The sequence below is a fragment of the Ruegeria sp. HKCCD7296 genome, from assembly GCF_013110775.1.
GTDB lineage: Bacteria > Pseudomonadota > Alphaproteobacteria > Rhodobacterales > Rhodobacteraceae > Ruegeria.
In genome coordinates, this window is sequence record NZ_WVRF01000015.1 from 1 (window position 1) to 56592 (window position 56592).

Annotated in this window: 55 protein-coding genes (1 of these 55 only partly in view); 25 read left to right on the top strand and 30 right to left on the bottom strand. The window is 55.5% G+C overall.

Annotated features, from left to right (window positions below):
• Positions 1-528: 528 nt before the first annotated feature.
• The 6 genes from GS632_RS17350 to GS632_RS22320 all read right to left on the bottom strand — a co-directional run bounded on the left by GS632_RS17350 (position 529) and on the right by GS632_RS22320 (position 7899).
• On the bottom strand, positions 529-1614 hold the full coding sequence (locus GS632_RS17350) for a BamA/TamA family outer membrane protein (protein ID WP_171722490.1): 1086 nt from the start codon (positions 1612-1614) through the stop codon (positions 529-531).
• A gap of 339 nt (positions 1615-1953) precedes the next feature.
• Positions 1954-2691: a hypothetical protein gene (locus GS632_RS17355; RefSeq protein WP_171178901.1), complete on the bottom strand. Its 738-nt coding sequence runs from the start codon at positions 2689-2691 to the stop codon at positions 1954-1956.
• 306 nt (positions 2692-2997) lie between these two features.
• Positions 2998-4332 carry a serine hydrolase gene (locus GS632_RS17360; RefSeq protein WP_171178904.1) on the bottom strand — a complete coding sequence of 445 codons (1335 nt, stop codon included), beginning with the start codon at positions 4330-4332 and terminating at the stop codon, positions 2998-3000.
• A gap of 451 nt (positions 4333-4783) precedes the next feature.
• Positions 4784-5617 (bottom strand): hypothetical protein, encoded by an 834-nt coding sequence (locus tag GS632_RS17365; protein ID WP_171722491.1) that lies wholly within the window; start codon positions 5615-5617, stop codon positions 4784-4786.
• A gap of 270 nt (positions 5618-5887) precedes the next feature.
• On the bottom strand, positions 5888-6829 hold the full coding sequence (locus tag GS632_RS17370; protein WP_171178908.1) for a helix-turn-helix domain-containing protein: 942 nt from the start codon (positions 6827-6829) through the stop codon (positions 5888-5890).
• Positions 6830-6993: 164 nt separating this feature from the next.
• On the bottom strand, positions 6994-7899 hold the full coding sequence (locus tag GS632_RS22320; protein ID WP_171178910.1) for an AraC family transcriptional regulator: 906 nt from the start codon (positions 7897-7899) through the stop codon (positions 6994-6996).
• Between the two features lie 135 nt (positions 7900-8034).
• On the opposite strand from GS632_RS22320, the gene GS632_RS17380 reads away from it, so the two are divergent.
• Together GS632_RS17380 and GS632_RS17385 are read left to right on the top strand one after the other, a co-directional pair.
• Positions 8035-9879, top strand: a complete 1845-nt coding sequence (locus GS632_RS17380) for an amidohydrolase (protein WP_171178912.1) — start codon at positions 8035-8037, stop codon at positions 9877-9879.
• Positions 9879-10670: a DUF3299 domain-containing protein gene (locus GS632_RS17385; protein ID WP_171728252.1), complete on the top strand. Its 792-nt coding sequence runs from the start codon at positions 9879-9881 to the stop codon at positions 10668-10670. Before GS632_RS17380 ends, GS632_RS17385 begins: the two co-directional genes overlap by 1 nt.
• 554 nt (positions 10671-11224) lie before the next feature.
• Here GS632_RS17385 and GS632_RS17390 read toward each other — a convergent pair.
• The 6 genes from GS632_RS17390 to GS632_RS17415 all read right to left on the bottom strand — a co-directional run bounded on the left by GS632_RS17390 (position 11225) and on the right by GS632_RS17415 (position 17412).
• Positions 11225-12745, bottom strand: coding sequence for a sulfatase-like hydrolase/transferase (locus GS632_RS17390; RefSeq protein ID WP_171721875.1), 1521 nt, complete (start codon positions 12743-12745; stop codon positions 11225-11227).
• A 183-nt stretch (positions 12746-12928) separates the two neighbouring features.
• The gene (locus GS632_RS17395) at positions 12929-13768 is read right to left on the bottom strand and encodes an alpha/beta fold hydrolase (RefSeq protein WP_171721876.1); all 840 of its coding nucleotides are present in this window, start codon (positions 13766-13768) and stop codon (positions 12929-12931) included.
• A 35-nt stretch (positions 13769-13803) separates the two neighbouring features.
• Positions 13804-14955, bottom strand: coding sequence for a CaiB/BaiF CoA-transferase family protein (locus GS632_RS17400; RefSeq protein ID WP_171721877.1), 1152 nt, complete (start codon positions 14953-14955; stop codon positions 13804-13806).
• The gene (locus GS632_RS17405) at positions 14952-15599 is read right to left on the bottom strand and encodes an enoyl-CoA hydratase/isomerase family protein (protein ID WP_171238781.1); all 648 of its coding nucleotides are present in this window, start codon (positions 15597-15599) and stop codon (positions 14952-14954) included. Before GS632_RS17405 ends, GS632_RS17400 begins: the two co-directional genes overlap by 4 nt.
• Complete coding sequence (locus GS632_RS17410; protein ID WP_171238782.1) at positions 15596-16324, bottom strand: class II aldolase/adducin family protein; 729 nt, start codon at positions 16322-16324, stop codon at positions 15596-15598. Before GS632_RS17410 ends, GS632_RS17405 begins: the two co-directional genes overlap by 4 nt.
• Positions 16324-17412 (bottom strand): aromatic ring-hydroxylating dioxygenase subunit alpha, encoded by a 1089-nt coding sequence (locus GS632_RS17415; protein WP_171180970.1) that lies wholly within the window; start codon positions 17410-17412, stop codon positions 16324-16326. Before GS632_RS17415 ends, GS632_RS17410 begins: the two co-directional genes overlap by 1 nt.
• A 134-nt stretch (positions 17413-17546) precedes the next feature.
• On the opposite strand from GS632_RS17415, the gene GS632_RS17420 reads away from it, so the two are divergent.
• Positions 17547-18449: a LysR substrate-binding domain-containing protein gene (locus tag GS632_RS17420; RefSeq protein ID WP_171236222.1), complete on the top strand. Its 903-nt coding sequence runs from the start codon at positions 17547-17549 to the stop codon at positions 18447-18449.
• A gap of 26 nt (positions 18450-18475) precedes the next feature.
• On the opposite strand, the gene GS632_RS17425 is transcribed toward GS632_RS17420, so the two are convergent.
• Complete coding sequence (locus GS632_RS17425; RefSeq protein WP_171721878.1) at positions 18476-19348, bottom strand: LysR family transcriptional regulator; 873 nt, start codon at positions 19346-19348, stop codon at positions 18476-18478.
• Positions 19349-19414: 66 nt separating this feature from the next.
• Here GS632_RS17425 and GS632_RS17430 point away from each other — a divergent pair, with 66 nt between their 5' ends.
• The 5 genes from GS632_RS17430 to GS632_RS17450 are packed head-to-tail and all read left to right on the top strand — an operon-like array spanning position 19415 to position 25206.
• A complete protein-coding gene (locus GS632_RS17430; RefSeq protein ID WP_171238783.1) occupies positions 19415-20893 on the top strand; it encodes an aldehyde dehydrogenase family protein in 1479 nt (492 codons plus the stop codon).
• Positions 20893-21867, top strand: a complete 975-nt coding sequence (locus GS632_RS17435; protein ID WP_245223298.1) for a membrane dipeptidase — start codon at positions 20893-20895, stop codon at positions 21865-21867. The genes GS632_RS17430 and GS632_RS17435 overlap by 1 nt, the downstream gene beginning before the upstream one ends.
• Positions 21868-21871: 4 nt before the next feature.
• Entirely contained in the window at positions 21872-23560 is a 1689-nt protein-coding gene (locus GS632_RS17440) for a hypothetical protein (RefSeq protein WP_171180962.1), read from the top strand.
• A complete protein-coding gene (locus GS632_RS17445; RefSeq protein WP_171180960.1) occupies positions 23557-24186 on the top strand; it encodes a DUF3726 domain-containing protein in 630 nt (209 codons plus the stop codon). The genes GS632_RS17440 and GS632_RS17445 overlap by 4 nt, the downstream gene beginning before the upstream one ends.
• A gap of 12 nt (positions 24187-24198) precedes the next feature.
• On the top strand, positions 24199-25206 hold the full coding sequence (locus GS632_RS17450; protein WP_171180958.1) for an Ldh family oxidoreductase: 1008 nt from the start codon (positions 24199-24201) through the stop codon (positions 25204-25206).
• Positions 25207-25383: 177 nt separating this feature from the next.
• Here the strand turns inward: GS632_RS17450 and GS632_RS17455 are convergent, their stop codons facing one another.
• Positions 25384-26535 (bottom strand): zinc ABC transporter substrate-binding protein, encoded by a 1152-nt coding sequence (locus GS632_RS17455; protein WP_171721879.1) that lies wholly within the window; start codon positions 26533-26535, stop codon positions 25384-25386.
• A 57-nt stretch (positions 26536-26592) separates the two neighbouring features.
• Here GS632_RS17455 and GS632_RS17460 point away from each other — a divergent pair, with 57 nt between their 5' ends.
• The 3 genes from GS632_RS17460 to GS632_RS17470 are packed head-to-tail and all read left to right on the top strand — an operon-like array spanning position 26593 to position 28657.
• Positions 26593-27105 (top strand): Fur family transcriptional regulator, encoded by a 513-nt coding sequence (locus GS632_RS17460; RefSeq protein ID WP_171180948.1) that lies wholly within the window; start codon positions 26593-26595, stop codon positions 27103-27105.
• A gap of 2 nt (positions 27106-27107) precedes the next feature.
• Positions 27108-27860 (top strand): metal ABC transporter ATP-binding protein, encoded by a 753-nt coding sequence (locus GS632_RS17465; protein WP_171180946.1) that lies wholly within the window; start codon positions 27108-27110, stop codon positions 27858-27860.
• A complete protein-coding gene (locus GS632_RS17470; RefSeq protein ID WP_171180944.1) occupies positions 27860-28657 on the top strand; it encodes an iron chelate uptake ABC transporter family permease subunit in 798 nt (265 codons plus the stop codon). The genes GS632_RS17465 and GS632_RS17470 overlap by 1 nt, the downstream gene beginning before the upstream one ends.
• Positions 28658-28669: 12 nt before the next feature.
• Here the strand turns inward: GS632_RS17470 and GS632_RS17475 are convergent, their stop codons facing one another.
• Both GS632_RS17475 and GS632_RS17480 read right to left on the bottom strand, forming a co-directional pair.
• A complete protein-coding gene (locus GS632_RS17475) occupies positions 28670-30184 on the bottom strand; it encodes a malonyl-CoA synthase (RefSeq protein ID WP_171180942.1) in 1515 nt (504 codons plus the stop codon).
• 81 nt (positions 30185-30265) lie between these two features.
• Positions 30266-30862 carry a LysE family translocator gene (locus tag GS632_RS17480; RefSeq protein ID WP_171180940.1) on the bottom strand — a complete coding sequence of 199 codons (597 nt, stop codon included), beginning with the start codon at positions 30860-30862 and terminating at the stop codon, positions 30266-30268.
• Between the two features lie 73 nt (positions 30863-30935).
• Between GS632_RS17480 and GS632_RS17485 the strand changes: the two genes are divergently transcribed.
• The gene (locus GS632_RS17485) at positions 30936-31388 is read left to right on the top strand and encodes an Lrp/AsnC family transcriptional regulator (RefSeq protein WP_171180938.1); all 453 of its coding nucleotides are present in this window, start codon (positions 30936-30938) and stop codon (positions 31386-31388) included.
• Positions 31389-31507: 119 nt separating this feature from the next.
• Complete coding sequence (locus GS632_RS17490; RefSeq protein WP_171180936.1) at positions 31508-32086, top strand: PA14 domain-containing protein; 579 nt, start codon at positions 31508-31510, stop codon at positions 32084-32086.
• Positions 32087-32128: 42 nt separating this feature from the next.
• Here the strand turns inward: GS632_RS17490 and GS632_RS17495 are convergent, their stop codons facing one another.
• Entirely contained in the window at positions 32129-33091 is a 963-nt protein-coding gene (locus tag GS632_RS17495; RefSeq protein WP_171180934.1) for an L-malyl-CoA/beta-methylmalyl-CoA lyase, read from the bottom strand.
• A 295-nt stretch (positions 33092-33386) separates the two neighbouring features.
• On the opposite strand from GS632_RS17495, the gene dgcN reads away from it, so the two are divergent.
• The 3 genes from dgcN (at position 33387) to GS632_RS17510 (ending at position 36299) form a co-directional block, all read left to right on the top strand.
• Positions 33387-34388 carry an N-acetyltransferase DgcN gene (dgcN, locus tag GS632_RS17500; protein ID WP_171180932.1) on the top strand — a complete coding sequence of 334 codons (1002 nt, stop codon included), beginning with the start codon at positions 33387-33389 and terminating at the stop codon, positions 34386-34388.
• A gap of 74 nt (positions 34389-34462) precedes the next feature.
• On the top strand, positions 34463-35428 hold the full coding sequence (gene dgcA / locus GS632_RS17505; RefSeq protein WP_171180931.1) for an N-acetyl-D-Glu racemase DgcA: 966 nt from the start codon (positions 34463-34465) through the stop codon (positions 35426-35428).
• A gap of 10 nt (positions 35429-35438) precedes the next feature.
• Positions 35439-36299, top strand: coding sequence for a D-amino-acid transaminase (locus GS632_RS17510; protein WP_171180929.1), 861 nt, complete (start codon positions 35439-35441; stop codon positions 36297-36299).
• 42 nt (positions 36300-36341) lie between these two features.
• Here the strand turns inward: GS632_RS17510 and GS632_RS17515 are convergent, their stop codons facing one another.
• From GS632_RS17515 to GS632_RS17525, 3 genes are all read right to left on the bottom strand, one after another.
• Complete coding sequence (locus tag GS632_RS17515; RefSeq protein ID WP_170469595.1) at positions 36342-36656, bottom strand: DUF1244 domain-containing protein; 315 nt, start codon at positions 36654-36656, stop codon at positions 36342-36344.
• Positions 36657-36736: 80 nt separating this feature from the next.
• The gene (locus tag GS632_RS17520) at positions 36737-36976 is read right to left on the bottom strand and encodes a DUF6868 family protein (RefSeq protein ID WP_171180927.1); all 240 of its coding nucleotides are present in this window, start codon (positions 36974-36976) and stop codon (positions 36737-36739) included.
• A gap of 88 nt (positions 36977-37064) precedes the next feature.
• A complete protein-coding gene (locus GS632_RS17525; RefSeq protein ID WP_171721880.1) occupies positions 37065-37802 on the bottom strand; it encodes an N-formylglutamate amidohydrolase in 738 nt (245 codons plus the stop codon).
• A 141-nt stretch (positions 37803-37943) separates the two neighbouring features.
• Here GS632_RS17525 and pyk point away from each other — a divergent pair, with 141 nt between their 5' ends.
• From pyk to GS632_RS17555, 6 genes are all read left to right on the top strand, one after another.
• Positions 37944-39389 (top strand): pyruvate kinase, encoded by a 1446-nt coding sequence (gene pyk / locus GS632_RS17530; protein ID WP_171180923.1) that lies wholly within the window; start codon positions 37944-37946, stop codon positions 39387-39389.
• Between the two features lie 255 nt (positions 39390-39644).
• Positions 39645-40082 (top strand): universal stress protein, encoded by a 438-nt coding sequence (locus GS632_RS17535; protein WP_171180921.1) that lies wholly within the window; start codon positions 39645-39647, stop codon positions 40080-40082.
• A 13-nt stretch (positions 40083-40095) separates the two neighbouring features.
• Positions 40096-41646 carry a sodium:alanine symporter family protein gene (locus tag GS632_RS17540; protein WP_171180919.1) on the top strand — a complete coding sequence of 517 codons (1551 nt, stop codon included), beginning with the start codon at positions 40096-40098 and terminating at the stop codon, positions 41644-41646.
• A gap of 184 nt (positions 41647-41830) precedes the next feature.
• Positions 41831-42031, top strand: a complete 201-nt coding sequence (gene rpmI, locus GS632_RS17545; protein ID WP_005981143.1) for a 50S ribosomal protein L35 — start codon at positions 41831-41833, stop codon at positions 42029-42031.
• Positions 42032-42045: 14 nt separating this feature from the next.
• Positions 42046-42411: a 50S ribosomal protein L20 gene (gene rplT / locus GS632_RS17550; RefSeq protein ID WP_152457001.1), complete on the top strand. Its 366-nt coding sequence runs from the start codon at positions 42046-42048 to the stop codon at positions 42409-42411.
• Positions 42412-42611: 200 nt separating this feature from the next.
• Positions 42612-43418 carry a phytanoyl-CoA dioxygenase family protein gene (locus GS632_RS17555; protein ID WP_171238786.1) on the top strand — a complete coding sequence of 269 codons (807 nt, stop codon included), beginning with the start codon at positions 42612-42614 and terminating at the stop codon, positions 43416-43418.
• A 256-nt stretch (positions 43419-43674) separates the two neighbouring features.
• Here GS632_RS17555 and GS632_RS17560 read toward each other — a convergent pair whose 3' ends face one another.
• Together GS632_RS17560 and GS632_RS17565 are read right to left on the bottom strand one after the other, a co-directional pair.
• Positions 43675-44160, bottom strand: coding sequence for a DUF3124 domain-containing protein (locus tag GS632_RS17560; RefSeq protein WP_171721881.1), 486 nt, complete (start codon positions 44158-44160; stop codon positions 43675-43677).
• A 153-nt stretch (positions 44161-44313) separates the two neighbouring features.
• Complete coding sequence (locus GS632_RS17565) at positions 44314-45705, bottom strand: aspartate aminotransferase family protein (RefSeq protein WP_171180983.1); 1392 nt, start codon at positions 45703-45705, stop codon at positions 44314-44316.
• 222 nt (positions 45706-45927) lie between these two features.
• Here GS632_RS17565 and GS632_RS17570 point away from each other — a divergent pair, with 222 nt between their 5' ends.
• Positions 45928-47556: an acyl-CoA synthetase gene (locus tag GS632_RS17570; protein WP_171180912.1), complete on the top strand. Its 1629-nt coding sequence runs from the start codon at positions 45928-45930 to the stop codon at positions 47554-47556.
• On the opposite strand, the gene GS632_RS17575 is transcribed toward GS632_RS17570, so the two are convergent.
• The 8 genes from GS632_RS17575 to hmgA all read right to left on the bottom strand — a co-directional run bounded on the left by GS632_RS17575 (position 47553) and on the right by hmgA (position 54783).
• A complete protein-coding gene (locus GS632_RS17575; protein ID WP_171180910.1) occupies positions 47553-47888 on the bottom strand; it encodes a DOPA 4,5-dioxygenase family protein in 336 nt (111 codons plus the stop codon). The genes GS632_RS17570 and GS632_RS17575 overlap by 4 nt on opposite strands.
• An 85-nt stretch (positions 47889-47973) precedes the next feature.
• Positions 47974-48612 carry a maleylacetoacetate isomerase gene (maiA, locus tag GS632_RS17580; RefSeq protein WP_171238787.1) on the bottom strand — a complete coding sequence of 213 codons (639 nt, stop codon included), beginning with the start codon at positions 48610-48612 and terminating at the stop codon, positions 47974-47976.
• An 11-nt stretch (positions 48613-48623) separates the two neighbouring features.
• Positions 48624-48821 carry a DUF2783 domain-containing protein gene (locus tag GS632_RS17585; RefSeq protein ID WP_171180906.1) on the bottom strand — a complete coding sequence of 66 codons (198 nt, stop codon included), beginning with the start codon at positions 48819-48821 and terminating at the stop codon, positions 48624-48626.
• Positions 48822-48826: 5 nt separating this feature from the next.
• On the bottom strand, positions 48827-50437 hold the full coding sequence (locus GS632_RS17590; protein ID WP_171180904.1) for an FAD-dependent oxidoreductase: 1611 nt from the start codon (positions 50435-50437) through the stop codon (positions 48827-48829).
• Between the two features lie 131 nt (positions 50438-50568).
• On the bottom strand, positions 50569-51519 hold the full coding sequence (locus tag GS632_RS17595; protein WP_171180902.1) for an MBL fold metallo-hydrolase: 951 nt from the start codon (positions 51517-51519) through the stop codon (positions 50569-50571).
• Between the two features lie 10 nt (positions 51520-51529).
• On the bottom strand, positions 51530-52786 hold the full coding sequence (gene fahA, locus GS632_RS17600) for a fumarylacetoacetase (protein ID WP_171180900.1): 1257 nt from the start codon (positions 52784-52786) through the stop codon (positions 51530-51532).
• 21 nt (positions 52787-52807) lie between these two features.
• Positions 52808-53431: a LysE family translocator gene (locus GS632_RS17605; RefSeq protein ID WP_171721882.1), complete on the bottom strand. Its 624-nt coding sequence runs from the start codon at positions 53429-53431 to the stop codon at positions 52808-52810.
• Complete coding sequence (gene hmgA / locus GS632_RS17610; RefSeq protein WP_171180895.1) at positions 53428-54783, bottom strand: homogentisate 1,2-dioxygenase; 1356 nt, start codon at positions 54781-54783, stop codon at positions 53428-53430. Before hmgA ends, GS632_RS17605 begins: the two co-directional genes overlap by 4 nt.
• A gap of 56 nt (positions 54784-54839) precedes the next feature.
• On the opposite strand from hmgA, the gene GS632_RS17615 reads away from it, so the two are divergent.
• Both GS632_RS17615 and GS632_RS17620 read left to right on the top strand, forming a co-directional pair.
• Positions 54840-55292, top strand: coding sequence for a MarR family winged helix-turn-helix transcriptional regulator (locus GS632_RS17615; protein ID WP_171180893.1), 453 nt, complete (start codon positions 54840-54842; stop codon positions 55290-55292).
• 60 nt (positions 55293-55352) lie between these two features.
• Positions 55353-56592 carry the 5' portion of an adenylate/guanylate cyclase domain-containing protein gene (locus GS632_RS17620; RefSeq protein WP_171180891.1) on the top strand. 11 nt of this gene lie beyond the right edge of the window, so the window shows 1240 of its 1251 coding nt (coding positions 1-1240); the start codon lies at positions 55353-55355; its stop codon lies off the right edge, out of view.

The following is a 56592-nucleotide window of genomic DNA, read 5'->3' on the forward strand; positions in this document are numbered from 1 at the left end:
GCCTTTGGCACAGAGCTCTTAAAGACTTCTCGTGAAATGACCCGCGATTTTCCCAGCCTCGCCACAAGAGGAACACTTCGAATTTAGATCCTTCTGGCGATGTTTGCGGCGGACTTGTTGCGAAGAAAAACAATTTGGGCTCGGATTGGACATCTAACAAAACTCGTCTGGTGCCAGTTGCCCGAAACACAGGATCTGTGGGTCTGGAACCTATCGTGTCAATGTTTCAACGTTTATGGCGCGCGCTGGACCGTTGCACTTGAATGCTCCAATTAGACTTGGACCACTACTACGTATGAGAAACTGAGTTCTGTACACGGCACACAACAGACGTAAACCAGAAAAATAGTGTAGAAACATCAGCAAGTTTATGTGCTTGTCGGCTGGAGAATGAAATGTTCAACCCAGTAGGTCTACTGGAATGGGAGTCCCTAAAACGTCTTGGTCAATACCTAAACAGAACGCGCAGTCGGTATTGAAACGTCTGTAATTTGTAGAAGAATAGTTGCCGGTTTCAAAAAAGGTGTCTTAAAATCTTTGGCCAACATAGAAATATAGAAACTGGTCTCCGTCGTCGTTGACCGCCGCATCTATCGAAAAATCCAGTTTGTGTTTTTTTGTTACTCGGTAGCGCAAACCAACACCGCCAGCGTAGCGGAAGCCACTATCGACAGAAATACTGTTCTTTTGCACTTCGCCACCACCAGCAAATGCGACGTATCCAAATCGCTTAGAAAGTCTTCCTCGATATTCAGCTTGCGCGGTCAGCATCGAGTTTCCATAAACATCAAACAATGGAAAACCCCTTATTTCAGAACCTAGAAGGCAACTGTCGAAGAAAGGAGTGCGGTCGCTTTTTTCGCAAGCCGTTGCTCTGAAGGCGATAGCTGATTCATTGCTAACGGGCCAAAACTTGTCGTAGCTTAGCTTCAGTCCGTAATAGGACAGATCCCCGTTTTGAACATCGTTTGAGTAGGTCAGTGCCAGATCCACTTTGTTCCCGCTAACCGGGTAAAACGTATCGTCACGAGTATCCCATTTCGCGACAAGGCCTACTGTTGGTAGCGCAGTGTCTGAGAGTTCGGCAACTTCAGGGGGCAACACGAAGCCGTCTACACCTGAAACAACGGTGTTCAGATACTGCAACGATGCACCTGCTGAAAAAGTATCCGTAAAGCTGTAGCGATACGCGCCTTGGAACGCGAGGCCCTGCTGCGAGACGTTTATCGAGTCATTAATCAGGAACAAATCGTATTTTAGATCTCCATATGCGAGTATGAACTCAACGTTGTGGCGATTGTTGTCGAGAGACAAACCACCACCTAGCCCGATTGCGTAGCTTTCCTTGTTCGTCCCTGCGAGGGCTGCACCTAAAGACGAGGTTTTTGATCCTTCGTCGCTTTGAAAAAGGTATCCAACACCCAAAACTAGCCCAGCACCGAAAGTCGGGTCGTTAATCGGGATGGGAACACCAACAAAAGAACCATTTTTGAATCCCAGTTCACTGTTGTCCTGGTTCGCATTGTCATCAGTGCCTTCCGCGCTCGCTCCAAACGCAGTGCAGAACATCGCAACTGCGCAAAAACCGGCCAAAGAAGTGCGAGGTTTACTCATTGAATAGGTTTCGTGAAAAGTTTGGCACTTAGTAGATACTCAGTCTTGAAAGCTAATCTGGACGTTTTACTTTCACCACAATAAGAGTAGCAAGCAGCTGACAGCCTTGTCCAGCTTATCGGTTGGGAACGCTCAATGCAGGTCCTGTGACTCGCTAATAATCATCTAAGCCGGATTTTCTCGCATACAAATCAGGCTGATCATGACAGCGTACTGAGCTGAATTGAGAGCAAGGTAGACATTCTGCCGAACGGCGGGAGCAGCTTTTCAGAAGTTCAGTCAACGAAAAAATGGAACATCTGAATAGTGAAAGCCCATTGGTGAACGGAAGGATTGGCATCAAACCAAACCGGAACCAGTGAGAAAATACTTGATTGCGTCAGCGATGAAAGCCAAGCCCAAGACGCCGAACAGCAGTGGGATGAACCATGATGCGGTGCTGCCTATGAACGTGATGAACGCTTCCAGTTTGGCTACAATGGACTGCCCCACGACAGCATATGCAAATGGAATCAGCATATATGGTAGCGCATACAAAAGGTTGTAGATCAGCAAACCTAGAGCCTTAGATTCAACATTGAAGCTGAACAACTCATTGATTAAGCCGAAATACGGTACAGAAAACGGCATACTCAAAACGCAAATTGTTACTCCCATCATGAAAGATGGAAACAAACCTTCTTTCTGCTCGCTGACTTCAGATCTTGTAGATTGCTTTTCAATTTGGGCACTTGTGCTCATCCTCACAGCGAAGCCGAGCAAAACCAGCCCCAGAACAAAGCCGATGACGAAGTTGATGCGCGTTGGGTCCACGAAACCTTTGACGACGAAGTCCACCACCGGAGCGAAAAGTTCCGCAAGTCCGGTGGCGATTAAACTGCCCATCACAAAGTAGACAAATCCGTAAACGATTAAAATGCCCATCAGAAAGTAGGCAAGTGTATGGCCTAAGATGAGTGCGTAGCTTTTTGCAATCGGACGGCTCCTTGTAAGAGCATATGCAATTGCGACGAGTAGGACGGGGTTTGCTACATCAACCAATAAAATAGGTATTCCTACCGCCCAAATACTACTCATTCCCGGCACCACTCACTCACATCAATAGGTTTCTTAGACATCCATTCATGTCCTTAACTTAGACTTCAGAGGAGCCGAGTGTAAAAGATGCCCCACTGCCCTGTGGCCATTTACCGGTTTCTACACGCGTATATACGTTTGACAAACCTGAGATTGTGCGACGGAACCGCGAACCAAAGAGGCGTCCGCGACTAGCAAGAACCTTTAACCTCTTTTTGCTGCGGGTCATGCCACTCAGTGATTGATCGTCCTCTAATGATTATGGCGCACGCTTTCACGTGCGCCGCAACAACGAGGTAGTCGCCGCTATTGTGCAAGATAACCAATTATCGCGTCATAGGCATTGATATTGTATTCGTCATAGTAGTTTGTAGAAGCCTCCGGCTGCGAGCTTTGTTTGACAATTGCCACGCCACGCTCAACGTCGATGTAAATCCACTGCCCATTTACCCCGATGGCATTGAACGACTCTTTGCCTGGCGTATGACGCACCCACCATTGTGCGCGGTAACTCCAATCCCCTCCGCCCATGACGCCCTTAGCATCTGGACCATTTGAGAACTTGTCTCTGTCGGCACCGTCCGAGAGCTTTTGGATAACTTCCTTCGGAACAACCTGTTCGGCTCCAACCATTCCGTCATTTAGCATCATTATTGCAAATCGTGCGAGGTTTCGTGGCGTCGCGTTTAAGCCGCCACCTGCAAAAAGCGTCCCATTCTTGTCCAGAAGTACATATGTTTCGCCTTCTGCACCAATTTTCGACCAAAGATCCGTAAGTTCATCCTGAAATGAGCGACCGGTCGCACGATTTGTCACCCAATTCACGACATCTGTTTTTGGCGTCTGATAGTGAAACACATCACCCTGTTCGTGAGCTTCGTCCTTTGGCAGCGTTGCAAGGTAAGAGTAAATACTGTCAGCGGGTATTTCGTCGGCAGGAGCTTCCCTTAACCCAAGGACCTTAGAATATTGTGTAATTCCTGAGTTCGGGTCAGCATAGTCTTCTGAAAAATCCAAAGACGCTGTCATGTCTTCGACCTGCTCAAACGTCGCATCTCCAAATGCACCGGAACTTTGCAACTCGGGGACGTATTTGGTTACTGGGTCTTCTTCGCTTAGAGAACCATTTGCAACAGCCATGAGACCAAACATTCCAGCGAACGACTTCGTGACGGACATCATTTGATGAGGCCGGTTCGGGCTCATACCGTTCAAGTACCGCTCATATACGATGCGGTCGCCATGGATAACGACAAAAGCATCGGTATAGGTTTCTTTTAGGTATGTATCGAAATCTACTTCGGACCCATCTTCCCGTTTGTAGGTCAGGCGTTCAATTCCACTGTCAATGTTCACCTTTACAGGTAGGGGCGATAGTGACGCGGGAATATTGGCGGTTGGAAACAACTCGCGCATATGCTGGTAGGACCAACGGTTGTAAGGAACGCCAAACAGCCCGTTTGTTCGGTTCACGCGCTTGTCTTCTGGCGGTGGAAAGCCTTTCATCAGACCAAGTTCGTCGGCAGTAGCGTAGGGATTATCTTCCGCATCAGCCGTAACTGCCGAAGCCAAAACGGCAACACAGAACACTGCTGCGACCTTACCAATTCTGGCGATTGGTAGCTTCGTGTTGGTGGCCATGTAGTTCTCCCTTGTTTCCTGCGTGACTAATCATTTGATTGTATTCATCAAGTTCTGCACCGAATATGAACCCGTGACCAAACAAGTCGTAGCTTTTTGAGTACGCAAATTGCGCAAAACGACAGCACGTCAACCAACGAAATTGTAAACCCTACTGTCCAAACACTACTCAACCCCAGTACTGCACAGTTAAATCACTTGAGTTCTCAGACATCCATTTCCGCCCACTGCTTAAATTCCGGAGGGGCCAAGAGCGAACTTCACTTTTCACTCTTGGGACATTCCATCAGTTTGAACGATGCTCGATGCTGATTAAGAGTGTGTTTCCGACCATCGCATCGAAAGTGAGGTCGTGTAGCTAACCCAAATGCGGGGGTTCAGTATCGTGGTAACGTCATAGTTCGAAATCGTATCGGCCAAGACTTTTTGCTCCTCAACGTGCTTGTTTCGTTCAGAAGAAAAAAGAGATGCCAAACTTGAACTGTCTGTTTGGCCCACCTGTGGGAGACTGGGTAACGTCGTAGTAACCAGCGCTCAGGTCCAATGCGGTACCCTTTTCGTCGTTGGTTATGATAGTTTTGCCGACAGTTAGGCCCAGTGGCACTAACCAGGCCTCGTCATTGTTAGAAGCATTCCAATTATATGATATCACATTATTATATCCGAAATACCAACCTCCACCAAGGCCGTAGATCAGGATCGGCTGTAGTATAGTCGTGTTGAAGTCGCTCTCCCCCCACATATGAGCAAGAACACCACCCCAGGACAAATCTCCTGCCTGACCAAACATCACGAAGGCCGGACCCGCCCCCCAACCCGCGCCCTGAAGCGCGTCGTCGGTGTGGGTTGGTAGAGATACTTGTAGCCCATAGCCGAGAGAAATATTGCCCGAAGGTGTCGGTGCGTAAAACGCTTGAACCGTTGAATCACCTATACCCCATTCGAGATCGGAGTTTTGGGTAGGTTCACCTATGCCGGGCGGTAGAACTGCACCCGGTGCAACACCTTGAATTGGGATAATGCCCCTTAGCACCAGGTTGGCGCCGTCAAGTGGAACCGCGTAGACTGGTTGAATCTGGAAGTTATAACTGTCTTCCTCATCTGTGCCCGTTCTGAATGCCACCGTGTTGTCGGTCATGATCGCGCGAATGTCAGCGAGGGGGTTGGCGGCTTTTCGGGCCGCTTCGCATGCTGCATCGCAGCCGGCGTCTTGAGCTTGAACCATCACAGGCAGAAAGCTGTATGTCAGCGCACCAATAACGAGATGTGACAATTTCTTTTTCATCTTCAATTTTCCGTCCCTAGAATACTGATTTACCAAAAGTCTTCTGTCTCAAGGCTGCAATGCGATCCGCCAGCGCACAAGTCCTCTATCAAAATTAACATTCATTTTTGTTTAACTATGCCGTGTCGCCTTCAAGATATCGAACGGATTGGATACGCAAATTGTGCAAATCTCGCTCAATTTGCTCTTCCAGTTGTGACCGTGGTTTTGGGGCACGTGAGGAGGTGGAGAACCAGTTGAAAACCCAGAACAGAATAGCCGTCCAATATCTTACCGTTTTCTCAGTGTGTCGCTCGGCAACTCGCCATATTGTCGTTTATAATACTCAGAGAAGCGCCCAAAGTCGCGAAACCCATGTTTGCTTGCCACTTGCTTGATCAAAGTGCTCTGACTGCTGCTCATCGCCAATTCGAACCGTGCGTTCTGAAGCCTTCGAAAGCGCATAAATTTTGTTGGAGAAACTCCAAGCTCTTGTTGGAAAGACAGGTATAACAGTCTAGGGCTAACGCAAATCGCATCCGCAAGCTGTCGAGAACTCAAGAACTGCTGTGAACTACTTATCGCTTCCAAGGCTCGTGCAACAGTCTTCCAAGTGGCGGCACTTTTCAGGTTCGCGAAATCCTTTGACTTCTCGCTGTTTTTGCAAAGCATGTCACCTAGCGAAAACATGATGTGATCTTGGAGATCATCGGGTGAAAATTGATCCCAAAGACGCGGTTGGTCAAAAAGGCTGAACAGCAACTTCCTTAAACGCCGTCCAGTCGTCCCAAGCTTTGCAATTCCGTTTGTCGTATTCTGCGCCGAGTCAATTCGACAAAGTTCTTGGACCCCGTAGCGGTCTAGCAGGTTGGTCTCGAAGGTCACAAAAATCGAACTAAGGCAAGCTGGTGTCAGGCTTGAATGGTCGCGACCGGAGGACGTAATCAAAGCATCATCCGCTTCTACAGGTAGGCCACACCAAATCTCATTTTCGCTATTCGGGCGATAGAACGCAAAGCTTGTTGTTTCGCCGTCATGGGTCCAGTTTACGTGGCAAGGATGAGATTCTTCATTTAGCATGATTTGAAGGTCCGCTGCGCGAACGATCTGCAACTTGGAGTTTGTTATACCGGGTTTGAGTTGGACGGCTTCAATGTTCCAACCACCCATTGCTGCGTCAGTTTCCTGAAGAAAAGAAAACTCCTGATCTACCATCCATTTAGTTGCTCTCATGCGCCAGGCACCTCAATAATCGAACATGGACACGACCCCGCCTCTTCCATAGCCGACGTTGCAGGTCAGAGTGTCTACATTTGCAAGACCGGTTCCGTCACGGGGTAATCTGCCCTCTGCATTCGTACTGTTGCGAAGAAAAAAGTCGACGCGTATCCTCCTAACTAACTTCGCCGCAGCGTTTCAGCCGGGTTCTCACAAAAGAAGTCCCGGTACTCAGCTGCGAACCTGCCTGTATGGCGAAAGCCATTGTCGAGAGCGATCTGCAACACACTACTCTCGACTTGAGAACGCGCAAGCAAGTCTCGACGCGCGGCGGCCAATCGCAACACGCGCGAATAGCGCGCAGGTCCAATACCCGGCCAAATTCGAAATGCGCGATACAAGCTGCGGCGGTTCACACCGATGACCCGCGCCACCTCGTCCACGTTATCGAACTCCTCCGGCCCAAGTCCGGAGATATGACGACGGGCATGGGCCACGATCTTAAAAACATCCGAAGCGTCATCGTCTGGTGAGCGTTTGCTATCCTTGAAAAGCTGCGCGCCAAAAGCTTGCTCTAACGCGTTCAGGAACGCGAAGGCGATGTGCGGCTGTCTCAACATTGTGCTTTGGGCGAGTTTGTCGCTCAGGGCTTTCAATGCGTTGAAGCCGTCAGCAGAGGCTTTCATGAAACGGGCAGGCGACATAGACCAGCCGCGCTGTTCGGCGGTTTCTTTTGAGACCATAACCACGAACCCGGAAAAATTCTCAGGCATTACATATTCGTAGTCAAAGCGATCTCCAGGACGCCAGACAATTGTATCCCCGCGCTCCAATGGGTGGCCCAAAAACCGGGGACTGCCTTCGCCTTCTGTGACAATTCCGAACGATAAAAAGGGTACATTGTGTATGTCGCGCACCTGAACCGAGGCTGCGCATTGGATGTATTCCACTATGACTTGTCCGAGATCGACTGTGCTGTAGCGGTGCAACAACGGCCCTGCGGAAAGCTGAAGCATGTCAACGCTCCAGTCTTCGCCGAACTGCAACTCCTCAATCTGATAGGAGATATGTGTCTTCAGTTTCATTCCTCCTGATCTGATGCCTGCACCAAAAAGGTCAATCATTCGCAGTTTAAATTGCTCGTGGCACAAAGTGGATCGACAGGGTGCAAACAGTGGACTTAGACTTTTGAGAGAACTGCAGCACAAGGCTATACGCAAATGACTTTTTTTTCCAAGACGTTGATCCTTTCCAGCACAATGTTCTTGGCTGTGTCGAACATGGTCCAAGCGCAGAGCGCTGATACGATTTTTCTGAGCGAGAACATTGTCACGTCCAACGTCGAAATGCCGCTTGCGAAATCGGTCGCGGTAGAAGGTGATACCATCATTTGCGTGCGCACAGACGATAGTTGCCGAGAGCTTGCAGGCCCAGATGCCCAAATCGTGGACGCGGGCACAAACACCATCATGGCTGGTATCATCGACACGCATTTGCACACGCGCATCTTCGGACAAACGCATTTCGTCATGCTCAACCTGTTCAAATACAACGATGCAACACGCGAAGAGGTGGTCGAAGTCATCCGGGAATATGCATCGACACTTGCGCCGGATGAATGGGTTATCGGGGGCGGTTGGTCAGATGCGCATTTCCAGAACCCAACTAAGGAGGAACTGGACGAAATCGTGGGGGGGCGTCCTGCATTGATCTCGGACAATACTCAACATAACGGCTGGTATTCGACGAAAGCCCTGGAATACCTTGGGATCACTGCCGATTGGGAGCCACCGAAAGGCGGCTACATGCCGCTTAACGAAGCAGGTGATGAACCCTCTGGTCTTTTGCAGGAGAAAGCGCATCTTTCGACTGGTTTCGTCGAGCAGCATAAACTCTATTCCTTCGAGAAACAGGAAGCAGCGATCCGTGGCGCCGCCCGCGTTCTCAACGCGGTTGGGGTTACAGGAGCGACGGAGGCTGCTGCCGGGTCCAAGGAGGGTGCGGATGACGTCTACGTCCGTCTGGCGCAAAAAGGTGAATTAACACTCAGGCACGAGTTGGCAATGGTGTTCTGGGGCACCGGCACGCCTGAGGGTGATACCGCAATGATCGAACAATTGGAGATGCGGCGGGCCGCCGTCGAGGATGCAGGCGTTGACTCCAGCATTCTCCATGCGAACACTGTCAAATTCGCCATCGATGGAACGCCGGGGCGCTTCGCCTACATGGAAGGCCCGTATTTGGACGGCACAAGGCCAGATATGAACTTCCATCCAGACAATCTTGCAGAGATTTTTGACGCTCTGACAGAGCGCAATTTTACCCTGATGCTCCATGTTGAAGGGAATGCAGGGATCCGCCGCTCGCTCGACGCGCTGGAATTTGCACATGAAACTGGCGAACCCGTGCGCGACGACATCCCCCAAATTTTCACCCATGTCGACCATTTGTCGATCGACAACGCGCGGCGCATGTCCCGGCTTGGAGTTTCCGGACAGCTTCAACTTCACTGGGCTGATCCGACCGAGGAATACTTCCTCAATGTCACCAGCCAGAACCTGCCGAAAGAGGTTTTGGAGCGCATGTACCAGTTCAAGCTCGTGACCGAGTTCATGGAGTACGGATTTGGGCCTGACGCACCAACCTCGCCGGTGTTTTCACCGTGGGAAGGTATGGAGATCGGCATGACAAGGCAGGCGATGGGAACACCCGGCGGTCTTGTAATGCCCGGAGAGCCATTGACCTTTGATGAGGTTATCCATGGCTCAACACTGGGCAGTGCGCGCCTTCAGGATCGCGGCGATGTGTTAGGTAGTCTTGAGGAAGGCAAGCTTGCGGATATCATTGTGCTTGACCGCGACATCCGGAAGCAGGCCCTAGAGAATATCTTCGATTTTCATAAGATCGAAGTGCTGCAGACCTATATGGGCGGTGAGTTGGTCTACGACATTGATCGTGACGGCGAACCGGACAAAGAGCTGACAGAGCCGGTCTGGGAAGAAGGTGACGACGAAAAACTACGCCGTGGCGTGGCGGTCACCAGCGTAAGGGTGTCTGAGGGATGATGAAAGTCGCGTATGCGCTGGCGATGGTCGCGCTGTTCGGCCTTATAACTTCTCCAGTATCGGCGCAAAGCGTCGAGAAGGCACGGCAGCGCGCGATTGCAGGCCAACAAAACTTTGGAGTTCCGTTAGATCCGCTTGCTGCGCCGCCTATTTTAACGAGAGCACCGATCGGTGCTCCGCCGCATAGCATGTCGGCGGGGGGTCGTGTTATCGGTTGGCGAGATCTGCAACCGCCGCATGTTTTGAGCGAAACCCCCTTTGCTGACCTGCCTCCTTTTTTGCTCGATGCAATGCGTACCCACGTCGAATGGCGTACTTCATCGCCGCGCGAGCGCGAAAACTCGGCATTCATAAAACGCCACGAAGCTGCCCTGAAACTCCTCTCTATGCATAATGTCGATGTTGAAGGCCTGATGAAAATGCGCCGTAAGATTATTAGGCAGAATGGCCGTGCGGGACGCGGCCCTAATCCGGAAATTCTCGGACAGTTTATCCGCCTCCCGGGTTATGTCGTCCCGCTTGCTTTTGATGAGACAAAAGTGACCGAATTTCTGTTCGTGCCTGTCGCAGGGGCCTGCGTTCACACACCAACCCCACCTGCAAACCAGATTGTACACGTGAACTACCCGCAGGGCCTCGCTTTTAGCTCGATTTTCGACGCTTTCTGGATTGAGGGAGAGCTGGTAGCTGAAGATAGCAAAAGCAACGTTGTGTTTTACGACGGTGCTTCGAACATCGAGGCGCATTATAGTCTCACTGCCAAAGCCGTGGAGCTCTACACCGCGTGGTGAATGCGATCGTAAGGCCCTATATATGCTCGAACTTTTCCGAAATGCCCAACCAATTGCGGCTGCCGGTGAGTAAGACCTTCCGCCCTGAGACCAGTTACCTCTATGGACTTGTTGCAAAATTTGATCCGGTTTCATAACCGCTAGTTATAACGGTCACAGCGGTCATTTGCGGAAAACAGTCTGTTTATAGTGTAGCAAAAGACCGCTCTGATGGGCTTCTCTAGAAAAGGAGTTTCGTTGACGTTCGGCAAAGGTCAAATCCTCTCCCCGCAACCAAAATCCAAACAGCCCGGTCGATCTACAAAAAATCCACCGGATCAATTGCTTAACGATCAAACACCGTCAGCCTCGTAACCCGAAGCTCAGAGGTGCAAACCCTAATCACGTAAACAGCGTCAGAATATCTAACAACAGACCATTCTAAACGCGTCAAACCCATAACACAAACGTAACGCGGTCAAATTAAGTTCCATCAGGCTCTGTCAAACGCCGGTTGAACCCCTGGTTCGGCAAAGAATATCCGCAAAAACGGAATATCCTCGGAAAAAGCCAAATCAGGTTCTCAGGGCGCTTGCTTGACGCATCTTCTCCTGCTCGCTCGGGGTCGGCGTGTGATTGAAGCAATAAGCCGTCCGACAAGCTTCCTCTCCGCCCAGTTCTTCAATCCTCGCTTTTTGATCGGCAAAACATAGTGCGTTGACAGCATCGGGATCGCAAATTTCTCGTAACCGGCGTTCACCTTCGGCAAGAGCAGCCAGTGCAAAGGCGCCATCTGATTGCAGGGCGACAAGATCCCGGAGTTCGTTCGGGTCGGTTGCAAGATCGAAAAGCTGCGGATCATGGCCGACATAATGGACATACTTCCATTGCTGCCACCGCACCATGAACGTTCCGGTGGTTGACCCGCCATCATGGTACTCGCTTAAAATGGTGCGGTCTGGATCGTCAGGCTCACGGGCCAGTTGGCGCAGGGAAACACCGGGCAAAGCGCGGCTGATTTCGTCTTGGGATACTGCTGTGGCGTCGAGCGCAGTGGCCGCCAGATCGATCAACGAGGTTCCGGTGGCCACCTTGCGCCCCTTTGGCACGCCAGGCCATGCAAGGATCATTGGGACCCCTGCGGATTGTTCGTACATCACTTGTTTGGTCCAGAAACCCTGATCACCCATCATGTCCCCGTGGTCCGAGACATAGATGACAACTGTGTCTTCGGCCTGACCGCTTGCCTCTAACGCCTTCAAAATGCGACCGACGCAATCGTCCATGAAACTGGTCAGGCCATAATAAGCAGCCTTGGCTTCGCGCATCCTTTGTTCGTCAAAGTACTTTTCGTAGTCGAAAAAGCCCGCCAAATTCCGTAACTCTCTGTGTTCTGGGCGAAAACGGTTCTCGTATCCGACGGGTAGGTCAATCCGCGCAGGATCATAAATGGTGTAAAACTCTTCCGGGCATGTCAGCGGATAGTGCGGGCTGACCAGCGAGATAAATGCGGCCCAAGGTTGATCCGGGTCCGCCGTGTTCTGCAACCACGCTTCGGCAGCTTTGGTTATCTCGCGGTCATAGTCGGTATAAGTGCTGTTCCCAATGCCGACATCTGCGGCCAACTCTGCCGCCGCATCGTAGGGTTGCGGGGTTTCGCGGAGGAGGCCAATCGTCCATCCGACGCCGCCCACAACATGCATGGGAAGGAGTTCTTCCGAGAAACCGTTGTCATCTTCGGCCGAACGAAAGTGCAGCTTGCCGATGGAAACGGTCTTCACCCCTTGATCCCGCAAATGACGCATCCAGCTTCGGATGCGGCCATCATAGGGCGATGCACTGTCCCAATACCGGGTCTTGTGAACATGATCACCGGTTGCGATCGCCGCGCGGGTTGGAACACACATGGGCGAGGGCGTGTAAGCATTGGTAAAATGCGTGCCACGCGCGGCCAAAGCGTCAAGATTGGGCGTTTTGACGATAGGGTGTCCCGCACATCCCATCGCGTCCTTTCGATGCTCGTCCGAGATGATGATCAGCATGTTCGAACGATCACGGCGCTGCGTTCTTTCTTTTTGCCGAATATGGCTGCTCATGGGGATGCCCTTTCATGCAAGGTGTCGCACAGGACGGTCGTTCCAATTGTATGTTGGGTCAAGCTTGGTCCGCATTGGCGCCAAATTTAGTCGCCCGGTTTGGGGCGTTGCACTTCCTCAAAATGCCTCCTGGTTTTCACGAGACCGCTGCAGATCGGGCCGCATTCCAGCAATCGGTAAGGATCAGCTTTCGTGTGACGGCTCCTCGATAAACTCGGCCAGCAGGCGGTTGAACGCGTCTGACCGTTCGATATTGACCAAATGACCTGTCGCCGGAAAACGATGCCATCTGACCTTGGTAAGGGTGTCCTTCAAGAATGCATTTGTTTCACCGACCAGATAATAATCGTCATCCCCGGTCACGAGCATGACAGGCGTTTTGAAAGCCTGCAGCCGAGCGCTGTCGTCAAAAAGGGAACGCCGGTTCCAATGCAGGGTAGATAACACATGCACAGCCCCTTCGGCAGACTGACCGCGCAGGTTTGCAGAATATGTCGCCCAACCATCGGGGTCGTTTTTCTCAAAGCCTTGATAGGCGGCATCATTTTCCAGCACCGCGACGGCTCCGTCTCCTCCCCGGTCTTTACGCAGCTGAATTTCGTGCCCGACCCAGGTTCTTCGATAGTTTTCCTGTTCGCCCGGATCGCGGGGTCCAGAGCTGTTACCAACCAGCGTCACGCTCAGGACGCGTTGGGGGTGGTTCAGGGAAAAGTCCAGGCTGGTGAAACTGCCCATCGAGGTTCCGACAAGATGCGCGGCGTCCAGACCCAGATGATCGAACAACGCCAAAAGATCACCGGTTGATTGCGCCTGCCCATATTGCGCGCGGTCTGAGGGGATCGCAGAGGGATGAAACCCACGCGCCGAGTAGGTGATGCAGCAAAAGGACTCCGACAGGTCCGAGACCTGCCGATACCAACTGCGGTAATCGCCGCCGAATTCGTGCACAAATACAATCGGGGCACCTGTTCCGGTTGCCTCGTAGTACAGCGCTATCCCATCAGGTGTTTGAAACTCGGGCATTCGAATGGTCCTGTCTTGGTCGGAGAGTTTTGAGTTCAGCGTGTCAAAACTGCGATGGCTGCATCGTCATATCCCAGTTCTGACAGAACTTCGTTCGTATGTTGTCCAAGGCGGGGTGCCGGGCTTTCCTGAAGGCCGCGATCTGCAATGGGGTTGCGCGCAAAACGCATATCCTTCCCTTCAGAGCTTACGGTGGAAAAGGCGGCGTATTCTTCTGCGATAGGATCGTCTGCAATCGTTTGGATGTTCTCGACCATCGAGCACGGAATGCTGTTGTCGATCAAAATCTGTATCCAATGAGATGCCGGATGCTGTTTCAGATGCGCGCCCAACACCTGATCCAGAGCGTCGCGATTGGCCAGCCGCACCTCATCGCCCTGAAAGCGCGGGTCGTCCAGCAGGTCAAGGTATCCTATGGCCTCGCAAAAACGGGGCCAGTCCTTGTCACTTCCCAGGCCAATGACGATATCCCGGTCCGCTGTCGGATAGGGTTCAAAAGGTGTCATCGACGGGTGGCGTGAGCCGATGGGTTTTGGAACGATCCCGGCATTGAGATAACGCGCAAAGGCATTTTCCAAGCAAACCCACTGACAGGCCAGCATGGAAACGTCCAAGTGACTGGTATTTTGGCTCCCTTGTGCGTCGCGCGCATACAGACGTTGCAGAATGCCGATGGTGGTGAACAGCGCAGCCGAGATGTCCCCAATCGAAAAGCCGACGCGGGTGGGGTCTCCGTCCAACTCTCCGTTAATACTCATCATGCCGCTCATTGCTTGGACCACGATGTCATAGGCCGGGCGGTGCGAAAGGCTTCCGGTTTGCCCAAAGCCGCTGATCGAGGCCGAGATCAGGCGCGGGTTGATCCGTTTCAGATCGGCGTCGCTGCATCCCAACCGGTCGCGCACACCGGGCCGCATGTTCTCGACAAACACATCTGCTGTGGCCAGCAGCTTGTGCAGGGCTTCTTTGCCCTGTTCAGTCTTCAGGTCCAGAACGACCGAGCGCTTGTTGCGGTTCAGGGACGCAAAATAGAGGCTGATGTCATTCTCGAACGGCGGAGTTGTGCGGGCAAGGTCACCAGTCGGGTTTTCCACCTTGATAACGTCGGCGCCCAGACTGGCCATTAGCCAGGTGCAGAACGGCCCGGACAAAACGGATGTCATGTCGACAATTCGGATACCTTTCATCTGGAACTCCTTCCGAGCATGGATTTCAGGGTTTTCAGATGCCCGTCGGCAGAGGCTATGGCCGGTGCACACAACGTTTGGCAGGTGTCTGTTAAAACTTCTTGCGTCACCATTCGGTCGACCAGACCCCACATGGCTGCATCCTCTGCGCTGACGGCATCGCCCCCCAACAGGATTGCTGCGCTCCGACCCGGGCCAATCAAGGCGTGCATCCTGTTTACATCGTATTGACCGGGTAAAACGTTGTTCTTGAGCACCGGGTAGGAAAACCGTGCTTCGGGCACACAAACCCGGATGTCGCAGGAAAGGGCCAGTGTCATCCCCCCGCCGATGCAAGGCCCATTAATGGCAGCCAGAGTCAGTACCGGGATGGCTCTGAGCGCTTCGGCCATTTCGTCCCAGGGGTCTGGGCCGTTCACGTCGATGGAAAGTGTGTTTAGATCCGCGCCAGCGCAGAAAACACGCCCGCATGCGCCGGTAATGATCACAGCCCGCAGCGCTGTGTCACTGCCGGCTTCAAGGAAAACGTCACGCAGAGAGACCAGCATCTGAGGTGTCAGCGAGTTGGCCTTTGCTGGCCTGTTGATCGTGACAGTCAGACAGGCACCTTCGCGTTGGGCCATGATCAGGTCATTGTCACTCATGACCGGAACTCCGGCACGCTTCGATCCAGCATACGCATCAGCGCTGGCCACTGGACGCCCCCATGTGGTCCGTTTTGCGGCGCCCCCCAGTCGTGCAAGGCATCCATTGCATCGTCTGTGATCGTGATCGGCTTGTCCGTTGAACTCAGAATATCGACCTGAATTTTGCAGGCCATCTCAAGGTAGTAGTGATAAATAAAGGCCTCTGCCGCCGTGCGTCCGACCACCAACAGCCCGTGGTTCTGCAACAGCATGGCAAAATTGCTACCAAGGTCGCGCGCCAACAGGGTACCTTCGTTCTCAACCGCTGTGGAGTCCTGATAGGGATGGCTCGACAACGTACCCAGTACAAATCCCGCGTGTTGGGACAAAGCCAACAACCCTTCGGGCATGGCCGACACGGCAACGCCAGCGCGCGTGTGGCTGTGGATCACGTAATTCACGTCAGGCCGAGCCGACAGAATGCCCGAATGGATGATGTGCCCGGCCAAATTGACGATCTTACCGCTGCCCGGCCCGTCATCCACGGCCTGCCCGTCGAAAGACATACGGGTCAGGTTCGAAGCCGTGATTTCGTCGAACATCAAATCGTGTGAGTTCAACAGGTAATGATCAGGGTCCTCTGGAAGACGCGCTGAAATGTGGGTCGATGTCAGGTCGGTCCAGCCATAGTAATGAGCAAGGCGGTAAAGCGCGGCCAAGTCCTGACGGATTACGTCACTCATCAAGCCTCTCCCAACGCTTCGCGGTACAAATTGTGGAAATGGCGCAGCCCGACCTCACTCATCGCACCAGAGCCGTCACCGATGACATAAGGCCCCGGTTCGAACGCGCGGCTTTGCATGCCTTTCTGGATCTTGGAGACAACAACTTCGTCTTCGGCCCCGGTTGTTTCCTTGTGCTTGTGCATCAGTTCAATCACATCTTCATCCGAAATGCCTCCGCTTGAGAACCACCGATACCGATAGATCGTCTTGTTCCATGCCACAGGCAAAAACTGACGGATCGTAAAGTACCCTCCGGGGTAACAGCACATCGACACATTGGGAAAGATCCAGTAGGCACCGTAATCACCTGCGCGTGGGCCGGCGTTCAGATCATAATCATACTGCTTTTCGTTCTTTGTCTGCGCCTTGCCATCATGCCAGATTGTCTTCCCGTGCGGGACCGTTGTGTATCCGTCCATCTCAAGAACGCCATGGGTCAGCGAGCTCGCATGCACTGTCGGGCAATGGTAGCACTCGTTGTAGTTTTCGACCGAAAGCTTCCAGTTGCTGTCATGTTCGATTTCAGTTTCGCAGACAAATTTCAGCTTTGTTGGGTCGGAATGAAAGCTGAGGATGTTGTCGCGGTATTCCTCAAGCCCGGGCCCCATAGGCTCAGCGTTTTCGTCTAGGTTCACAAAGACAAAGCCACAGAACTCCTCGACCTGAATAGTGCGCAGGTTGATCTGGTCACAGGTCAACCCATCGCTTTCCGCAGAACCCGGCGCGCGGCGCAGTCGGCCGTTAATTTCATAAGTCCACGCATGATAAGGGCAGACCAACACCCTTTTGCCCTTGCCTGACCCTTCGACCAGCGGATGACCGCGGTGGCGGCAGATATTGTAATACGCATTGATGCCACCATCCTGTGCGCGAATGACAAAGACATCCTCATCAACGATGGTGAATGTCTTGAAATCGCCCGGCTCCGCAACTTCGGACACATGACAAACGCATTGCCAGCTTCGGAAGAAGATTTTCTCTTTATCGACCTCGAACCAGTCCGGCTGAGTGTAATATTTGGCCTGCAAAGGCAAATCTCGTGGCATCTGGGGTCTCTTCTGGTGGGTTTGCCAAAGTGGTGCTGCATCGCGGGGATGTTGTTCAGCATTAGCCTGCATTGCACTGGCAGCTTTGCACAGATATAGAATCTTTATATCTAGGATAACTTAAAGTTGGTCTCATGAGGCAAAGCGGCAGTGACGTTCCACCGCTCGGGGCAGTTCGTGTCTTTTGGATTGCCGCGCGGTATGGAAACTTTAAACGCGCCGCAACTGAACTTGGTGTGACGCCCACAGCCGTGAGTTCACAGATCAAATCGCTCGAGGCTCATCTGGGCTGCCCCCTGTTTGAACGCCATGCGCAGTCGGTTGCTTTGAACGAAGCAGGGCAGCAGTTTTCCGAAGCGTGCGAGGCGGTGTTCGCGCGGCTTGACCGGGCCGTGCAGGACGCGCGCCAGACCGCTAATAGATCGTCAATAACGGTTGGCGTCGGCGCGCTGATTGGGTCGCAATGGTTGTCCCGCCGCCTGTTCAGCTTTTGGCAACGTTTCCCGGAAACAGGCCTGCATCTTCAGTATTCCCCGGGTGGTGTGGAGTTTTCGGATGGTCAGACCGATATGATGCTGGCCTGGGGGGACGGAGATTGGCCGGGATTGACGTCAGAGGCGCTGCTGCGTTTCCCAACGTCGCCCGTCATCAGCCCATCTCTGATCGCAGAGGGGGGCCATCCTACCGAACCTGCAAACTTGTTGCGCCTACCTCTGTTGCACTGGAAGGATCAAGTCGACTGGCTGGAGTGGTTCGATGCACACGGGGTGGAAACCGGCGACCACCTTCCCGGTGTGATTATAGACGATTCGAGTGTTCTGCTCCGAGCGGTGTTGTCGGGACAGGGTGTTTCCCTTGGGTTACTGCCGTTGATCGAGGCTGAATTACAATCCGGCCAGTTGATACGGCCGTTTGCCAAAGACTTTGCACCTTCCAGATCCTACCATCTTGTTTACCCATCTGACGCGATAAAACAGCCGCAACTCAGGGCATTTCGGGATTGGATTTTGCAAGAAGCAGGTCGGGACAACCGCTAACAGATGCTGCGATTGAAAGGGGGGCCTCAGGTCAGCTTGCTGGCAAGAATGAATGCGCTGCATTCATCTGCCAAGGCTTTGAACCGAGGCCTTTCCTTCACATACAAATAGACCTGTCGCCTGTCGGGTAGATTGGACAATGTGCGAAAGGCCATGCTTTCAGGGATAATACGAGCAACGGTTTGCGGAAGGATGGTAACCCACTTGCCCGTTCCAACCATTGTTATCAGGGACTGCGTATTGTGAATGGTGACATTCGCCTCTTCAACCGCCTTAACGAACTCAGGCGTCTCGATGAGGTCGCACAAGGCGTTTCGCACAAATGAAGGTGTGACCACATCATTTACACTGGGCGGAACCGCCTTTTTGTTGAACGGATGATCAGCGGCGCAGACAAGACCGAACTGATCTTCGAAAAAGAGGTGCGCTTTAACCCCTTTAACGGGGTGAAAGCCTGACGCTATGCCAATATCAGCTTTGCCCTCGGCAAGCGCATCCAAAACCTGTCGCGTATCAGCGTCCATTAGTTCGACTTTCACGCCTGGGAAACGGTGTGTCATGTGTTCGAGCACGGACGGGAACACCAACGCGGCGACCGAAGGGACGGACGCAATTCGGATCAATCCATTGGCGGCATGAGCAGCAGCTTCGATCGACTGCACCGTTTGGTCAAACTGGCGGACTTGTTTAAGAGACAACTCAAACACTTGCTCGCCCAATGCAGATAGGTGGTTCTTACGCTCGCCAACAAACAGCTTTTTTCCCAAGTGGTCCTCAAGTTGTTTCAATGTCATCGAGACAGCAGATTGTGTGCGCCCCAACCGGTCGGCTGCTTCCGACAAGTTGCCCGTTTGCGCGACCGTGCAAAAACAACGCAGCATTTCGATTTTTAGTGTCAAATTTCAAAATTCCTGAAGTTTGGTCAATTATATTGAATTTGACTGATATTGTGTGAGAAGTCCATTATGCCCCAACTTCTATTTTTTTTGGGGCGAACCGTGACCAACCTGAACCTGATTGCTGGCGAATGGCTTGCCGGCGAAAGCGAGATTGAAAACCGCAATCCTTCAGACCTGAGCGACCTTGTTGGCCATTTCGCACAAGCCAGTGCGGATCAGCTGGACGTGACTCTGGACCAGGCGCGTGTCGCGCAAGCCGAATGGGCGGCCTACGGGCTCGAACGCAAGCAGGCGGTGCTGATGAACATCGGCAACGAGCTGATGGCCCGTGCCGAAGAGCTGGGCACCTTGCTCAGCCGCGAAGAAGGTAAACCCTTTGCAGAAGGGAAGGGCGAGGTCTATCGCGCCGGTCAGTTCTTTACCTATTACGCAGCTGAATGCCTGCGTCAGATCGGTGAGAACGCAGATTCCGTACGTCCTGATATCGAGATTGACGTGCGCCGCGAGGCGGTTGGCGTGGTCGCCGTTATCAGCCCGTGGAACTTCCCGACCGCGACGGCTTCGTGGAAGATTGCCCCGGCGCTCTGCTATGGCAATGCGGTAGTCTGGAAACCCGCCAACATCACGCCTGCCTCTGCCGTGGCCCTGACCGAGATCATCAACCGTCAGGATATTCCCAAGGGCCTGTTCAGTCTTGTCATGGGCTCGGGTCGGTCCATTGGGCAACGGCTGGTGGAAAGCCCGAAGGTCAACGCCATCTCGTTCACCGGATCGGTGCCGGTGGGCAAGGGCATTGCAGCAGCGGCCATCCAGAACCTGACCAAGGTTCAGACGGAGATGGGATCGAAAAATGCGCTGGCCGTGATGGACGACGCCGATCTCGACCTTGCCGTTTCGCTGGCATTGGGCGGCGCGTTTGGAGGAACCGGTCAGAAATGTACCGCCTCATCGCGGCTGGTGGTTCATGCCGCTGTGCATGACGCGTTTGTCGAGAAACTGGTATCGGGTGCTCAGGCGATGAAAGTCGGTCACGCGCTGGAAGAGGGGACTCAGATGGGCCCTGTCGTCAGCGCGCAGCAACTGGCCGAGAACCTGGCCTATGTTGATCTGGGTAGATCCGAAGGCGCTGAACTGGCCTGCGGCGGGCAGCGTTTGGACATGCCGCATGATGGGTATTACATGAGCCCCGGCGTGTTCCTGAACACCACCAACGACATGCGCATCAACCGGGAAGAGATGTTCGCGCCGCTGACCTCGGTCATCAAGGTCGACAGCTATGATGAGGCCTTGGCCACGGTCAACGATACCAATTTCGGTCTGACCTCGGGCATCGTCACGCAAAATCTGGCCCGCGCCACACATTTCCGGCGCAATGCGCGCACCGGGGTTGTGACGGTGAACCTGCCCACAGCGGGCACGGATTATCATGTACCCTTTGGCGGGCGTGGTGACAGCTCTTATGGCCCACGTGAACAGGGCAAGGCGGCGGCCGAATTCTACACGACGGTCAAAACTGCATATATCAGCGCCGGAAAGCCGATCTGATGCGGATCGATGGGCTGCAATACGCCAACTGGTCCGAAAAGATCTTTCGGCAATTGCGCGAAGGGGGCGTGGACGCGATCCACGTCACCATCGCCTATCATGAAAATTTCCGTGAAACCGTTCTGAACTTTGAAAAGTGGAACCGCTGGTTCGAACAATACCCGGACCTGATCATGAAGGGTCAATGGGCCAGCGACATTGACACGGCGCGGGAAACCGGGCGCACAGCAGTTTTCTTTGGGTTTCAGAACCCATCGCCCATCGAAGACGACATCGGCTTGGTCGAAATCGTGCATACATTGGGCGCGCGATTTATGCAGCTGACCTACAACAACCAATCGCTGTTGGCGACAGGCTGCTACGAAGCCGAAGACACCGGGATCACCCGCATGGGGCGTCAGGTGATCAAAGAGATGAACCGGGTCGGGCTTGTCGTTGACATGAGCCATTCAGCCGACCGGTCCACGATCGAGGCGGCCGAGCTGTCCGAGCGTCCGATTGCGATCACTCACGCTAACCCGTTTGATTGGGCCCCGGCCCTGCGCAACAAGCGAGACGAAGTGATCCGTGCGGTGACTGAAAACGGTGGGATGTTGGGGTTTTCGGTCTATCCTCATCATCTGAAGGACAAGTCGGACTGCACCCTTGAAAGCTTCTGCGAGATGATTGCGCGGACGGCTGAGAAATACGGAGCGGAACATCTCGGGATCGGAACGGATCTGTGCCAGGATCAGCCCGACAGCGTTGTCGAATGGATGCGGGTCGGTCGTTGGTCGAAGCAGATCGATTATGGTGAGGGGTCGGCAAGTAACCCCGGATTCCCCCCGATGCCGTCTTGGTTTCAGGACAATCGGGATTTTGGAAACATCGAATCCGGGTTGCGTGCGACCGGTCTGAACGATGAAGAAGTGGCCGGTATCATGGGTGAAAACTGGTACAGGTTCTTTGCCGAGAATTTCGGTGCTCAGGGGTAGTTGAATGGACGCTCAGACGCAGACACAGATCGAAAGACGAGACCCGGCCACAGTTATGCGGCTGTCGCGGTTGGGTTCTTTGCATCAGTGTCGACTGAGTTTCATGCGGCAATTGACCCGCCGGATGGCACGGGAAAACTGGTCGTTCACACGGCCTCTCTTCGACATTGACGCCAATGGTGTTGGTCGGGCGGTCTATACCGCTCAAGGGCCGGATCGGACATATTCGCTGGTGGCCTTTGCTCATGACTTGCCGCCGGAGCAACGCTCGGATCGTGTGATTGCCGAAGCGTGGGATGCCACCTTTGCTTTGTTCGACGGCATCCCGACCGAGGCCGACATCGACCGCCTTTCCCAAAACGTACCCCTGCAAGAGGCCGGGCGGGTGAGCGAGAGCGAGCTGTCCTTGTCTCGTGCCAATCGCTCGGTCCGCCTTTGGGACCATGTTGTGAAATCCTTGGCCGCAGGCCAGCAGCCGGATGTAGAGCAGATCTATCAGGTTGGGTACCTGATGCGGACAACTGCTGTATATGGCTCGGGCAAATTTGGCGCGGCGGATCGGGAAAAAGTTGCCGACCGGCCCGAGACGCAGGCCCCGTTTCAGGTCGAGATGCTATCGGTCTTTCTGACCCGGGCGTTTGTGCGGGATCTGGTGCAACACATGGCGAACGTCCAAGGCGGCGATCAGGCTGCAACTTTGGACCCAGAAATTTCCCGCTGGCTGGGGATTGGTAACTCTACCGGGCTTGGCATGGCGCCGTTTATCGTCAACCACCCTGTTCTGTTCAACAACTGGATCATGGTACGGGAAGAAGCGATTGCGCGGGTTCGGTCTGTGGACGTGGCCAGCGAAGCCGAGATCGCACGGTTCCGCGATGTTTTCGAACGCAGCCGACTGTCGGTTTCGTGGTGGCGGTCTGAACATCCGATACAGGTCAAAAAGCTCGAGGCATTGAAGGCTGACCTGTTGTTGATCTCCGAGTATCTGCGCCAAGATAATTTGACCGCAGATCGACCGTGGAATCGACTGGTGGACTGGTCAGAAACCGCGTTGAGCGAGGAAGGTCAGGAGTTGCTGGCGTCGCTGATCCTGGAGCCTTATAGCGATTTGGTGGACGGGCTGGCCTCGTGCATGGCAGACACCCGTTCGCAGGCGTTTGTAATTGATGGAACCATGTCCATCGGGACAGTTCGTGATCTGATCCGGGAAACATATGCCTGGGCTTTGGATCTGGATTGGGACGTCCGCGAGAATTGCGCGCGGGCGTGGTATGTTTCTGAAGAAAAGCTGGAACCCCGCATGGGGGAACGGTTTGATGAACCCATTTCTGACTATGAACAACCTCTGGCTCCGGCGCGGGATGCAGCGGCTGTCTATGACGCGCTGGGCGGGTGGGAAGACACCAAGCCCGTGGCCGAATTTCTGTTGCGTCACCCGGAACATCGCCACACGATCCGGCGCGTACAAATGACCCCATCCGCACCCTATGGTGAAATCCGGGATAACACGATTGGGTCAAAGGTGCTGCCTATCGACATGCTGCGGGCAAAGCTGTCTTTCTTTGGAGCAACCCATTTTGACCCCCGTTCGGATCGATGGGTGCGAATCTGCATGTATTCCGGTGCGCCGTACCCGGAGGAGCTGACTTCTGAAAACGCGGATCTTTGGGTCTACCCGCAGGAACCAACATGAATTTTTCGCTCAACGAGATGGAAGCAACCGCAAAACGGGCCACCCGTGGCGCGGGCTATTCCTGGGGCCAGGCCGAGGAGGCGTCGAAGGCGGCCCGCTGGCTGTGCGCGCAGGGGCTGGATGGGGCCGGGATTTTGTCCTCGTTGTTGGAGCAGGGGCTGGCTTCGGACCCGGCGACGCATCGCCCTGGGCAGATTGATCGTCTCTGGCAGGGCGAAGAGGCGTTGTGCCCCTTGTCTGCGGGGCCTTTGTTGTCTGATGCGGCCCACTTGCTGAAAACGAGTCCAATCGAGATGCGGAACGTCGCAGTGCCCGCCTTGATGCTGCCGTTTGCGCGCCACGCCGCGCGTAAATTGAACGAAGCGCTGACGATTGAGATCGACACGGTTCAGAATGTCGTGGGCGAGGATTGGCTCATGGCCCCGGACAGTTTGCCAAAAACGGCCCACACGGTCGTGGTTTCCCGAGGCGGTGCACCGACCGCAACACGTGAACAAGAGACACGCGCCTATCCTGACCCGCAGGATTGGGACATGCTGAACCGCTATGCCCACCGCACCTATGCCCCCGCAACCGAGGAATCCCGCCTGCTGGGTGCAGGGTCCGGGCTTTCTGACAATGATTGAAGAGACGCCAAAGTGACCGATACACAAACCCTGACCCTTGCTGAGATCGAAGACCTGTCTTTCCGTGCGCTCGTTGCGGCTGGCACATCCGAAGAAAATGCCCGCCCGCTGGCGCAGGCCACAGCGGCAACCGAAGCCGATGGCGTTGCAAGTCACGGGCTCGCCTATATCCCGATCTATTGCGAGCATGTGCAATGCGGCAAGGTCGATGGTTTAGCGGTTCCCGTTCTATCACGCCCCAAACCCGGTGTTGTGGCGGTTGACGCCGCAACCGGCTTTGCGCATTCGGCCATTGACACAGGGTTCGAGACCCTGATCCCGGCGGCCCGAGAACAGGGCGTCGCGGTGCTGGCCATAAAAAACAGCTATAACTGTGGCGTTTTGGGCTACCACACTTATCGTTTGGCCCAGGCCGGGCTGGTGGGACTGGGGTTCACCAACGCCCCCGCTTCGATCGCGCCTTCCGGTGGGTCGAAGCCTGTGGTTGGAACCAATCCGTTTTCCATTGCCGCGCCCGGCCCCGATGGCGAACCCGCCCTGCTGATCGATCAGAGCGCCAGTACCATAGCCAAAAGCGAAGTGATGAAACATGCGCGCGAAGGCAAACCAATCCCGGTTGGGTGGGCGTTGGATGCGGATGGCAACCCAACAACCGATCCTGAAGTTGGTCTGAAGGGCTCTATGGCACCGTCAGGTGGATATAAAGGCGTCGGCGTCGCGCTCATGGTAGAGCTCATGGCCGCAGCGCTGACGGGGGCCAGTTTGGGCATCAACGCGTCCCCGTTTTCCGGAACTGTGGGCGGCCCGCCGAAGACAGGTCAATTCTTCATCGCGATTGATCCCACGATAACGGCGTCGGGTGTGTTTGAGACCGGTGTTGCCGAACTGGTCGGGGCGATCCGTGCGCAGGAGGCTGCGCATCTGCCCGGAGACGGCCGCCGTACCAAGCGCCTGTCATCTCGGCAGTCGGGGGTCGCGGTCAGTCGCGCGACGCTCGACAAGATCGCGGGTTTTCTGTGATGCGCGTTTGAACAGGTTTCAGACTGCCACAGATGAAATAATGGGTCGATTTCGTACCAGAGGTGGACCCGCAAGGCTGAGCGCCCGGGGCGAAGCAGTCACGTAACAGGACCACTCGTTGAACGCATTACCCCGGGCTGCAAGGAGCCCGACCATGGTCGGGCTGTAGCAATAGAGTCAAAGGCACTCGGCCAAGGATTTCGCAAGGTTGCGAATGACGTTAGGATAAAGATCCGCGCCTGGCTGAAGATCGGATCCAAGGGGGTCCATCACGCTGGTTTTGGCCTCGACGCCACCCATAACGCTTTCAACGATCCCCGGATCGAACTGGGGTTCTGCCAAAACGCAGTCGATACTTTCATCGCGGATACGTCCTTGAACTTCCGCAATGCGTGCTGGGCTGGGGTCGGACGCATCGCTGAGTGAGATTGCGCCAGAGGCGGGGAAGTCGAAGGCGTCTTCAAAATACTGATAGGCGTCGTGGAACACGATGAAGCTGCCGCCCCGTACAGGGTCCAGCGATTCGGCCACTTCAGCAGACAGTGCAGCCATTTCCTCGCGCGCGGCGGCGGCGTTGGCAAAATAGGTGCCAGCATTTTCAGGGTCCGCCGCAGACAGCTGCGCCGCGATCACATTCAGCCAGGTTTCTGCGTTTGCCGGTGAAAGCCAGGCATGTGGATCATGGTCACCATGGTCGTGCCCTTCGTGGCCATGGTCGTCGTGATCATCATGGTCATCCTTGGCGTGATCTTCGTGGTCGTGCTCGTCATGCCCATCGTGGTCCGCATGTTCTTCGTGATCATGGTCGTCATCTTTGGCATGATCGTCATGATCGTGCTCGTCATGTCCGTCATGATCCTCATGATCGTGCCCATCTTCTTTGGCGTGATCGTCATGGTCGTGATCGTCGTGATCCTTGTCTTCGGCGTGGTCGTCGTGGTCATCTTCGTCGCCGTGATCATGCGCTTCGAACAAAGCGTTTTCGCGGAATTCAAGAAGAACGGTACCGTCGGCCTCCAGCATGGATGTAACGGTTGCGCCTTCAGCCAGCGTATCGATCGCATTCTCCATCCATGGCGTCAGATCTTCGCCCATCCAGAACACCAGATCGGCCTCTTGCAGCGCTGCGGCCTCGGAAGGGCGGAGGTTGTATTCATGCGGCGAAGCACCTGGTGCAACGATCAGGTCCGGGGTTCCGACACCGTCCATGACGCGGGCGACCAGCGAATGGATTGGTGCAATATCAACCGCAACGTATGGCGCGTCCGCAAGGGCTGTTCCACCCATCAATGCAGCCGTGATCGACAATGGAAGAAGCTTTCTGGACATCAGACCCTCTGTGTGATTTTATAACGTTGCGAGTGGCAATACATGATATGAAATAACATGACAAGTGATGCGCGCCCTGCGCCGGTCAAGGACTCGGCTCCGGTAGGGTTTCTGGAACATGACCATCAAACCTGCGTCGAAACAGCCTTGGCCTCGGTCGAAGCTCGATGCAGCACCGAAGGGCTGCGTCTTACACCAGTGCGCCGCAAGGTGCTTGAGATGCTGCTGCAAGAACACCGTGCGCTTGGGGCTTACGCAATTCTGGATCGGTTGCGCGCCGAAGGATTTGGTTCGCAGCCGCCCGTTGCCTATCGCGCGTTGGATTTTCTGGTGCAGAACGGATTTGTCCACAAGATCGAGCGGTTGAATGCGTTTGTGGCGTGCTCGCATCCGGGGCAGTCGCATTCTCCGGCGTTCATGATCTGTAGAAAGTGTGATGCAGTGGCCGAAGCGCAATCAGCCCCCGCCAAGGGTGTTCTGGGTGCTGCAGCGCGCGCAGCGGGTTTCGAGATCGAACGAACGGTTGTAGAAGCCGAAGGTCTCTGCCCTGACTGCACCGAAAAGGCGTAAAGATGGCCCTTATCACTGTTGAGAACCTCAGCGTGCGCTATGGCGCGCATACCGTGCTGAGTCGTGTGGACATGGCCGTCGAACCGGGTGAAATCGTCACCATCGTTGGTCCCAACGGATCGGGAAAAACCAGCTTGCTGCGTGCCATTATCGGTGCGACGCGTCCGTCTTCTGGGCAAGTGTCCCTGAAGCCAGGGTTGAAAATCGGATATGTGCCGCAGAAATTGCATGTCGACCCGACATTGCCCATTTCCGTTGAACGGTTCATGCGCCTGACCGACCGCGTGTCTCGCACGCAATGCGGTTTGGCGCTCGAAACTGCGGGCGTGCCGGATCTTTTGCACCGCCAGATGTCGCAGTTGTCCGGTGGACAGTTCCAAAGGGTGCTGCTGGCGCGGGCGTTGATCAACCGTCCGGACATTCTGTTGCTGGACGAGGCGACCCAGGGTCTGGACCAACGCGGGTCAGCCAGCTTCTATCAGCAGATTGAGGCGGTGCGCCGTGAAACCGGATGTGCCATCCTGATGATCAGCCATGAATTGCACGTGGTCATGAGCGCCTCGGACAGGGTGATATGCCTCAACGGGCATGTCTGTTGCGAAGGCTCTCCGGCGGTTGTTGCGTCGGCGCCGGAATACCGTGCGTTGTTTGGTACAGGCACCGGTGGGGCGTTGGCGCTGTATCGCCATGAGCATGACCACCATCACGATCATGAACATGATCATGACCACCCCCCTAAAGAAGCGGCGGAATAATGCTTGATGATTTTATGACCCGCGCGACGCTCGCCGGTGTTGGTGTGGCATTTGCAGCGGCCCCTCTTGGGTGTTTCGTCGTGTGGCGGCGCATGGCGTATTTCGGAGATGCAACCGCACATGCCGCAATTCTGGGTGTGGCGCTGTCTCTGACCTTTCAAATGTCAATCTTCACTGGTGCGCTGGCCGTGGCACTGATGATGGCGCTGACCGTGACCCTTTTGGCTGGTCGTGGCTATGCGATGGATACGCTTTTGGGAGTCCTGGCGCATTCTGCCCTGGCGTTTGGCTTGGTCGCCGTTTCATTCCTGTCCGGTGTACGCATTGATCTTATGGCTTACCTGTTCGGGGATATTCTGGCCGTATCGCGCTCGGACCTCATCGTGATCTGGGGCGGTGCGGCGTTGGTTGTCGCGCTAATCACCTGGCGCTGGTCGCAGCTGTTGACGGCCACTCTGAACGAAGAACTGGCTTATGCCAGTGGCTTTGATCCTAAGCGAGAGCAGTTGATCCTGACACTGTCCCTAGCTGTCACCGTGGCGGTGGCGATCAAGGTTGTGGGCGTTCTGCTGATTGCGGCCATGCTGATCATTCCGGCCGCAGCGTCCCGCAACTTGGCGCGTTCACCCGAGTCCATGGCCCTGATTGCCGCCGGGATCGGCGCGTTTTCAGCCGTTGCTGGGCTGAGAGCAGCTTACGTTTTCGACACCCCGGCGGGGCCATCGATTGTCTGTGTGGCGGCAGTTTTGTTTGCCTGCCTCAGCATCCTTGGATGGAAATCCCAAGGCAGGGTGTAAAGACGCTCGGCCTTAGGCGTTTGTGAACATGTCCTTGTACTGATCACGCAGGATGTTTTTCTGAACTTTGCCCATGGTGTTGCGGGGCAGTTCGTCCATCAGGATCAGTTCGCGGGGATGCTTAAACCGGGCCAGGCTTTTGCACACTGAGGTCTGTATCTGATCCAAATCGGGGCTCGCACCGGGCTCGGCCACGATCACGCCCAGGACGGTTTCGCCGAAGTCCGGGTGCGGCACACCGATCACCGCGCTTTCCAGCACACCGGGTTGGTCGTCCAAAACCAGTTCGATCTCTTTGGGGTAAATGTTGTACCCGCCCGAGATGATCAGGTCTTTGTTGCGGCCAACGATGTGAACGTATCCGTCCTCATCAACACGGCCCAGATCACCGGTGATAAAGAATCCATCTGAGCGCAGTTCCGCAGCGGTCTTCTCGGGCATCTGCCAATAGCCCTTGAAGACGTTGGGGCCGCGTACCTCTAGGACACCGATTTCTCCTTGCGGAAGGGTGTTGCCATCGGTGTCGCAGACCTTGAGCTCGACCCCGGGCAACGGGAAGCCAACGGTTCCTGCGCGCCGTTCGCCGTCATAGGGGTTTGACGTGTTCATATTGGTTTCGGTCATGCCATAGCGTTCCAGGATACGGTGGCCGGTACGATCCTCGAACTGCACATGGGTGTCTGCCAGCAAAGGCGCCGAGCCGGACACGAACAACCGCATATGGGCCGACAGGTCCTTGGTGAAACGCGTGTCTCCCAGCAGGCGGGTGTAGAAAGTTGGAACGCCCATCATCGACGTGGCGCGCGGCATCCAGTCGATGATCTGGTCCAGATCGAATTTGGGCAGCCAGATCATGCTGCCACCTACCGCCAACATGACGTTGGTCGCCACAAACAGCCCATGTGTGTGAAAGATCGGTAAGGCGTGCAGCAGCACGTCGTCAGAAGTAAAGCGCCACTCGTCAACCAATGTCTGTGCGTTGGATAGCAAGTTGTTCTGGGACAGCATCGCGCCTTTGGATCGACCGGTGGTGCCAGAGGTATAGAGGAAGGCGGCCAAATCCTCTTCGTCCCGGTCAACGGTTTCGAAATGCGCGGGCAGCCCTGCTGTCTGATCTAAAAGAGAACCCGAGCCATCGGCGTTCAGGGTTTCGATCTGTGCGTCAAGTCGGGCTGCAATAGGCGAAAGGTTGTCTAGGGCGCCGCTGTCACAAACAACTAGCGACGCACCGCTGTTTTCGATGAAATAGGTCAGCTCGTCCGCAGTATAGGCGGTGTTGAGCGGCAGAAACACAAGGCCCGCTTGCGCGCAGGCCGCAAAAAGCGCCAGCGCCTCGGGTGATTTTTCAATCTGTGCGGCGACACGATCACCGGGTTTCAGGCCCAGCTTAACGGTCACATGGGCGATCTGAGCCGCGGTGTGCAAAAACGCTTGATAGCTGAGGGTTTTACCATCAGGCAAATACAAAAAAGTTGTGTCTTTTCCTGCGTGAACGCCGAACAAACCATCGTAAAGTGGGTTGGCCATCAGGGGTACCTTTCTTGCATGCCGCGTCGCGTGTCAGATGCCATGCGGAATAGCCTAAGTGCCAATGCTTGTCATCATCACTCAGTGTGGCCAAAGCACAGGGTAGAGCGAGGCAATAAGCAGCGCGGCCATCGTCCAGTTGAAAGCAACCAGCCTGCGCGGATTTGTCAGCAGGCGTGCCATCTGCTGACCAAGGACCGTCCAGGTGCTGACCGAGGGCAGATTGACCGCGCCAAAGACAAGGGCCACCAGCAGGATCGCGTGCAACGTCTGATTGGGGGCGTATGCAGTCGTGGCCGTCAGGGCCATGGCCCAGGCCTTGGGGTTCACCCATTGAAAGGCGGCAGCTTGCAGAAATGTCATCGGGATGCCCGACGCCTCTGATCCCTTGGCTGGCGCGGCATGGGCAATCTTCCACGCCAGATACAGAAGATAGACGACTGAAACGATCTTCAACGCGGTGTGGCTGATAGGGTATCTGTCGAACACCTGCACCAACCCTGCACCAACCAGCAGCACCATGACCGTGAACCCCAGGCCAATGCCCAGCATATGCGGGATCGAGCGTCGAAAACCGAAGTTCGCGCCAGATGCCATCAGCATCAGATTGTTGGGTCCCGGCGTGATCGAGGTCACAAAGGCAAAGACGATCAGGGCCATAAGGATGTCATAGGTCATAGCGCGTAGTATTGATCGTGCTCATGAAAATGAAATTGCTTATTTGTGCGTGTTTCCGGTAATTACACAACTTATGATGAAGAATGATCAAATTAACCGCCAGATATTGCGTGAACTAACGCGCGACGGGCGCATCAGCAACCTGGAACTGGCGGAACGGATCGGCCTGTCTCCCTCGGCTTGCTTGCGTCGTGTTCAAGAGCTTGAAAAGGCTGGGGTGATCACCGGCTATCGCGCCGTTCTGGACCCTGCCGCCATGGGTGTGGGCTTTGTTGCTTACATCGGTGTTGGCTTGGGTGAACACACAAAAGCCGCGCAGGAGGGGTTTGAACGCGCCTTGCAACAAGCCCCCGAGGTTGTCGAATGCCACAACATCACTGGCACTATCGAATACCTACTTCGGGTCGAATGCGCCGACCTGCCGTCCTACAAGACTTTTCATACCGAGGTGTTGGGAACGCTGCCCCATGTTACGTCGATCACGTCGTATGTGGTTATGGGATCACCCAAGGATTTGAGGGCATAACCCTTGAAATTGTGAAGTTTCACTCTCTTGCAGGGTAAAAATTCACAGCCTAGTGTCATGGTAATGACGTTGCCAGGGGATAGGCCCAGCCAAAACGGCGCGCAAACAGGGAGATTACGATGAAACTCGTTCGAACAGTGGCGACCGCAGTAGCCATGTCGCTTGTTGCCGGGGCTGCTTTGACTGCCCCGCTGAAACTGCAACCTGCCAGCCCGCAACCTGCTCCGAAAGCGGGGCTGAATGTGAAATACTATGGTACTGGCAACCAACACAAAAAGATCCGCGATCTGAGCCAGGCCAAAAGCTTGCTGTCTCAGGCGAAGCCGGGAAAACCGTTGCGTGGGTTGGATTACCGGGACACCAGCAAGGGCGAGGACGTCATGACCTTCGACCAAGCCTACAATGTTGCCGCCGAGGTGACGGGGTATATGCGGTTCGACTCGCCTGGGGTTTACGAGTTGGAAACTTGGTCAAATGACGGGATCGAGGCTTGGGTTGGCGGCCAACAGATTGGCCGTGTTACAAGCATTCAGGGCTGTGAAGCCAATCAACGCACCGAAGTAGAAGTACCCAAAGCGGGCTGGTATCCATTAAAGATCGTCTATTTCCAAAAACTGGGAACATCGTGCCTGATGATGAAGTCAGGAAAGAAGGGTGAACGCTTCACATGGACACCGAACGAGGTTTTTGGTCGTTGAAATAACACAAAAAGGGCGCTCGATTGAGCGCCCTTTTTTGACTTAACTGCCTGCCGCAATCAGTTCGGCCTGCGCCACAATGACTTCCGCCTGCTTGATTGAGGCGATGTCGACCAAGCGCCCCTTATAGACAGTCGCGCCTTCGCCATTTGCCTTGGCCTGTTCCATCGCGGCAAGAATTTCGCGGGCCTCGGAAACGGCTTCGTCAGATGGGGTGAAGACCTGATTGGCCAATGCGATCTGCTTGGGATGGATCGCCCATTTCCCAACCATACCCAAAGTCGCTGAACGTTTAGCCTGCGCGATATAGCCTTCGTCATCGCTGAAATCGCCGAAAGGCCCATCCACCGGCAACACGCCATGGGTGCGGCAGGCGGCCACGATGGCAGCTTGCGCCCAGTGCCATGGATCAGACCAGTGTTTCTCGCCTTCACGCAGCATGTAGTAGTTTTCTTGCGTGCCGCCGATGCCGGTGGTCTGCATTCCCATCGAGGCTGCGAAATCGGCGGCCCCAAGGCTCATGGCCTGCAGGCGGGGGGATGAGGCTGCAATTTCTTCAACATGCGCGATACCAGCAGAAGACTCGATGATAACCTCGAAGCTGATTTGTTTGGTACGGCCCTTGGCACGCTCGATCGCTGTGACCAGCGCATCGACCGCATAGACATCCGCCGCACATCCGACTTTGGGGATCATGATCTGATCCAGACGGTCGCCTGCCTGCTCCAACACGTCGACAACGTCACGGTACCAGTAGGGCGTGTCCAGCCCGTTGATCCGGACGGACATGTATTTGGTACCCCAGTCGACTGTGTTCAGCGCCTCAATGACGTTGGCGCGTGCCGCATCCTTGTCCGAAGGCGCAACCGAGTCCTCTAGATCCAGGTTGATCACATCCGCAGCCGACGCTGCCATCTTAGGGAACAGTTTGGTGTTCGACCCGGGGCCAAACAGCTGACAACGGTTGGGGCGTGCCGGTGCGGCAGGTTGGATGCGAAAGCTCATCGAGACCTCGTGCGAGTAATGAAATTGCGATTTTCCTGCTCAATGAGGTATTAAATTGCGCGGCGTGGCGCAAGGGCGATTATGCATCTGCGGCAATGCGGCTGCAGAATGGAGGTATTGGATAACTGCGAAAAGGTGATTAAAGTTTAATCATTTTGAAAACTTCGAATATTTTTGCGCATCAAAGTAAACTTGTGCAAGAATATCGCGCCTTAGTCGTATCAAGCGGATCAAAACGCGAAACGCTCGTTTTGCCGTTTCTCTAGCTTAAGCCGGAATCAAAGGAGTGACCGCAATGATCGAGACACCGTACCTGCTGTTTTTGGGCGATGCGCCCGACCAATTGGCGGCCAAAGTGGCTGTGGGCATCAAGGACTGGCGTCCAGAAAACGCCGTCGGCCAGTATCGCATGGACGGCTGCAAGGCTGATCTGGGCCTGACAGATATGACCTTGACCGAGGCGAAAGAAGCCGGCGCCAAGACGCTGGTTATTGGCGTGGCCAACCGTGGCGGCGTTATCAGCCAAGAATGGAAGAAGGTTCTGGTTATGGCGCTTGAGGAAGGATTTGACCTTGCCTCTGGCCTGCACAATCTGTTGCGCGACGAACCCGATCTGGTGGCCGTAGCCGAAGCAACTGGTCAAAAGCTGCACGACGTGCGTGTGCCCGAAATCGAATACCCGATTGCCAACGGGATCAAGCGTAAGGGTAAGCGTTGCCTGGCTGTGGGTACCGACTGTTCTGTCGGCAAGATGTACACAGCCATGGCGATCGATGCTGAAATGCGCAAGCGCGGTATGAAGTCGACATTCCGGGCGACCGGTCAGACTGGCATCCTGATCACCGGCGATGGTGTGCCGCTTGACGCGGTCATTGCGGACTTCATGGCGGGCTCAATCGAGTGGCTGACGCCCGACAATGATGAGGACCACTGGGACCTGATCGAAGGGCAGGGCTCTTTGTTCCACGTGTCCTATTCCGGTGTGACAATGGCGTTGATCCATGGTGGCCAGCCAGACGCCCTGATCCTGAGTCACGAACCGACCCGCGAACACATGCGCGGTCTGCCCACCTATCAGCAACCGTCACTGGAAACCCTGCGCGACACCGCGCTGGCACTGGCCAAAGTGGCGAACCCTGATTGTCAGGTTGTCGGCGTTTCGGTTAACACCCAGCATATGTCCGAAGAAGACGCGGTTGCCTATCTGGCCAAGATCGAAGCCGACATGGGCTTGCCTGCAACCGACCCGTTCCGCTTCGGGTCCGGCAAGCTGGTGGACGCGCTGGCAGCGATGTGAGCTGAACAACATGCCGGAGGTGGGGTCATCCGCCTCCGGTAAGAGCATTAGAAAAGAAATGAAGGAGCGGTTGCGTGCAGATAGAGGTCTCTCGCGATGTGTTTCGACTGGCGCAGGTGTTTACCATTTCGCGCGGGTCGCGGACCGAAGCAAAAGTTCTGACGGTTCGCATATCAGATGGAACCTATCAGGGTTGGGGCGAATGTGTCCCCTATGCGCGCTACGACGAAACGCTCGAGTCTGTTGAGGCCGAGATTGCAGGGTTGCCTGCGGAATTTACCCGACAGTCGCTGATGGACTTGCTGCCCGCTGGCGCTGCGCGAAATGCCGTGGATTGCGCCTTGTGGGATTTGGAGTGCAAACGCGCCGGTAAACGGGTTTGGGAACTGGCAGGTCTGCCGGTTCCGGGGCCTGAGATTACCGCCTACACGTTGTCGCTGGATACGCCCGAAGCGATGCGGGCACAGGCTGCCGATAACGCGCATCGCCCGTTGCTGAAGATCAAACTGGGTACACCTGACGACATGCCCCGGCTTGAAGCCGTGCGTGCAGGGGCGCCTAAATCCAAGATCATCGTAGATGCGAACGAAGGCTGGTCGGCTGAGGTTTATGCCGACCTCGCCCCGCATCTGGTGCGTCTGGGAGTGGCACTGGTTGAACAGCCCCTGCCGGCCGGAGACGACGATGCGCTGATCGGAATGGATCGTCCGGTACCGGTCTGTGCAGACGAATCCTGCCATGACCGCAACAGCCTGCCTAAGCTGAAGGGCAAATATGATGTCATCAACATCAAGCTCGACAAAACCGGCGGTCTGACCGAGGCGCTGGAATTGCGCAAAGCCGCGATTGCCCAAGGCTATGACATCATGGTGGGTTGCATGGTCGGAAGCTCGCTTGCCATGGCTCCTGCGACACTGCTGGCGCAGGGTGCGATGGTGACAGACCTTGACGGCCCGCTTCTGTTGGCCGAAGACCGCGACACCCCGCTGATTTTTGACGACGCCGGAGTGCACCCTTCGGTGTCCGCGCTCTGGGGCTGAGGAGACAAACATGACCCGAACCGTTTACGTAAATGGCGAATACCTGCCCGAGACCGAAGCCAAGGTGTCGATCTTTGACCGTGGCTTTCTGTTTGCAGACGCGGTTTACGAAGTCACCAGCATTTTGGACGGCAAGCTGATCGATTTCGAAGGCCACGCGGTTCGCCTGAAGCGCTCGCTGGACGAGTTGGAGATGGCCGAGCCTTGCACCAAAGACGAATTGCTTGAGATACACCGCAAGCTGGTGGAATTAAATGGCATCGAAGAAGGCCTGGTGTATCTGCAGGTGTCGCGCGGCAGCGATGGCGACCGTGATTTTGTGTTCCCATCGGCAGATACCAATCCCAGCCTTGTTCTGTTTACACAGAACAAGCCGGGTTTGGCTGACAGCCCGGCGTCGAAGAAAGGCGCCAAAATCATCTCGATCGACGACATTCGCTGGGGCCGTCGCGATATCAAAACCGTTCAGCTGCTCTATCCGTCGATGGGCAAGATGATGGCCAAGAAAGCGGGTTGTGATGATGCCTGGTTGATCGAAGACGGATACGTGACGGAAGGCACCAGCAACAACGCCTATTTCGTCAAGAGCGGCAAGATTGTCACCCGCCCGCTGTCGAACGACATCCTGCATGGGATAACACGTAAGGCTGTGCTGCGCATGGCGGCCGAAGCGCAAATGGAAATCGAAGAGCGTCTGTTCACCATTGATGAGGCCAAAGAAGCGGATGAGGCGTTCACAACCTCGGCCAGCGCCTTTGTCATGCCGGTGGTCGAGATTGACGGAGTCGTGCTAGGCGACGGCACACCGGGGCCGATTGCCAAACGTCTGCGCGAAATTTATCTGGATGAAAGTCGCAAGGCGGCGATCTAAAGAAAAGGCCCGCCGATTTGGCGGGCCTTGTTCATTTTGGACTTAGCCTTTTTTGGTTACATTCTCTTCAAACGCGACCTTGAAGGCTGCCTGTTTTTCGGGGCTGGCATCGGTCTGATAGTTGGCTTTCCATTCATCCATGGTCATGCCGTAAAATACTTCGCGGGCTTCATCCTTGCCCATCTCGATGCCTTTTTCATTGGCGGCTTCCTGATACCAGCGCGACAGGCAATTGCGGCAGAATCCGGCCAGATTCATCATGTCGATATTCTGAACGTCGGTGCGGTCTTCCATCAGGTGTTTTTGCAACCGACGAAACGCGGCGGCCTGAAGTTCGATTTCGGTTTGCTTGTCCATAAGGCTGCTCCGGGTGGTTTGGTGTGCTGTGCTTGACCTAACAATCCAGCAGACTTGTTACAATAAGCGGGCTGCCCCACCTACATCAGTTTCAAAGCCAACCATGGCACAATGCAAAAGATAAGGGTCAGGATCTTATAGTTGGCAAGATACCTGAAATACGCACGTTTCACGTCTGGGTGCTCCATCTGAAACAGCTTGCCGTGAATGCCCGCAATCCAATCCTGCAGCATCAGGACCATGACAGTGGTGAACAGAAGAACCGCGATATTGAGGGCGGCCATCCAGCCGAAGAACGTTGTCAGAAACTCATGTGTCACGACGATCCCCTTTCGTTCATTATATGGGGATCAGACTGTGCGCTCACAATAGCGTGAAGTGCGGATCGCAGGTGCACGACCTGCGTCTTCAAAGGTCGCTGGACTCCAGCGCGTCCTGCAAGACAACCGCCAACCGTTCGGCCCATTCTCGCTGCCCCTCGTGGTTGCCGATCAGGTCATTTCGCAGCTCGATCAAAGCGTTGGGGCGGCCAAAAGCGGTGCAGTGCTTGTCAATCGCATCTCCGGGCAGCACACCGGTATAGGGTTCATTGACGCCGACACACAGATCATCTTCGGCCTGAAGCCGCTCGATCAGGGGGCGTGAAAAACGTTCGTCTGGGGTGTGCAAGACGCCGATGTGCCAGGGACGTGGCTCACGCCCGCGCAGTTGGCGGGTGAAGGAGTGCATCGAGACAATCACCGCGTGGGGCAGGGCGGCCATCTGCGCCAGCGCATCATGATAAGGGCGATAGCACATGTTCAGGCGTCTTTCGCGCTCGGATGCATCCGCGTGGCGGTTGCCGGGGATGATCGAACCGTCATAGAGCTTCATCAACAGGGTCGGGTCGTCCTCGCCACGGTTGGGGTCAATGACAAGGCGCGAGAAATTGGCGGCAACCACTGGTGCATCCAAAATCTCACCCAGATGTTTGGACACTTCGTATGCTCCAACATCATAAGCAATGTGACGTTCCATATCTTCACGTGGCAAACCAAGGTCGCCGCCGTTTATTTCGGGGGGGACGGTATTGGTTGCGTGATCACATGTAATCAACCAGCGCGACGGGCGATCCGCGCCGTGAACAAAAAATGGGGTGTACGTCATGAGCCTGTCATCTAGTTTGTCGCAGGTGTAGGGCAGTTGCTTTGAAAAGGGAATTGGGCAATAAGCACTCAGCCAATGTTTGCGGTAACATTTTGCTGCACCCTAATCTGCAAGTAAGACGACGTAAGGAGATCAAGACCAATGCGACGCCTGAGAAATGTAAAAATCGTGGCGACGCTGGGACCGGCGTCTAGTGACTACGATACTATTCGCGCCTTGCATGAGGCCGGGGCCGATGTGTTTCGACTGAACATGAGTCACGGCAGCCATGATGAGATCCGCGAGCGGCACAAGATTATTCGGCAGGTCGAAAAGGATCTGGACAGCCCGATTGCCATTCTGGCTGACCTTCAGGGGCCAAAGCTGCGCGTTGGCGTCTTTGCAAACGAGGCGGAAGAGTTGGAGGAAGGCGCGGCCTTCCGCCTTGATCTTGATCCCGCCGCCGGAGACATAAACAGAGTATGCCTGCCGCACCCCGAGATTTTTGCGGCGCTTGAGCCGGGTGCGCGCCTGTTGGTGAATGATGGCAAGATCCGCCTGACGGTTCAGGACTGCGGTCAGGATTTCGCCAACTGCACGGTCGAAGTTGGCGGCACCATCTCAAACCGAAAGGGCGTGAATGTCCCGGATGTTGTGCTGCCGCTGGCAGCGTTGTCGGCCAAGGACCGGGACGATCTGGAGTTTGTCTGTCAGCTGGGTGTCGACTGGCTGGCGCTGAGCTTCGTACAGCGTGCCAAGGATGTGTTCGAGGCCCGGTCTCTGGCTGACGGTCGTGCTGCGATCCTGTCAAAGATTGAAAAGCCCGCTGCGGTTGAGGCGTTTGACGATATTCTCGATGCGTCAGATGGGATCATGGTGGCGCGGGGTGATCTCGGCGTGGAGCTGCCGGTCTCTGCTGTGCCGCCGATCCAGAAACGGCTGGTCCGCAGGTGCCGTGGCGCGGCCAAACCGGTGATCGTGGCGACCCAGATGTTGGAAAGCATGATCGAAAGCCCGATGCCAACCCGCGCCGAGGTATCGGATGTGGCGACGGCGATCTATGAAGGCACGGACGCCATCATGCTTAGCGCGGAATCGGCGGCGGGGGCCTATCCGGTCGAAGCCGTGCAAACCATGAACAAGGTCGCTATCGAGGTCGAGGCAGACCCGACTTACACCCAGATTATCGCGGCATCCCGGACGGCCAAGGGCAGCACCGTGGCCGATGGTATCGTCGCTGCCGCGCGCGAGATTGCGGAAAAGACCGACATCAAGGCCATCTGCTGTTTCACCCAAAGCGGCACAACAGCCTCGCTGACGGCGCGTGAACGTCCGGGCGTGCCGATCATCGCCATGACCTCGCAACGGGGAACCGCCCGGCGGTTGTGTCTGAGCTGGGGCTGCAACTGTGTGATGACACCTGAACTGCAACGGTTTAAGGGCGCTGTGGTGAACGCAGCCCGCGCTGCGCGGGCCGGTGGATTTGCATCCGAGGCGGATCAGATTGTGGTCACGGCAGGTGTGCCGTTTAATGTTCCCGGCACCACCAACATTCTACGAGTCGCCCCCTGTGACGAACGCCTGATTTACAGCACCGATCCCGAGTAGTTCGGGCCCAAGTCGACATCAGAACTAAGGAAACGGCTGCTGTTTAAGCTGCCGTTTTCCTGTTGTGCGACGGGTGAAAAACTTGATTTATAAGCGAAATTTGACCGGTATGGGCGAATTTGGCACAATGGTCTTCATTCGTGGGTAGAATTTCCTGATAAATGACCTAGGGGCAGTCTCAGCCAAAGTTCCAAGTTCCGGCTGCCCTGCCGGGGGCACGGGCCCCGGACCAAACAACAAAAAAGGAGGAACAAGATGACAACAAAGATTGTCATAGGACTCGACGGGACAGAGACCGGTGAGCGCGCGATTGCCTTTGCCACGGACCTGGCAAAGCTGATCGGATCATGTGAATTGCTGGTCGCATATGTGATTGAATGGTCCCCTTATACATTCCAGACACCGGAAGAAAACGCACAGCGCCACAAGCGGCGTGAGGAAGAGGTCGAGTTGGCGACGTCACGTATTGTGACGCCCGCCGTTGACGCCCTCAAGGCAGCTGGTTTCGCGGCGCAGGGCGTTGTGCGCCATGGCGATGTGGCGGAAACGTTGAACGCCATCACCGTTGAAAACGAAGCCTCTCAGATTGTTGTGGGCCGGGCTTCAGCGGACGGCATCAAGAAACGTATCTTCGGCAGTTCAACACAGAACCTTGTGATGCATGCCGATGTTCCGGTTACAGTTGTAAATTGAGGTGGGCAGAAGAATGAAAACGCTACAACACCTGTACCTTGCGGCGCTTGCCGCCTTCATGGCCACTGCAGCTTCGGCGCAAGAGGCGCCGGGCCTGGATGATAAGATCAATCAAGCCTTTGCAGATGCAACCGGGCCCTTTGTCAGCTTTATTTTTGCACCCTTCCCGGGAACCGGTTTTCCGTGGATCGTCGGCTGGCTGGTGATCGCGGCCACTGTCTTTACGCTTTATTTTGCGTTTGTGCAGTTCCGCTTCTTTGGACACTCGATCAGCCTTGTCAAAGGCGACTATTCCGATCCAAATGACGCCGGTGAGGTTAGCCACTTTCAAGCTCTGGCCACGGCGCTGTCCGGAACGGTTGGCCTTGGTAATATTGCCGGTGTGGCGGTTGCCATCGGAATCGGCGGGCCGGGAGCGACGTTCTGGATGATTGTCGCGGGCCTGTTGGGCATGGCGTCGAAATTCACCGAATGTACGCTGGGCGTGAAATACCGCAACGAATACGAGGACGGCACCGTCTCGGGCGGTCCGATGTACTATATGTCCAAGGGCTTTGCTGAACTTGGGTTGCCCGGTGGTAAAATCCTCGCGGTTCTGTTCTCGATCTTCTGTATTCTTGGCGCGCTGGGCGGGGGCAATATGTTCCAGGCCAATCAGGCACATCAACAGATTGCAGGAATCGTGGGGGATTACCCCGGTTGGATCACTGGTCTGGTCTTTGCGGCCATCGTCTTTGCAGTAATCGTAGGTGGTCTGAAGTCGATCGCGCGTGTGACTGAGAAGGTCGTACCGTTCATGGGCGTGATGTATGTGCTGGCAGCGCTGGTCATCATCATCATGCACGCTGATCAGATCGGATGGGCCTTTGGCCAGATCTTTGCGGGCGCTTTCACCGGCCTTGGCGTTGCGGGCGGTATGGTCGGTGCGCTGATCCAGGGCTTCCGCCGTGCTGCGTTTTCGAACGAAGCGGGTGTGGGCTCGGCTGCCATCGCCCACTCGGCTGTTCGGACCAAGGAACCGATCACCGAAGGGTTCGTTTCACTGCTGGAGCCATTCATCGACACCGTTGTGATCTGTACCATGACGGCGCTGGTGATCATCATCACGCAGCAGCTCATCGTTGACCCGGCGACGGGCAACTACATGCTGAACGAGGCGGGTAACGCCATTGCCACCGTTGATGGCAACTCCGGCGTCAGCCTGACCTCCGCCGCCTTCGGTAGCGCGTTCAGCTGGTTCCCCTTCATCCTGGCGATTGCCGTGGTTCTGTTTGCCTTCTCGACCATGATCAGCTGGTCCTACTACGGCCTCAAAGCCTGGACTTACCTGTTCGGCGAAGGTCACACCAAAGAGCTGGTGTTCAAGATCATCTTCTGCATCTTCGTTGTCATCGGTGCGGCGGCCAATCTGGGCCCGGTCATCGACTTCTCGGATGCGGCGATCTTTGCGATGGCTGTGGTGAACGTCTTTGCGCTTTACTTCCTGATGAAAGTCGTGCGTCAGGAACTGGCGTCTTATGCTGAGCGGTTGAAAAGCGGAGAAATCCGCAAGTTCGAGCATTGATCCAATCCACCGGGGCGGCCAATGTCGCCCCGGTGCCAGACCAGCCGCGCACAAAGCGCAGATTCTGGTCGAATCCCCCTTGCCAGTATGACGGAACTTGCGTAAATGGCGCGTCTGATCGCGTGACCGGCCGAGATGGCATGCCGAGTCGCGTTTGAAACCGAACCCGAAAAAGGAGACGGAAATGCCTAAGATGAAGACCAAATCGAGCGCTAAAAAGCGCTTCAAGGTGACTGCGACCGGTAAGGTCATGGCAGGCCAGGCCGGTAAGCGGCACGGCATGATCAAGCGGACCAAGAAATTCATCCGCGACGCCCGTGGCACCACCACACTGTCCGCCCCCGACGCCAAGATCGTCAAGGGCTACATGCCCTACGACCGCTAAGAGGAGATTAAGAGATGTCCCGCGTTAAAGGTGGAACCGTAACTCACGCCCGTCACAAGAAGGTCATCAAGGCTGCCAAAGGTTACTATGGCCGCCGCAAGAGCACCTTCAAGGTTGCCCGTCAGGCCGTCGACAAGGCCAACCAGTACGCAACCCGCGACCGTAAGAACCGCAAGCGCAACTTCCGCGCGCTGTGGATCCAGCGTATCAACGCTGCTGTCCGTTCGCATGACGAAGCACTGACATATTCCCGCTTCATCAACGGCCTGAACCTGGCCGGTATCGAAGTGGACCGCAAAGTTCTGGCCGACCTGGCCGTGCACGAACCGGAAGCGTTCGGCGCGATCGTCGCCAAAGCTCAGGCCGCTCTGACCGCCTGATCCTCTGAAAAGAGACAGTGAAAGAAAAGCCGTCCCGGTTGGGGCGGCTTTTTTGCATCATGGGTCGAAAAGCTCCAAGCGCGCATTCGGTACGGTATGTTTCAATTTTCATTGGCGCCGACGCAAACCAGAGCCGAAACAGGCTTGGCAGGTCATGTTTTTCCACTAACGATTGCTTAGTCATTTCGTGGGAGGCGACTATGGGAGTAGACCAAAGGGTAAGAACTTGGGCGAACGCTTACAATCGGGACGGTTATGTAGGTGGTGTTCCGATCCTGACTGAAGTCGAAGCGCAAGAACACCGGGCCGGACTGGAATGGGCCGAGAGCCAACTGGGTGCGTCCATGCATTACAAGTCCAAAGCACACACAATCTTAACTTCGCCCTACAAGCTTGCTACGCACCCTCTGATGCTTGATCTCATCGAAGCGCTGATCGGGCCCGACATTCTTTTGTACAATGTTACCTATATCATCAAAGAACCTGGCTCGACCTCGCATGTCAGTTGGCATCAGGATCTGACTTATTGGGGCCTGAGTCATGACGACCAGGTATCCGCTTGGCTCGCCTTGTCGCCAGCGGACGAGGAAAGCGGTTGCATGCGAATGCTCCCGGGAAGTCATGCGAACGGTGTGATGAGCCATGAAACAACGGAAGACGACGATAACGTTCTTTTGCAGGGGCAGACTGTTCTTGGAGTTGATGAGAGCCAAGCCAAGCTTTGTCCGCTGCGTCCGGGCGAGGCGAGTTTTCACCATGGTTGGACGCTACATGCCTCGATGCCGAACAAAAGCAAGGATCGCCGAATTGGGCTGAATATCCAGTATCTTGCGGCGCATGTACGTCAGACCAAACATGATCTCGATACGGCAATGCTGGTACGCGGCGAAGACAATTTCGGCCATTTTGGCATCGACACTCCCGCTGAAAGCGATCTTGATCCTGTGGCGGTGCAGAGGCAAATCGAGCTGGAACAGCGTCATGTTGAAATAGCAGGAACAGCCTGAGGCATTGACGAACCGCTTTGGGCAAAATGCAAAGCAGAGAGTGGCCCAAACGCTGGCCGCTCTGACTGCCTGATCCTCTTTCGAGAGATTGCGAGTTCAAGGCCGTCCCGATTGGAGCGGCCTTTTTTGAACGTAGAGAATGTCGGCTTTGAGCCCAAACTTAGCTCCAGTCGCAGTGGCAAAGAACCAGTCACTGTTGCTTAGGTATTAGCTTAATGGTCGAGCTGGTCACATAGAAGCAAAGTAGTGGTCGGTGTTACGGTTCTTGTGACAACACCTGACCTCGGCTTGTAAACGAGATCCCTTGAGTGCCGCTTCCACCGACCATGATTGCTTCTACGATAGGGGGTGACACCGGAACTTCTGCCGACCATGTGACTACGAAATTCGCGCCGATGCCGTCTCCGACGCTACCAATAGGTACAAGCGCATTCATTGACCCAAATGGCATCAGCTGAACGGGCTCATTTATGAGGGTTTCCAGAAGCTGCCCCGCTCTGTCGTAATATTCGACGCGCTCAACTTTGATCTCTGATTGAAGACTATTGTTGTGCACAACGAGGGTAGACGCGAGCGGTTCGCTGCGCCCTTCCTGCGTGAAAACTCGCGAGTAGGAGGGAACATAGATGACTTGAGATGTTACACTCTCCGAAACTTGTGCGAATGAAGGGCTTGGTACAGTCGTCAACGAAACCAAAGCCATTGAGAGTGACCAGAAATATCTGCGGGAGAAAAACTTCATTTAGGAGAATGCTCCGTTTGTTCAGTCGTGAATATGAGCATACGGATGACAAGATTCGGCGCAAGAAAATGACCGCTTTGTCCGCACTTCGACCATTCACAAAAAAACCGACACTCGATGTGCCGGTTTTTCTTTTTTTAATATTTGGTCAGCTTACCCGAAAACACGCCCCAACGCGCCGTCAACGGCGTCAGTGATCTGGTCGATGTCATCCGCCGTTGCGATCAGTGCGGGCGAGAAGCACAGCGTGTTGTTACGGCTGGGGATCGAGCGGTTGGTGGCACCGATGATCACGCCTTGCGCCATACAATCGGCGACAACGGCCTGAACCCGCTTTTCATCCATCGGGTCTTTGGTCGTACGGTCGGTGACCAGTTCGGCCCCCAGGAACAGGCCCTTGCCGCGCACGTCGCCGATAACCTTGTGCTTTTCCATCAGCGCTTGCAGGTTGTCGAACATGCGGTTGCCCATGTCGGTGCAGTTGCCCAACAGGTTCTCGTCTTCGATGATGCGCATATTCTCAATCGCCGCTGCCGGACCGGCGGTGCAACCGCCAAAGGTCGAGATATCGCGGAAATAGCCCATCGGGTCCGACGCGTCGTCTTTGAACATGTCAAAGACTTCCTCGGTCGTGACCATCACAGCAATAGCGGCATAGCCCGATGCAACGCCCTTGGCCATGGTTACGAAGTCAGGCTTGATGCCATACTGCTGGTACCCGAACCATGTCCCAGTCCGGCCTACGCCGCAAACAACTTCGTCGATATGCAGCAGCACGTCGTACTTTTTGCAGATCTCCTGCACGCGCTGCCAATACCCTTCAGGCGCTTCGATCACACCACCACCGGCGGTAACGGGCTCAAGGCACAGGGCGCCAACGGTGTCAGGGCCTTCGCGCAGGATGACTTCTTCGATCTGGTCTGCTGCCCATTCGCCGAAGTTTTCGACGGGTGCACCGTCGAGTTCATGCTTGCGATATTCCATGCAGTGCGGCACGCGTACAAAATCAGGTGCGAAGGGACCGTATTGCGCGGTACGCTCGTCCTGACCACCCGCCGACATGGTCGCCAGCGTCGAGCCGTGATAGTCGCGGTCGCGATACAGGATCTTGGTTTTCTTGCCGCCGTATTTCTTGTGCGCGATCTGGCGCACCATCTTGAACGCCTTCTCGTTCGCTTCGGATCCCGAGTTGGTGTAGTAGACGCGGCTCATGCCGGGCATCTTTTCGATCAGCTTTTCCGCAAAGATGGAGCCGGGGATCGAACCTGCGGTATTGGCGAAATAGCACAGTTTCATCAACTGGTCATAGACTGCCTTACAGATTGATTCGCGGCCATAGCCGACGTTCACAGTCCAGACGCCACCCGAAACAGCATCCAGGTGTTCCTTGCCCTTCTGATCCCAGACGCGCATACCTTTGCCTTCGACAATGATACGCGGGTCATTGGTTTCAAAGGGTTTATGCTGCAGCAGGTGGTGCCAGATATGGGCGCGGTCGGCTTCGACCACGCGGGAAAGATCGTTTTCGTTGAACGTGCCGTCCATGACAAGTCCTTTCACTGAGATGCGCTTCTGGGGTCGATGGTCAAGCGAGACCCCTGCATGTGTTTAAGATGCTCCAAATCACCGCGAAAGGCCCTTTGTAAGTAGGGCCAGATAACACCATCCCGTATTACCAGAATGGGTGCACACCGTATTACTACGGATTTGTCAGGCCACCAAGTTTATGTTCAAGTCGCGCGTACTGCGATTTGGGAGGATGAGCAGATGACAGCCACAAACATCTACGAGCGTCATTTGGATAAATGCCGGGCAAACTACACACCCTTGTCACCGCTGACCTTCTTGGACCGGACGGCGCAGGTTTACCCAGATTATCCTTCGGTGGTGTATGGTGAACGCAGGTATACTTGGGCTGAAACCTATGCCCGGTGTCGACGTTTGGCGGGCGCGTTGAGCGCGCGCGGGATAGGAAAAGGCGATACCGTTTCCATAATCGCAGCGAACATCCCCGAGATGTATGAAGCGCATTTCGGCGTTCCAATGGCCGGAGCTGTTCTGAACGCCATCAACACGCGCCTGGATGCGCCGATTGTTGCCTTCATTTTGAACCACGCCGAGGCTAAGGCGCTGCTGGTCGATCCAGAGTTTTCGGGCGTCGTGAAAGAAGCGTTAAAGCAGGTCGACCATGACATTCTGATCATAGACATCGAAGACCCCGGCTTTGAAGGTGGTGAAAAGCTGGGCAACCTGACCTACGATGCCCTTCTGAACGAAGGCGACCCGGAATTCAGCTGGTCTCTGCCCGAGGATGAATGGGACGCAATCACGCTGAACTACACTTCGGGTACTACAGGCAATCCGAAAGGTGTCGTTTATCATCACCGAGGTGCCACGCTGAATGCGCAGTCGGATCTGCTGGATTGGGATATGCCCAAGCATTCAGTTTATCTGTGGACCCTTCCGATGTTTCATTGCAATGGCTGGTGTTTCCCTTGGGCCATGGCCGCCAATGCAGGCGTGTCGGTCTGTCTGCGTGCCGTACGGGCCGAGCCGATCTATGCGGCTTTCCGCGATGAGAAAGTCACGCATTTCTGCGGGGCGCCCATCGTTTTGAACATGCTCGCCCATGCGCCGGATGAGCTGAAAGACTTTGATCATCAGATCAAGGTGATGACGGCGGGTGCACCGCCGCCTGCAGCTGTGATCGAAGCGATGGAGGCGATGGGCGTCGAGGTCACGCATGTCTATGGCCTGACCGAAACGTATGGGCCTTCGGTCGTGTGTGCCTGGAAAGACGAATGGAATGAAAAAGGCCCCGAAGACCGCGCCGCTCTGAAAGTACGCCAGGGTGTGCGGTACACGGCGCTGTCTGGCCTGATGGTGGCTGATCCCGATACCATGGAACCTGTTCCGGCGGATGGTGAAACCATGGGTGAGATTTTCATGCAGGGTAACGTGGTGATGAAAGGGTATCTAAAGAACCAAGACGCCACGGACGGGGCCTTTAAAGGCGGATGGTTTGCGTCCGGTGACTTGGGCGTCATGCACCCTGACGGCTATGTCGCACTCAAGGATCGATCCAAGGACATCATCATTTCGGGTGGCGAGAATATCTCGTCCGTCGAGGTCGAGGGTATCCTCTACAAACATCCGGCGGTAATGGAGGCGGCTGTGGTCGCGCGACCGGATGAGAAATGGGGCGAAACGCCTTGTGCGTTTGTCGAGCTGAAACCGGATGCCACCGCTACAGAGGCAGACCTAATTGCCTTCTGCCGAGACAACATGGCCCATTTCAAAGCACCAAAGACCGTGGTTTTCGGCACCCTGCCGAAGACATCAACCGGCAAGGTGCAGAAATTCGTCCTGCGGGATCAGGCGCGGGCGTTAGGTTAAAGCCTGTCGAAGATCGACAGGTCCAGATCCAGCATCTCACCCATCCAGAGCGCGCGATCACGGTGATCTTCCAGATGATTACCGGTTTCGGGGTGGGTGAACACGGTCAGGCCCTGCCGGTTCAACATCAGCCATGGCATGACTTGATCAAATGCATCGGCGTCAAAGCCCAACTGGCAACTCCAGCGTGGGTGGGGGCCGACGTTGCGGGCATGCATACGCCCCATCTGAACCGGGAATAGGCGTGCGGCCTCTTCACAGACCTGTTGTGCCGTCGCTTGTGTGTCGGCATCGAAATAGACATGGGCGTGGTAGCCGGTGATCTCAGGCATGGTGACCTCATAGCTTTGGTGTATCCAAGCTAAGGTCAAACAGGAAAAACGACTAGGCGCACAAGCACACAGTGCTTGTGCAGTGTTATTGGGGGGCGTGCGCGTCAGGGTGCGCTGCAACAAAGGCCGGATGACTAGCGCAGGCTGTTTCAACCTCCAGAACACGTGGCATGTCCGACAGGTCCACCTGCCAGCGGCGTGCGTTGTAGAGTTGAGGGATCAGGCAGAGGTCAGCGAGGCCAGGCTGCGAACCGACGCAATAAGGGGCCTGTTCAAACGTGCCCAACATGGTCTCAAAGGCTTGCAAGCCGGGCCGGATGAAGTGCCGCATCCAATCTCCGGGCATGTCGTCGGCGTCAGTGCTGAGCGAGGTCGCATGTCGCGCAACCGAGAGGTTGCAGACCGGATGAATATCGACTGCAATCGCATATGCCAACGCCTGAGCTTTTGCCTTCTGCACCGGGTCGGATGGCAAAAGGCCAAGACCTCGGGTTTGATCCAGATATTCAAGGATGGCCAACGATTGCGTCAATCGCAGCCCGTCAATTTCCAGAACTGGCACAAACCCTTGCGGATTGCGTAACAAATGCTCAGTGCTCTTGTGTTCGCCGCCTACCAGATCGACAACAACCGAGTCATAGTCGATCCCGGCCAAGTTCAGGGCGATCCGCACCCGATAACTGGCCGAAGACCGCCAATAGTCAAAGAGGACAACTTCGCTCACACGGGATCCTGTCAATCGTTGGACAAAGCAGCGGCGCGGATGGCATCAGACAGAACGGTGCCGTCTCCGATGTGATTGGCAAGTACCAACACCAGTCGGGCGTTCAGCGCGTCGCTGTCGGCTTTCTCAAGCCCTTCATGCGCCGCCAAAAGGGTGGCGTAAAAGTCGTCGGCGTTGTCGAAATTGGGGGTTAGGATCAAGTCTGACATTGCGCTTACTCCTTACCGCAAGCTCTGCGGATCGCATGACGGAAACTGTTTTCTTCAAAGCTGTCCCGCCGAGCGGCCACGTGCTGATCCGGGCGGATCAGATACACAGCGCTGGTTGCATCACCCAAGTAACGACGTTTGAGAGCCAGCGTCAGATCGTCTTTGACCGACAACGCCAGCCGAGTGACCTCAATCCCATCCTCTTCCAGAGTGTCTGGGGCATCGGCATCAATGGTCAGCAAGGTAAATTTGCCCGCCAGCTTGGGCAGCAGGAATTCATCGCCCAGCGGGGCATCCGGGCAGGCCGACCCCGGGCGTGTGCAGGCTGGGCCGTTCAGCGCATCGGCCGAGTTCAACGAAGACCCGTCATAGGTGCAGGGTTGGCTCAAGCGCCCGGAATTCACCAGTGGTCGGGCAAATTCATACTTTTCGCTTAGATCCAGAACCGCATCGCGCAGAACCCGCGACATCTCGGATTTTGGCGTGATGAAATCGGTGGACCGGCTGGATTTCTGGATATTTTCGTCTGCCCCGTACACACGTTCCGCGTTGTAGCTGTCCAGCAGGCTTTCAGGCGCTTTGCCGTCGAGCACAAGCTTCAGTTTCCAGCACAGATTGTCGGTATCTTGCAGGCCCGAATTTGCCCCGCGTGCGCCAAAGGGGCTGACCTGATGCGCACTGTCGCCCGCAAACAGAACACGCCCCTTGCGGAAGCTTTCCATGCGGCGACACTGGAAGGTATAAATCGAGACCCATTCCAGCTGAAAATCCACGTCGTCGCCCAGCATCGCCGTTAGGCGGGGGATCACATTCTCGGGGCGCTTTTCGCGTTCTTTGTCGATATCCCACCCCAGTTGCAGATCGATGCGCCAGACGTTGTCAGGCTGTTTATGGAGCAGCGCAGATTGTCCCCGATTGAACGGTGGGTCGAACCAGAACCAGCGTTCCGATGGGAAATCGGCGTCCATGATTACATCAGCGATCAGGAAGTTGTCTTCGAACACGCGCCCTTCGAAATCGATACCCAGCATCCGGCGGGTGGGAGAGGTTGCTCCGTCACAGGCGATCAGCCACTCGGCCTCAATCGTATAGGGACCTTCGGGGGTTTCGACCTCAAGTCGAACGTGATCTTCGTGCGTGCCAATGGCCTCGACCCTGTTGCGGCCACGAATTTCAATTGGTGCGCCTTCTGCCTGCAGCTCGCGTACACGTTCTACAAAGTAGTTTTCAAAGTGGTATTGCTGCAGGTTGATGAAGGCGGGGTTGGCATAGCCTTCATCCGGTTGCAGGTTGAAGTCATAGACCTGACGATCATCAAAGTAGACCTTGCCACGATCCCACATGACGCCTTTGTCGACCAAGTGGCGTCCACATCCCAGGCGGTCGGCAATTTCCAAAGTACGTTGAGAAAAACAGATGGCGCGACTGCCGAAGCTGACCTTGTCATTCTCGTCCAGAACCACAACCTCGACACCTTGTTGGGTCAGATCAATCGCGGCGGCCAATCCAACCGGACCGGCACCAATCACGATGACCTTGTGCCTGACGGGCGTGGGGCTGTCTTGGTCCGGGCTGCGTTCATAGCCGTAAAGCGGCGTTTCAAAGATCTTGTTCATGGGCTCCCCCAAGCAGATGCACCAATGTGCGGCATGTCCTGCCCCCGGCGACAGGCGCCGGAGGCCTTGGCTTATGGTTTCATTTTATCCAGACGCGTAAAACGATCTGGATCAAACCGAGCCGTTTTTCCTTAGCCCTGCAAGGCTTCCCACATCTCAAGGTCGCGCTGGGCGGTCCAGATGCGGGGTGTGTCGATGCCGCGTGCCTCGTCATAGGCGCGGGCGACGTTGAAGGGCAGGCAGTGTTCGTAGATTGCGTAGTCAGCGAATTTCGGATCACACTCGGCGCGTACGGCGTCCCAGGCTTCCTTCAGGCTGCCGCCGCGTGCAGCCACCTTGGCGGCCGGGCGGTAGGTGCTGCTGACGAAATCGCGGGTGTTTTCAATGGCCGCATTGACCATGTCCTTACCAACCAGCGCGTCGCCGCGACCTGGTGCAATTGCATCCACGTCGAACCATTTGATCGCATCCAGCGTGTCACCCCAGTCGCTGAAATGCCCGTCACCACAATAGCAGGCCGAGTGATATTCAACTATGTCGCCTGTGAACATCACGTTCTGATCTGGCACATGAATTACGATGTCCCCGGCAGTGTGGGCTCGGCCCAGATGCATCAGGTCAACGCGACGGTTTCCCAGATAGACGGTCATTGTGTCGCTGAACGTGGTGGTGGGCCAGGTCAGACCGGGGATGCTTTCATGCCCTTCGAACAAACGTGGGAAGCGTTGGAACTCGCTGTCCCAATCCTCTTGCCCGCGTTCCACGACCATGGCGCGCGCCATGTCTGACATCAGGATTTGCTGAGCGCCAAACGCGCTTGCGCCCAGAACGCGTACAGCGTGGTAGTGGGTCAGGGCCACATGCGTGATCGGCTTGTCTGTAACTGATCGAACGCACTCGATCACCTTGTTGGCCAGACGCGGTGTCGCCTGCGCCTCGACAATCATCACGCTGTCATCGCCGATGATGACGCCCGAGTTCGGGTCGCCTTCGGCCGTAAAGGCATAGAGCCCTTCGCCCACCTCGGTGAAGCTGATCTTTTTCTCCGACATGTCCCCCTGGGACGCGAATGCTCTGGCCATGATGGGTTCCTTATAGTGTGTATGGGTTTTCAAGAGCGGACAAGACGGTGCCAACACAATCACCGAAGCCGATTGTGTAACCATCGCCCTTGGCCGCGCCGGTCAAGGTCAGCGTGTCGCCATCTTCGATGAAGCTGCGGGTTTCACCGCCGTCCAGCGTCAGAGGTTCCTTTCCGCCCCAGCTGAGTTCCAGCAACGAACCGCGTTCAGGTTTGGTTGGTCCGGAAATGGTGCCCGAGCCCAGCAAATCACCTGCATTCATCGGACAGCCGGATGTCGTGTGATGGGCCAGTTGCTGCGCGGCGGAATAGTACATCTGGTTGTAGTTGGTCTGTGCAATTGTCGTAGCAGGCTGCCCTGCGGGTGCCATGGTGATCGACAGATCAATATCATAGAGCATCGGGCCACAGTCTTTCAGGTGATCTAGTAGCTCGAACTCACGTGCAGGCGTGTCACAGCGGAATGGCTCCAGCGTTGCCTTGGTGACAATCCAAGGGCTGATCGAGGTTGCGGTGGCCTTGGCCTGAAACGGGCCCAGCGGCTGGTATTCCCAGGCCTGGATGTCACGCGCAGACCAATCGTTCAGCAGGACGTAGCCAAAGATATTGTCGTCCGCCTCTTGCACCGAGATTGGGCCATCCGAAGGGGTGCCGACAATCGCGCCCATCTCAAGCTCGATGTCAAAACGGCGGCTGGGCAGAAAGGCGGGCAGCTCTTGGTCGGGCGCTTTTAGCTGCCCCCATGGGCGGCGGATATCCGTGCCCGATACCACGACCGAAGACGCGCGCCCGTTGTACCCAATGGGAATATGCAGCCAGTTTGGCGGCAACGCGTTTTCCGGCCCCCGGAACATGGTGCCTACGTTGAAGGCATGGTTCCGGCCTGCATAGAAATCGGTGTATTCGCTGACCGCGAAGGGCAGGTGCATCTCGGCGTCGTCTTGTTTGACAAGCAGTGGTTCAACCTTGCTCTGCTCGTCCGAGCCCTCGGCCAGAAGGCTGATCAGACGTTCCCGCAGGGCGGCCCAGACGGCGGGGCCTTCCTCCATCAACGGGTTCCAGAACGGCATGTCGAACAGAGGCTCATCGCTCAGGGTGATCAACCCTTCGGCTTCGGCAGCTGTGACGTCGAGGATCATGTCCCCAATGGCCACGCCGCAGCGCGGATCGTCGCCCTCGGTCGAGAAGACTCCATAAGGCAGGTTGTTCAGTGGGAACGGGTGTGTCGCGTCATTGGCCGACGTCACCCAGGATGTCATTAGAGGCATACGATGTCCCTGTTTTGTTGGTTAAGTTGAGGGGCGAAGGGATTTCAGCCCCAACAAGATAGCAGCCAGGATCATGAAGCTGCCGCCAATGCGGTCAAGCCACAGCTTTGCAGGACCTTGCAAACGGCGGGCCAGCCAACTTGCGCTGCCGCCATATGCGGTCAGGAACATCCCGTCCATGACCAGATAGGTGGCCGAAAGAATGCTGAATTGCGGCCAGAAAGGCAGTGCTCCGTCAATGAACAGTGGGAACAGCGCTGCAAAAAAGACCACGGCTTTGGGATTCGCGGCAGAGGTAATAAACCCCTGCATCCAAAGCGATTTGCGACTTGCCTTGGGCGCGGTTTGCGCTTCAGATACGCGCGCCTTGAGGATCTGTTTGACACCAAGGTAAACCAAATAGGCCACACCAAGCCATTTGATGACGGTCAGCGCGGTTGCGGATGTGGCAATCAGGGCGGCCAGACCCAGCCCTGCTGCCAACATCTGCAGGAAGTTCGCCGTCAGATCTCCGGCAGCGGTGAACAACCCGCGCCGAAGCCCGTTGGTGGCCGAGTTTGACAACATCAGCAACTGGCTGGGTCCCGGTGTGCTCATCAGCAGCAGGACTGTTGCCACATAGGTGAACCAGATATCCAAGCTCATTTCTTACCCGGCGTTCCGTCGAACTTCTTCTCCAGCGATGTCCAGCAGTCGATATAATCATCCTGCAACGGCGCTTCGGTGGCGGCAAATGGCGTCAGATGCTGCGGGAAGCGGGTTTCGAACATGAACGACATCGTCTTGTCCAGCTTGTCCGGCCCCAGGTTGGAGTATGATGCTTTGTCAAAGGCTTCCCTGTCGGGGCCGTGCGGGATCATCATGTTGTGCAGGCTTGTGCCACCGGGCACAAAGCCCTGTGGTTTTGCATCATACTGACCGTAAATGTTGCCCATCAATTCCGACATGATGTTTTTGTGGTACCACGGCGGGCGGAACGTGTCCTCCATCACCATCCAGCGTTCGCGGAACAGAACAAAGTCGATATTGGCCGTGCCAGGCTGGCCAGAGGGTGCCGTCAGAACCGTAAAGATCGACGGGTCGGGATGGTCGAACAGGATCGCGCCAACCGGGCAATAATTGCGCAAGTCATATTTGTAGGGCGCATAGTTGCCGTGCCATGCAACCACATCCAGCGGGCTGTGTCCGATCTTGGTGGTGTGGAACTGGCCGCACCATTTGATCGTCACGGTCGACGGGGTTTCGCGATCTTCAAACGCAGCTACGGGCGCTTTGAAGTCGCGCGGGTTGGCCATGCAGTTTGCGCCAATCGGGCCACGGCCCGGCAGCTCGAACTTTTGCCCGTAGTTTTCGCAGACAAAACCGCGCGCGGGGCCTTCCAGAACCTCGACCCGGTAAAGCAGACCACGCGGAATGATCGCGATCTCTTTGGGTTCCAGATCGATGATGCCCAGCTCGGTCGCAAAACGCAGGCGTCCCTCCTGCGGAACAACCAACAGCTCGGAATCGGCTGAGAAGAAGTAGTCATCCACCATGGATTCGGTGACCAGATAGATGTGACAGGCCATGCCCACTTGCGTGTTCACGTCCCCCGCCGTGGTCATCGTGCGCATCCCGGTCATCCAGTTCAGACCTTCATCAGAATGTGGGACGGGATCCCAGCGATACTGACCCAGACTGATCACATCGGGGTCGATGCACGGTGCCGATTTCCAATAGGGGAGGTCGATTTTTTCGTAACGATGTGAATGCTTCACCGACGGGCGAATGCGATAACACCAAGTGCGTTCGGGCGGGTTCGCAGTGAAGGCGGTGCCGCTCAGCTGCTCTCCGTAAAGGCCATAGTTGCACCGTTGTGGGCTGTTCATCCCTTGTGGCAGCGCGTCGGGCAGGGCCTCGGTCTCAAAGTCGTTTCCAAAGCCGGGCATATAGCCGGCATGTGTGCCGACCGGCGTTGCAGCCTGCGTCAGCATATGTGGATCACTCGGACGATTCATGGTGTTTTCCTCCGTTGCTGCTTGTCGGGTAATAGTTGATTTTGTAACTAACAAGCATGACACACGAAGAATCCAAAAAAAATGATGAGTTTGATCTGCAGAATTTTCTGCCTTTCCTTCTGAACCAGGCGGCCGAGCATGCCTCGTTGGAGTTTCAGAGCGTCTATAAAGGCCGTTACGGGATGCTCAGAACCGAATGGCGGGTGCTGTTTCACCTTGGGCTATTCGGTGAGATGACGGCTAAAGAGATTTGCGAGCGCGCCAGAATGCACAAAACCAAAATCAGCCGCGCGGTCGCCAAGCTGGAACAGAGAAGGTATCTGAAACGCACACGCGACGAAGGAGATCGGCGGGCGGAATGGCTGACTCTAACACCGACGGGGCAAACCGTGTATCGTGATCTGCATGGCGTCGCCGCCGCCTATGATGCAAAACTGTCGGGCCTATTCGATGCGGAAGAAGCTGCTCTGCTGCGTAAAATGCTGCAAAGACTGGCTGGTTTGGACTGACCACTGGCAATTGATGCGTGTCGCCCCCAGATGGGGGTCATGCTTGATACGGATATTTAAATGACTTCTCAGGACTCTTCTTCGATTCCCGCACACGACCTGATCGATTGGCTGGTCGCCAAGGGGCTTGAAGGCGCCGGGCAAGAAGAATTGCTGGAAGGGTTTTGCACCCGGCTTGTCGATATGGGCATACCTTTGATGCGGTTTCACGCGGCGCAATCTACCCTGCATCCGGTTTACGGCGGCACCGGCTATAGCTGGTACAACGGCGCGGGTGGTGAATCCGAGAGGTTCGAGAATACAGATACGCCCAGTGAAGTCTGGCAGCGAAGCCCATTGTATGCCCTGTTGCACGAGGATCTGGATGAAATCCGGGTCAAGCTGGTTGATCATAACGAGCCTAGTCGCTTTCCCTTGCTCAATGATCTGCGGGAAATTGGGGCGACGGATTACTATGCTACGGGCCTGTCTTTTGAAGGGGTTAAGCAAATCCGCCCCAACGGCGCAAAAAAGGTCAGTGATGGCGTTCTGATGTCTTGGACCAGCGACGCACCAACCGGGTTCGACGACAGCGACTTGAGGCAAATTCATACCGTCCTGCCGCATCTGGGGTTGGCGCTTAAATCCGCCAAGAACCAGAACCTGACCAAGGATCTGTTGCGAGTGTATCTGGGCCGAGATGCCGGTCGCCGGGTTCTGTCGGGCGAAATCCGGCGAGGGTCGCTGCAACAAATAGATGCGGTAATCTGGAATTTCGACCTAGAGGGCTTCACCACCCTGTCCGAGGATCTGCCGGGGAACGAGATCATCGATATGCTGAACGACTATCTGGCCGTGGCGGTAGGAGTGGTGCATGACAACGGCGGGAATATCCTGAAATTCATGGGTGACGGCGTGATGGCCATGTTTGATGTCGGCGAGATCGACGAAGATGCCCGTGCCGCGCTGAGCGCTGTGCCGTTGTTGCAATCGCGCATGAATGAGTTGAACTCCAGACGTCAGGCGCAGGGTCTGCCAGTGGCAAACTATACGCTGGCCTTGCATTCGGGTGAAATTCTCTACGGCAATATCGGGTCCGAGACACGGCTGGATTTCACCGTGATCGGTGCTGCCGTCAACCAGGCCTCCCGTATTGCCGGAATGCACCGATCTTTGGGTCAGAGGATCCTGATCTCGGACGACGTCGCCCGCGCCGCGCAACCCTGTGAGCAAGAACTTGTCTCGGTCGGTCGCTACATGCTGCGCGGCGTGAATGAGCCGAAAGAGTTGTTCACGGTGTATTCACCAGTTGGTTCATCCC

Excerpts from the sequence above, each read along its gene's own strand:
- GS632_RS17455 (WP_171721879.1), bottom strand. The coding sequence starts at position 26,535 with ATGTCCAGAAAGCTTCTTCCATTGTCGATCACGGCTGCATTGATGGGT.
- GS632_RS17365 (WP_171722491.1), bottom strand. The coding sequence starts at position 5,617 with ATGAAAAAGAAATTGTCACATCTCGTTATTGGTGCGCTGACATACAGC.
- GS632_RS17615 (WP_171180893.1), top strand. The coding sequence starts at position 54,840 with ATGACACACGAAGAATCCAAAAAAAATGATGAGTTTGATCTGCAGAAT.
- GS632_RS17435 (WP_245223298.1), top strand. The coding sequence starts at position 20,893 with ATGCGGATCGATGGGCTGCAATACGCCAACTGGTCCGAAAAGATCTTT.
- GS632_RS17410 (WP_171238782.1), bottom strand. The coding sequence starts at position 16,324 with ATGAGTGACGTAATCCGTCAGGACTTGGCCGCGCTTTACCGCCTTGCT.
- GS632_RS17605 (WP_171721882.1), bottom strand. The coding sequence starts at position 53,431 with ATGAGCTTGGATATCTGGTTCACCTATGTGGCAACAGTCCTGCTGCTG.
- rpmI (WP_005981143.1), top strand. The coding sequence starts at position 41,831 with ATGCCTAAGATGAAGACCAAATCGAGCGCTAAAAAGCGCTTCAAGGTG.
- GS632_RS17525 (WP_171721880.1), bottom strand. The coding sequence starts at position 37,802 with ATGACGTACACCCCATTTTTTGTTCACGGCGCGGATCGCCCGTCGCGC.
- GS632_RS17510 (WP_171180929.1), top strand. The coding sequence starts at position 35,439 with ATGACCCGAACCGTTTACGTAAATGGCGAATACCTGCCCGAGACCGAA.
- pyk (WP_171180923.1), top strand. The coding sequence starts at position 37,944 with ATGCGACGCCTGAGAAATGTAAAAATCGTGGCGACGCTGGGACCGGCG.
- GS632_RS17585 (WP_171180906.1), bottom strand. The coding sequence starts at position 48,821 with ATGTCAGACTTGATCCTAACCCCCAATTTCGACAACGCCGACGACTTT.
- GS632_RS17485 (WP_171180938.1), top strand. The coding sequence starts at position 30,936 with ATGATGAAGAATGATCAAATTAACCGCCAGATATTGCGTGAACTAACG.
- GS632_RS17460 (WP_171180948.1), top strand. The coding sequence starts at position 26,593 with ATGACAAGTGATGCGCGCCCTGCGCCGGTCAAGGACTCGGCTCCGGTA.
- GS632_RS17400 (WP_171721877.1), bottom strand. The coding sequence starts at position 14,955 with ATGAAAGGTATCCGAATTGTCGACATGACATCCGTTTTGTCCGGGCCG.
- GS632_RS17475 (WP_171180942.1), bottom strand. The coding sequence starts at position 30,184 with ATGGCCAACCCACTTTACGATGGTTTGTTCGGCGTTCACGCAGGAAAA.
- GS632_RS17470 (WP_171180944.1), top strand. The coding sequence starts at position 27,860 with ATGCTTGATGATTTTATGACCCGCGCGACGCTCGCCGGTGTTGGTGTG.
- GS632_RS17445 (WP_171180960.1), top strand. The coding sequence starts at position 23,557 with ATGAATTTTTCGCTCAACGAGATGGAAGCAACCGCAAAACGGGCCACC.
- GS632_RS17590 (WP_171180904.1), bottom strand. The coding sequence starts at position 50,437 with ATGAACAAGATCTTTGAAACGCCGCTTTACGGCTATGAACGCAGCCCG.
- GS632_RS17420 (WP_171236222.1), top strand. The coding sequence starts at position 17,547 with ATGAGGCAAAGCGGCAGTGACGTTCCACCGCTCGGGGCAGTTCGTGTC.
- GS632_RS17540 (WP_171180919.1), top strand. The coding sequence starts at position 40,096 with ATGAAAACGCTACAACACCTGTACCTTGCGGCGCTTGCCGCCTTCATG.
- GS632_RS17555 (WP_171238786.1), top strand. The coding sequence starts at position 42,612 with ATGGGAGTAGACCAAAGGGTAAGAACTTGGGCGAACGCTTACAATCGG.
- GS632_RS17385 (WP_171728252.1), top strand. The coding sequence starts at position 9,879 with ATGAAAGTCGCGTATGCGCTGGCGATGGTCGCGCTGTTCGGCCTTATA.
- GS632_RS17415 (WP_171180970.1), bottom strand. The coding sequence starts at position 17,412 with ATGCCACGAGATTTGCCTTTGCAGGCCAAATATTACACTCAGCCGGAC.
- GS632_RS17350 (WP_171722490.1), bottom strand. The coding sequence starts at position 1,614 with ATGAGTAAACCTCGCACTTCTTTGGCCGGTTTTTGCGCAGTTGCGATG.
- GS632_RS17490 (WP_171180936.1), top strand. The coding sequence starts at position 31,508 with ATGAAACTCGTTCGAACAGTGGCGACCGCAGTAGCCATGTCGCTTGTT.
- GS632_RS17390 (WP_171721875.1), bottom strand. The coding sequence starts at position 12,745 with ATGAGCAGCCATATTCGGCAAAAAGAAAGAACGCAGCGCCGTGATCGT.
- GS632_RS17515 (WP_170469595.1), bottom strand. The coding sequence starts at position 36,656 with ATGGACAAGCAAACCGAAATCGAACTTCAGGCCGCCGCGTTTCGTCGG.
- GS632_RS17430 (WP_171238783.1), top strand. The coding sequence starts at position 19,415 with ATGCCCCAACTTCTATTTTTTTTGGGGCGAACCGTGACCAACCTGAAC.
- GS632_RS17560 (WP_171721881.1), bottom strand. The coding sequence starts at position 44,160 with ATGAAGTTTTTCTCCCGCAGATATTTCTGGTCACTCTCAATGGCTTTG.
- GS632_RS17395 (WP_171721876.1), bottom strand. The coding sequence starts at position 13,768 with ATGCCCGAGTTTCAAACACCTGATGGGATAGCGCTGTACTACGAGGCA.
- rplT (WP_152457001.1), top strand. The coding sequence starts at position 42,046 with ATGTCCCGCGTTAAAGGTGGAACCGTAACTCACGCCCGTCACAAGAAG.
- GS632_RS17570 (WP_171180912.1), top strand. The coding sequence starts at position 45,928 with ATGACAGCCACAAACATCTACGAGCGTCATTTGGATAAATGCCGGGCA.
- GS632_RS17355 (WP_171178901.1), bottom strand. The coding sequence starts at position 2,691 with ATGAGTAGTATTTGGGCGGTAGGAATACCTATTTTATTGGTTGATGTA.
- fahA (WP_171180900.1), bottom strand. The coding sequence starts at position 52,786 with ATGCCTCTAATGACATCCTGGGTGACGTCGGCCAATGACGCGACACAC.
- GS632_RS17595 (WP_171180902.1), bottom strand. The coding sequence starts at position 51,519 with ATGGCCAGAGCATTCGCGTCCCAGGGGGACATGTCGGAGAAAAAGATC.
- GS632_RS17535 (WP_171180921.1), top strand. The coding sequence starts at position 39,645 with ATGACAACAAAGATTGTCATAGGACTCGACGGGACAGAGACCGGTGAG.
- GS632_RS17370 (WP_171178908.1), bottom strand. The coding sequence starts at position 6,829 with ATGAGAGCAACTAAATGGATGGTAGATCAGGAGTTTTCTTTTCTTCAG.
- GS632_RS17360 (WP_171178904.1), bottom strand. The coding sequence starts at position 4,332 with ATGGCCACCAACACGAAGCTACCAATCGCCAGAATTGGTAAGGTCGCA.
- GS632_RS17405 (WP_171238781.1), bottom strand. The coding sequence starts at position 15,599 with ATGAGTGACAATGACCTGATCATGGCCCAACGCGAAGGTGCCTGTCTG.
- GS632_RS17565 (WP_171180983.1), bottom strand. The coding sequence starts at position 45,705 with ATGGACGGCACGTTCAACGAAAACGATCTTTCCCGCGTGGTCGAAGCC.
- GS632_RS17480 (WP_171180940.1), bottom strand. The coding sequence starts at position 30,862 with ATGACCTATGACATCCTTATGGCCCTGATCGTCTTTGCCTTTGTGACC.
- GS632_RS17380 (WP_171178912.1), top strand. The coding sequence starts at position 8,035 with ATGACTTTTTTTTCCAAGACGTTGATCCTTTCCAGCACAATGTTCTTG.
- dgcN (WP_171180932.1), top strand. The coding sequence starts at position 33,387 with ATGATCGAGACACCGTACCTGCTGTTTTTGGGCGATGCGCCCGACCAA.
- GS632_RS17465 (WP_171180946.1), top strand. The coding sequence starts at position 27,108 with ATGGCCCTTATCACTGTTGAGAACCTCAGCGTGCGCTATGGCGCGCAT.
- hmgA (WP_171180895.1), bottom strand. The coding sequence starts at position 54,783 with ATGAATCGTCCGAGTGATCCACATATGCTGACGCAGGCTGCAACGCCG.
- GS632_RS17440 (WP_171180962.1), top strand. The coding sequence starts at position 21,872 with ATGGACGCTCAGACGCAGACACAGATCGAAAGACGAGACCCGGCCACA.
- GS632_RS17575 (WP_171180910.1), bottom strand. The coding sequence starts at position 47,888 with ATGCCTGAGATCACCGGCTACCACGCCCATGTCTATTTCGATGCCGAC.
- GS632_RS17495 (WP_171180934.1), bottom strand. The coding sequence starts at position 33,091 with ATGAGCTTTCGCATCCAACCTGCCGCACCGGCACGCCCCAACCGTTGT.
- GS632_RS22320 (WP_171178910.1), bottom strand. The coding sequence starts at position 7,899 with ATGAAACTGAAGACACATATCTCCTATCAGATTGAGGAGTTGCAGTTC.